General features: G+C 69.2%; 53 protein-coding genes and 1 tRNA gene (2 of these 54 cut by a window edge). 29 read left to right on the forward strand and 25 right to left on the reverse strand.

All coding sequences use genetic code 11. The annotated features are described in order from the left end of the window. On the reverse strand, window positions 1–1,023 hold the 5' portion of the coding sequence (locus ACPYN9_RS12300) for a hypothetical protein (protein WP_424466819.1). It extends 3 nt beyond the left edge of the window; only the first 1,023 of its 1,026 coding nucleotides appear in the window; its start codon is at window positions 1,021–1,023; the stop codon falls past the left edge of the window. Between the two features lie 154 nt (window positions 1,024–1,177). On the opposite strand from ACPYN9_RS12300, the gene ACPYN9_RS12305 reads away from it, so the two are divergent. The 5 genes from ACPYN9_RS12305 (at window position 1,178) to ACPYN9_RS12325 (ending at window position 7,490) form a co-directional block, all read left to right on the forward strand. Next, complete coding sequence (locus ACPYN9_RS12305; protein WP_424466820.1) at window positions 1,178–2,185, forward strand: LacI family DNA-binding transcriptional regulator; 1,008 nt, start codon at window positions 1,178–1,180, stop codon at window positions 2,183–2,185. Window positions 2,186–2,282: 97 nt separating this feature from the next. Continuing rightward, window positions 2,283–4,088 carry a ribulokinase gene (araB, locus tag ACPYN9_RS12310; RefSeq protein WP_424466821.1) on the forward strand — a complete coding sequence of 602 codons (1,806 nt, stop codon included), beginning with the start codon at window positions 2,283–2,285 and terminating at the stop codon, window positions 4,086–4,088. A gap of 2 nt (window positions 4,089–4,090) precedes the next feature. Then, on the forward strand, window positions 4,091–4,819 hold the full coding sequence (locus ACPYN9_RS12315; protein WP_424466883.1) for an L-ribulose-5-phosphate 4-epimerase: 729 nt from the start codon (window positions 4,091–4,093) through the stop codon (window positions 4,817–4,819). Further along, window positions 4,816–6,333: an L-arabinose isomerase gene (gene araA, locus ACPYN9_RS12320; RefSeq protein ID WP_424466822.1), complete on the forward strand. Its 1,518-nt coding sequence runs from the start codon at window positions 4,816–4,818 to the stop codon at window positions 6,331–6,333. Before ACPYN9_RS12315 ends, araA begins: the two co-directional genes overlap by 4 nt. Window positions 6,334–6,689: 356 nt before the next feature. Then, window positions 6,690–7,490 carry a hypothetical protein gene (locus tag ACPYN9_RS12325; protein WP_424466823.1) on the forward strand — a complete coding sequence of 267 codons (801 nt, stop codon included), beginning with the start codon at window positions 6,690–6,692 and terminating at the stop codon, window positions 7,488–7,490. Window positions 7,491–7,596: 106 nt separating this feature from the next. On the opposite strand, the gene ACPYN9_RS12330 is transcribed toward ACPYN9_RS12325, so the two are convergent. Then, window positions 7,597–7,983: a helix-turn-helix transcriptional regulator gene (locus tag ACPYN9_RS12330; protein WP_424466824.1), complete on the reverse strand. Its 387-nt coding sequence runs from the start codon at window positions 7,981–7,983 to the stop codon at window positions 7,597–7,599. Window positions 7,984–8,148: 165 nt separating this feature from the next. Here ACPYN9_RS12330 and purT point away from each other — a divergent pair, with 165 nt between their 5' ends. Next, window positions 8,149–9,357, forward strand: a complete 1,209-nt coding sequence (gene purT / locus ACPYN9_RS12335; RefSeq protein ID WP_424466825.1) for a formate-dependent phosphoribosylglycinamide formyltransferase — start codon at window positions 8,149–8,151, stop codon at window positions 9,355–9,357. A gap of 252 nt (window positions 9,358–9,609) precedes the next feature. Here purT and ACPYN9_RS12340 read toward each other — a convergent pair whose 3' ends face one another. From ACPYN9_RS12340 to ACPYN9_RS12350, 3 genes are all read right to left on the reverse strand, one after another. Then, window positions 9,610–10,314, reverse strand: coding sequence for a hypothetical protein (locus ACPYN9_RS12340; RefSeq protein WP_424466826.1), 705 nt, complete (start codon window positions 10,312–10,314; stop codon window positions 9,610–9,612). Window positions 10,315–10,744: 430 nt separating this feature from the next. Beyond that, window positions 10,745–11,674, reverse strand: a complete 930-nt coding sequence (locus tag ACPYN9_RS12345; RefSeq protein ID WP_424466827.1) for a helix-turn-helix domain-containing protein — start codon at window positions 11,672–11,674, stop codon at window positions 10,745–10,747. A 335-nt stretch (window positions 11,675–12,009) separates the two neighbouring features. Then, a complete protein-coding gene (locus ACPYN9_RS12350; RefSeq protein WP_424466828.1) occupies window positions 12,010–12,903 on the reverse strand; it encodes a hypothetical protein in 894 nt (297 codons plus the stop codon). A gap of 158 nt (window positions 12,904–13,061) precedes the next feature. On the opposite strand from ACPYN9_RS12350, the gene ACPYN9_RS12355 reads away from it, so the two are divergent. Genes ACPYN9_RS12355 through ACPYN9_RS12370 form a run of 4 tightly spaced genes read left to right on the forward strand, consistent with a single transcriptional unit; the run spans window position 13,062 to window position 16,546 of the window. Further along, a complete protein-coding gene (locus tag ACPYN9_RS12355; RefSeq protein WP_424466829.1) occupies window positions 13,062–14,120 on the forward strand; it encodes an efflux RND transporter periplasmic adaptor subunit in 1,059 nt (352 codons plus the stop codon). A gap of 1 nt (window position 14,121) precedes the next feature. Next, window positions 14,122–15,087: an ABC transporter ATP-binding protein gene (locus ACPYN9_RS12360; RefSeq protein WP_424466830.1), complete on the forward strand. Its 966-nt coding sequence runs from the start codon at window positions 14,122–14,124 to the stop codon at window positions 15,085–15,087. After that, window positions 15,084–16,367 (forward strand): ABC transporter permease, encoded by a 1,284-nt coding sequence (locus tag ACPYN9_RS12365; protein ID WP_424466831.1) that lies wholly within the window; start codon window positions 15,084–15,086, stop codon window positions 16,365–16,367. Before ACPYN9_RS12360 ends, ACPYN9_RS12365 begins: the two co-directional genes overlap by 4 nt. Window positions 16,368–16,372: 5 nt before the next feature. Next, window positions 16,373–16,546, forward strand: a complete 174-nt coding sequence (locus ACPYN9_RS12370) for a hypothetical protein (protein ID WP_424466832.1) — start codon at window positions 16,373–16,375, stop codon at window positions 16,544–16,546. Here ACPYN9_RS12370 and ACPYN9_RS12375 read toward each other — a convergent pair. After that, window positions 16,539–17,210 (reverse strand): hypothetical protein, encoded by a 672-nt coding sequence (locus tag ACPYN9_RS12375; RefSeq protein WP_424466833.1) that lies wholly within the window; start codon window positions 17,208–17,210, stop codon window positions 16,539–16,541. The genes ACPYN9_RS12370 and ACPYN9_RS12375 overlap by 8 nt on opposite strands. Window positions 17,211–17,442: 232 nt before the next feature. Here ACPYN9_RS12375 and ACPYN9_RS12380 point away from each other — a divergent pair, with 232 nt between their 5' ends. Beyond that, window positions 17,443–19,578 (forward strand): HNH endonuclease signature motif containing protein, encoded by a 2,136-nt coding sequence (locus ACPYN9_RS12380; RefSeq protein ID WP_424466834.1) that lies wholly within the window; start codon window positions 17,443–17,445, stop codon window positions 19,576–19,578. Further along, complete coding sequence (locus ACPYN9_RS12385; RefSeq protein WP_424466835.1) at window positions 19,502–20,464, forward strand: dihydrofolate reductase family protein; 963 nt, start codon at window positions 19,502–19,504, stop codon at window positions 20,462–20,464. The genes ACPYN9_RS12380 and ACPYN9_RS12385 overlap by 77 nt, the downstream gene beginning before the upstream one ends. A 289-nt stretch (window positions 20,465–20,753) precedes the next feature. Here ACPYN9_RS12385 and ACPYN9_RS12390 read toward each other — a convergent pair whose 3' ends face one another. After that, a complete protein-coding gene (locus ACPYN9_RS12390) occupies window positions 20,754–23,306 on the reverse strand; it encodes an MMPL family transporter (protein ID WP_424466836.1) in 2,553 nt (850 codons plus the stop codon). 145 nt (window positions 23,307–23,451) lie between these two features. Here ACPYN9_RS12390 and ACPYN9_RS12395 point away from each other — a divergent pair, with 145 nt between their 5' ends. After that, window positions 23,452–24,069 (forward strand): TetR/AcrR family transcriptional regulator, encoded by a 618-nt coding sequence (locus tag ACPYN9_RS12395; protein ID WP_424466837.1) that lies wholly within the window; start codon window positions 23,452–23,454, stop codon window positions 24,067–24,069. A gap of 27 nt (window positions 24,070–24,096) precedes the next feature. Here ACPYN9_RS12395 and ACPYN9_RS12400 read toward each other — a convergent pair whose 3' ends face one another. From ACPYN9_RS12400 to ACPYN9_RS12435, 8 genes are all read right to left on the reverse strand, one after another. Further along, window positions 24,097–25,215, reverse strand: a complete 1,119-nt coding sequence (locus tag ACPYN9_RS12400) for an alpha/beta fold hydrolase (protein WP_424466838.1) — start codon at window positions 25,213–25,215, stop codon at window positions 24,097–24,099. 222 nt (window positions 25,216–25,437) lie between these two features. Then, window positions 25,438–25,974 carry a histidine phosphatase family protein gene (locus tag ACPYN9_RS12405; RefSeq protein WP_424466839.1) on the reverse strand — a complete coding sequence of 179 codons (537 nt, stop codon included), beginning with the start codon at window positions 25,972–25,974 and terminating at the stop codon, window positions 25,438–25,440. Continuing rightward, window positions 25,971–27,323, reverse strand: a complete 1,353-nt coding sequence (locus tag ACPYN9_RS12410; protein WP_424466840.1) for an ABC transporter ATP-binding protein — start codon at window positions 27,321–27,323, stop codon at window positions 25,971–25,973. The genes ACPYN9_RS12405 and ACPYN9_RS12410 overlap by 4 nt, the downstream gene beginning before the upstream one ends. Window positions 27,324–27,472: 149 nt before the next feature. Beyond that, window positions 27,473–29,164 (reverse strand): ABC transporter permease, encoded by a 1,692-nt coding sequence (locus tag ACPYN9_RS12415; RefSeq protein WP_424466841.1) that lies wholly within the window; start codon window positions 29,162–29,164, stop codon window positions 27,473–27,475. Between the two features lie 38 nt (window positions 29,165–29,202). After that, the gene (locus tag ACPYN9_RS12420) at window positions 29,203–30,246 is read right to left on the reverse strand and encodes an ABC transporter substrate-binding protein (RefSeq protein ID WP_424466842.1); all 1,044 of its coding nucleotides are present in this window, start codon (window positions 30,244–30,246) and stop codon (window positions 29,203–29,205) included. A 68-nt stretch (window positions 30,247–30,314) separates the two neighbouring features. After that, the gene (locus tag ACPYN9_RS12425; protein ID WP_424466843.1) at window positions 30,315–31,262 is read right to left on the reverse strand and encodes a metallophosphoesterase family protein; all 948 of its coding nucleotides are present in this window, start codon (window positions 31,260–31,262) and stop codon (window positions 30,315–30,317) included. After that, on the reverse strand, window positions 31,259–31,966 hold the full coding sequence (locus ACPYN9_RS12430; RefSeq protein WP_424466844.1) for a tyrosine-protein phosphatase: 708 nt from the start codon (window positions 31,964–31,966) through the stop codon (window positions 31,259–31,261). Before ACPYN9_RS12430 ends, ACPYN9_RS12425 begins: the two co-directional genes overlap by 4 nt. Window positions 31,967–32,353: 387 nt before the next feature. Next, complete coding sequence (locus tag ACPYN9_RS12435; protein ID WP_424466845.1) at window positions 32,354–33,253, reverse strand: MurR/RpiR family transcriptional regulator; 900 nt, start codon at window positions 33,251–33,253, stop codon at window positions 32,354–32,356. Between the two features lie 39 nt (window positions 33,254–33,292). On the opposite strand from ACPYN9_RS12435, the gene ACPYN9_RS12440 reads away from it, so the two are divergent. The 4 genes from ACPYN9_RS12440 (at window position 33,293) to ACPYN9_RS12455 (ending at window position 35,972) form a co-directional block, all read left to right on the forward strand. Continuing rightward, on the forward strand, window positions 33,293–34,273 hold the full coding sequence (locus tag ACPYN9_RS12440) for an NAD(P)H-quinone oxidoreductase (protein WP_424466846.1): 981 nt from the start codon (window positions 33,293–33,295) through the stop codon (window positions 34,271–34,273). A 202-nt stretch (window positions 34,274–34,475) separates the two neighbouring features. Continuing rightward, window positions 34,476–34,913, forward strand: a complete 438-nt coding sequence (locus ACPYN9_RS12445) for a hypothetical protein (RefSeq protein ID WP_424466847.1) — start codon at window positions 34,476–34,478, stop codon at window positions 34,911–34,913. A 137-nt stretch (window positions 34,914–35,050) separates the two neighbouring features. Next, the gene (locus ACPYN9_RS12450) at window positions 35,051–35,671 is read left to right on the forward strand and encodes a DJ-1/PfpI family protein (RefSeq protein ID WP_424466848.1); all 621 of its coding nucleotides are present in this window, start codon (window positions 35,051–35,053) and stop codon (window positions 35,669–35,671) included. 73 nt (window positions 35,672–35,744) lie between these two features. Next, entirely contained in the window at window positions 35,745–35,972 is a 228-nt protein-coding gene (locus ACPYN9_RS12455; protein ID WP_424466849.1) for a DUF1272 domain-containing protein, read from the forward strand. A gap of 29 nt (window positions 35,973–36,001) precedes the next feature. Here ACPYN9_RS12455 and ACPYN9_RS12460 read toward each other — a convergent pair whose 3' ends face one another. Beyond that, window positions 36,002–37,018, reverse strand: a complete 1,017-nt coding sequence (locus ACPYN9_RS12460) for a 2,3-butanediol dehydrogenase (RefSeq protein ID WP_424466850.1) — start codon at window positions 37,016–37,018, stop codon at window positions 36,002–36,004. A 29-nt stretch (window positions 37,019–37,047) separates the two neighbouring features. After that, entirely contained in the window at window positions 37,048–37,917 is an 870-nt protein-coding gene (locus ACPYN9_RS12465) for an SDR family NAD(P)-dependent oxidoreductase (RefSeq protein WP_424466851.1), read from the reverse strand. 114 nt (window positions 37,918–38,031) lie between these two features. Between ACPYN9_RS12465 and ACPYN9_RS12470 the strand changes: the two genes are divergently transcribed. After that, on the forward strand, window positions 38,032–38,622 hold the full coding sequence (locus ACPYN9_RS12470) for a TetR/AcrR family transcriptional regulator (RefSeq protein ID WP_424466852.1): 591 nt from the start codon (window positions 38,032–38,034) through the stop codon (window positions 38,620–38,622). A gap of 150 nt (window positions 38,623–38,772) precedes the next feature. Continuing rightward, on the forward strand, window positions 38,773–40,323 hold the full coding sequence (locus ACPYN9_RS12475; RefSeq protein ID WP_424466853.1) for an NAD(P)/FAD-dependent oxidoreductase: 1,551 nt from the start codon (window positions 38,773–38,775) through the stop codon (window positions 40,321–40,323). A gap of 64 nt (window positions 40,324–40,387) precedes the next feature. Here the strand turns inward: ACPYN9_RS12475 and ACPYN9_RS12480 are convergent, their stop codons facing one another. Continuing rightward, complete coding sequence (locus tag ACPYN9_RS12480; RefSeq protein ID WP_424466854.1) at window positions 40,388–40,702, reverse strand: YbjQ family protein; 315 nt, start codon at window positions 40,700–40,702, stop codon at window positions 40,388–40,390. Between the two features lie 142 nt (window positions 40,703–40,844). Continuing rightward, on the reverse strand, window positions 40,845–41,384 hold the full coding sequence (locus ACPYN9_RS12485) for a hypothetical protein (protein ID WP_424466855.1): 540 nt from the start codon (window positions 41,382–41,384) through the stop codon (window positions 40,845–40,847). 324 nt (window positions 41,385–41,708) lie between these two features. Here ACPYN9_RS12485 and ACPYN9_RS12490 point away from each other — a divergent pair, with 324 nt between their 5' ends. Continuing rightward, window positions 41,709–42,671 (forward strand): helix-turn-helix domain-containing protein, encoded by a 963-nt coding sequence (locus tag ACPYN9_RS12490; protein ID WP_424466856.1) that lies wholly within the window; start codon window positions 41,709–41,711, stop codon window positions 42,669–42,671. Continuing rightward, a complete protein-coding gene (locus ACPYN9_RS12495) occupies window positions 42,661–43,641 on the forward strand; it encodes a helix-turn-helix domain-containing protein (RefSeq protein ID WP_424466857.1) in 981 nt (326 codons plus the stop codon). Before ACPYN9_RS12490 ends, ACPYN9_RS12495 begins: the two co-directional genes overlap by 11 nt. A 142-nt stretch (window positions 43,642–43,783) precedes the next feature. On the opposite strand, the gene ACPYN9_RS12500 is transcribed toward ACPYN9_RS12495, so the two are convergent. Then, window positions 43,784–43,856: transfer RNA gene (locus tag ACPYN9_RS12500), tRNA-Arg, on the reverse strand. A 167-nt stretch (window positions 43,857–44,023) separates the two neighbouring features. Between ACPYN9_RS12500 and ACPYN9_RS12505 the strand changes: the two genes are divergently transcribed. Together ACPYN9_RS12505 and ACPYN9_RS12510 are read left to right on the forward strand one after the other, a co-directional pair. Continuing rightward, a complete protein-coding gene (locus ACPYN9_RS12505) occupies window positions 44,024–45,313 on the forward strand; it encodes an MFS transporter (RefSeq protein ID WP_424466858.1) in 1,290 nt (429 codons plus the stop codon). A gap of 226 nt (window positions 45,314–45,539) precedes the next feature. Further along, complete coding sequence (locus ACPYN9_RS12510; RefSeq protein WP_424466859.1) at window positions 45,540–46,217, forward strand: SRPBCC domain-containing protein; 678 nt, start codon at window positions 45,540–45,542, stop codon at window positions 46,215–46,217. Window positions 46,218–46,230: 13 nt separating this feature from the next. Here ACPYN9_RS12510 and ACPYN9_RS12515 read toward each other — a convergent pair whose 3' ends face one another. Together ACPYN9_RS12515 and soxR are read right to left on the reverse strand one after the other, a co-directional pair. Beyond that, a complete protein-coding gene (locus tag ACPYN9_RS12515) occupies window positions 46,231–46,401 on the reverse strand; it encodes a hypothetical protein (protein ID WP_424466860.1) in 171 nt (56 codons plus the stop codon). Between the two features lie 180 nt (window positions 46,402–46,581). Continuing rightward, window positions 46,582–47,055, reverse strand: coding sequence for a redox-sensitive transcriptional activator SoxR (gene soxR, locus ACPYN9_RS12520; RefSeq protein ID WP_424466861.1), 474 nt, complete (start codon window positions 47,053–47,055; stop codon window positions 46,582–46,584). A 107-nt stretch (window positions 47,056–47,162) separates the two neighbouring features. Between soxR and ACPYN9_RS12525 the strand changes: the two genes are divergently transcribed. The 6 genes from ACPYN9_RS12525 to ACPYN9_RS12550 all read left to right on the forward strand — a co-directional run bounded on the left by ACPYN9_RS12525 (window position 47,163) and on the right by ACPYN9_RS12550 (window position 54,107). Continuing rightward, complete coding sequence (locus ACPYN9_RS12525; protein ID WP_424466862.1) at window positions 47,163–47,714, forward strand: flavin reductase family protein; 552 nt, start codon at window positions 47,163–47,165, stop codon at window positions 47,712–47,714. An 87-nt stretch (window positions 47,715–47,801) separates the two neighbouring features. Next, a complete protein-coding gene (locus ACPYN9_RS12530; protein WP_424466863.1) occupies window positions 47,802–48,425 on the forward strand; it encodes a superoxide dismutase in 624 nt (207 codons plus the stop codon). A 94-nt stretch (window positions 48,426–48,519) separates the two neighbouring features. Then, complete coding sequence (locus tag ACPYN9_RS12535) at window positions 48,520–49,311, forward strand: EI24 domain-containing protein (RefSeq protein WP_424466864.1); 792 nt, start codon at window positions 48,520–48,522, stop codon at window positions 49,309–49,311. A gap of 241 nt (window positions 49,312–49,552) precedes the next feature. After that, entirely contained in the window at window positions 49,553–51,526 is a 1,974-nt protein-coding gene (locus tag ACPYN9_RS12540; RefSeq protein WP_424466865.1) for a beta-glucoside-specific PTS transporter subunit IIABC, read from the forward strand. 90 nt (window positions 51,527–51,616) lie between these two features. Further along, window positions 51,617–53,050 (forward strand): 6-phospho-beta-glucosidase, encoded by a 1,434-nt coding sequence (locus ACPYN9_RS12545; RefSeq protein ID WP_424466866.1) that lies wholly within the window; start codon window positions 51,617–51,619, stop codon window positions 53,048–53,050. A gap of 142 nt (window positions 53,051–53,192) precedes the next feature. Beyond that, window positions 53,193–54,107: a PRD domain-containing protein gene (locus tag ACPYN9_RS12550; protein ID WP_424466867.1), complete on the forward strand. Its 915-nt coding sequence runs from the start codon at window positions 53,193–53,195 to the stop codon at window positions 54,105–54,107. A 148-nt stretch (window positions 54,108–54,255) separates the two neighbouring features. On the opposite strand, the gene ACPYN9_RS12555 is transcribed toward ACPYN9_RS12550, so the two are convergent. From ACPYN9_RS12555 to ACPYN9_RS12565, 3 genes are all read right to left on the reverse strand, one after another. Next, complete coding sequence (locus ACPYN9_RS12555) at window positions 54,256–55,122, reverse strand: hypothetical protein (RefSeq protein WP_424466868.1); 867 nt, start codon at window positions 55,120–55,122, stop codon at window positions 54,256–54,258. A 447-nt stretch (window positions 55,123–55,569) separates the two neighbouring features. Continuing rightward, window positions 55,570–56,454 (reverse strand): hypothetical protein, encoded by an 885-nt coding sequence (locus ACPYN9_RS12560; RefSeq protein ID WP_424466869.1) that lies wholly within the window; start codon window positions 56,452–56,454, stop codon window positions 55,570–55,572. A 59-nt stretch (window positions 56,455–56,513) separates the two neighbouring features. Then, a protein-coding gene (locus ACPYN9_RS12565; RefSeq protein WP_424466870.1) for a PLP-dependent aminotransferase family protein crosses the window boundary here: on the reverse strand, window positions 56,514–57,165 show its 3' portion. It continues 587 nt past the right edge of the window; 652 of the gene's 1,239 nt are visible here — the last part of the coding sequence; its start codon lies beyond the right edge, outside the window; the stop codon is at window positions 56,514–56,516.

Consider the following 57,165-nt stretch of genomic DNA (forward strand, 5'->3'; position numbering starts at 1 on the left):
CGTCGTGGCTTCGTCGGGCAACCAGGCGGGGAGCTGCGACCGACGACCAGCGTCGACGGTGGCCGCAATGAAGGACGGCCCTTCCAGGGTGACGAGGTCATCTTCTGGGCGATCTGCGCTCACCTTCAGCGTGATTGGCATTCCCACCTCGAGCGCCTCGTTTGGGAGCTTGGCAACCCAAGTGATGCGGGTCTCGGTTCCGGGTTGGAAGAACGCTGTCTGCGATTCGACTCCGGGGATGACGTTCTCTTCAGACCAAGCACTCCACGATTCGCCTGCGGTGTCGATGCGAAGGTTGGGTCCGGAGATGCCGTCTGTGGCGTCGGCGTTGTGCACGAGCCGGGCGGCGCCACTGATCACCACCGCGGTCTCCGAGAAGTCCAGGCGTTCGTCGGGGAAGGCGGCACGGTACCAGTCGTTCCCATCACGGTTCACGACATCGATCGTGACGAGCCAGTCACCAAGCCGCACTTCGTCTCCGAGAGCGGCGTGGTTCTGCTGGCCGCCGAGCGCGACGCTTTCGGCTGCGAGTTGTCGCGATATCAGAGTTGCGGTCACCAACGGCGGGACGATGGCCCAGCCGGCAATGAGGAGTGCCACTCCTCCGGCGACACGGATCCGCCAGCCGACACCGGGGCGCACGACAGCAACGAGCCCGACGAGTCCTGCGGTGATGGTGATGAAGATGGCGACGGCGTTCGGCATGGGTCTGATGAGCGCGAAAGGTTGGACATCCGTGTACATCGATCCCATCAGGAGGCCTACGACGGCCAGGCTCACCGCCCAGATTGCGCCGCCGCGCCCTGAGATGCCGCGCCCTGCGACGCTGGGGACTGAGCTGCTGGGACCGACCGTGTGGGGCGCGCCGGGGGTGGCGGGTTGCGACTCAGCGGGCGTCCGTGCCGCGGGCGCCACTGGCCTCGAGGGGACACCCGGCGAGGGAGTCGGATGCGCGGCGGGCGCCGTGAACACCTCGTCGTAGGCATACGGATCGCCGCCGTCTTGTTCCCCGCCCCCGGTCATTCGTTCAGTATTGCAGTGACCTCGGAAGTGGCGAACGGCGGTGAACTCGCGGAGGCACCGTAGCGTGTTCACGTCTGGTCGCGGATCTGGGACGGTGCCCGCGTTCGAGGTCGAGACGGTCGCATGCCTACCGCCCGTCGGAGATAATCACCCCATGCCTGCCCAAGAGCGCCCCCTCACGGTCCGTGCCGCGAGCGTCTTCGACGTCGCGAGGGCGGCCGGCGTCTCACACCAGACCGTCTCCCGCGTGCTCAACAGCCACCCGAGTGTGCGCGAGTCGACGCGCGCGAAGGTGCTGGACGCGATGCGCGAGCTCGACTACCGGCCGAACCTCGCGGCCCGCACCCTGTCGTCGAAGCGCAGCCGCACGCTCGGGGTCATCTCGACGTCGCGGGGCGAGTTCGGGCCCGCCTCGAGCATCTCCGCGATCACCGAGGCGGCGCGCTCACGCGGGTACAGCACGATCATCGAGTACGCCGACGAGTTGTCGGCGACGTCGGTGGATGCGGCACTCACGAGCCTCGCGGAGCTGGCAGTCGAAGGCATCGTCGCGGTTGCCCCGCAGACCAGGGTGCTGGAGGCGCTGCAGTCGACGCGCACGAGTATCCCGTTCGTCACTGTGCAGAACCGCGAAACGATCGACGGCGTCGAGGTGGCCTCTGACCAGTTCCGGGGCGCGCGCCTCGCGACCGAGCACCTGCTTCGCCTGGGGCATCGGAAGATCGTGCATCTCGCGGGCCCCATCGACTGGCTCGACGCGACGTCGCGCCTTCACGGCTACGAGCACGCGATGACCGACCGCGGACTGCCCCCTCAGCACGTGAACGCCGGGGCGTGGAGCCCCGCCGCCGGCTACCAGGCGGGTCGCGAGCTCCTCGCAGGCGAGGCGACGGCCATCTTCTGCTCGAACGACCAGCTCGCTCTCGGCGTACTGCACGCCGCCCACGAACTCGGGGTTGAGGTGCCTGGACGAGTGAGCATCGTCGGCTTTGACGACATCCCGGAGGCGGCACACTTCTGGCCGCCGCTGACCACCGTTCGGCAGGACTTCTCCGTTGCGGGCCGCAGGTGCGTCGAGCAGCTCCTCGACGACGATGACGCCATGCCGACGCCCACCCTGGCGCTCGTGCACCGCGCATCCACCGCTCCCGTTCCCGCGTAGAAGCACCGCTTTGCTTTTGGGTCGGCATCGCGTATTGTCATCGTCAAATGTGATCGATCACATGCGCCGAGGCACAGCCAAAGGAGACCTGCCGACGATGAGCGAAGCAATCGAAGCGCCTTCGGGCGGACCCGCCACGCCAGAGGCCGGCGCGCGCGACACGTACGTTGTTGGGGTCGACTACGGCACCCTCTCTGGTCGCGCCGTGGTGGTCCGAGTCCGCGATGGGGCCGAAGTCGGTGTGGGCGAGCTGGCGTACCCGCACGCCGTGGTCGACGAGCAGCTCCCAGCGACGGGCGCGAAGCTGCCGCCCGAGTGGGCGCTGCAGGTGCCGAGCGACTATGTCGACGTCCTCAAGGTCGCCGTGCCCGCTGCCATCGCCGACGCCGGTATCGACGCGGCGGATGTCATCGGCATCGGCACCGACTTCACGGCGTGCACCATGGTGCCGACACTCAGCGACGGCACCCCGCTCAACGAGGTCGCCGGCTTCGAGTCGAACCCGCACGCCTACGTGAAGCTGTGGAAGCACCACGCAGCGCAGCCGCACGCCGACCGCATCAACGAGCTCGCCGAAGTCAGGGGCGAGAAGTGGCTGCCTCGCTACGGCGGGCTCATTTCGAGCGAGTGGGAGTTCGCGAAGGGGCTTCAGCTGCTTGAGGAGGCTCCTGAGGTCTATGCGACGATGGACCGCTGGGTCGAGGCGGCCGACTGGATCGTCTGGCAGCTCACGGGCACGTACATCCGCAACGCCTGCACCGCCGGCTACAAGGGCATTTTCCAGGACGGCGAGTACCCGAGCCGCGAGTTCCTCGCAGCCCTCAATCCCGAGTTCGCCGACTTCGCAGACGAAAAGCTTGCGCACGAGATCGGCCAGCTCGGCGACGCCGCGGGCTTGCTCTCGGCGGAGGCGGCGGCCTGGACCGGCCTGCCGGAGGGCATCGCGGTCGCGGTCGGCAACGTCGACGCGCACGTCACCGCCCCGGCCGCCGCGGCGACCGAGCCCGGCCAGATGGTCGCCATCATGGGCACCTCAACCTGCCACGTCATGAGCTCCGACACCCTCGCCGAGGTGCCGGGGATGTGCGGGGTCGTCGATGGCGGCATCGTCGCGGGGCTCTACGGCTACGAGGCCGGCCAGTCGGGCGTGGGCGACATCTTCGCCTGGTACGTCGAGAACCAGGTGCCCGCTCGCTACGAGCGCGCCGCGGCTGAGCTCGGCATCTCGGTGCACGAGCACCTCACGAACCTAGCGGCAGCGCAGCCGGTCGGCGCGCACGGCCTGGTCGCCCTCGACTGGCAGAGCGGCAACCGCTCCGTGCTCGTCGACCATGAGCTCTCCGGCCTGCTGGTCGGCGCGACGCTCGCAACGAAGGCCGAGGACGTCTACCGGGCGCTCCTCGAGTCGACGGCGTTCGGCACCCGCAAGATCGTCGAGACCTTCAACGCCTCCGGGGTGCCGGTGACCGAGTTCATCGCGGCCGGCGGGCTGCTCAAGAACGCGTTCCTCATGCAGACCTACAGCGACATCCTCGGCATGCCAATCTCCACGATCGACAGCGCGCAGGGGCCGGCGCTTGGCTCAGCGATCCACGCCGCGATCGCTGCAGGCGCGTACCCGGATGCACGTGCCGCCGCGGCAGCCATGGGGCGCGTGACGCGCGCCAAGTACGCCCCGAACCTCGAGGCGGTCGCCGCGTACAACGAACTCTACGCCGAGTACGACCAGCTCCACGATCACTTTGGGCGGGGCGCGAACCAGGTCATGAAGCGCCTCAAGCGACGCCGCCGCGAGGCACTCGCCGGCGGATCGACAGCCCAGGCAGACGCATCCACTGCCCCAGCAGACGCAGCAGACGCATCCACGTCTACGCCCGCAACCCACGAGGAGGTCAACGCGTGAGCATCCAGACATCCGGCACCACGCCCGTCATCACGGCGGAGACGCAGGCGAGTATCGACCAGGTGCGCGCTGAGGTCGCTGCCCTGCACGCTGAGCTCGTGCGCTACGGGCTCGTCGTCTGGACGGGCGGCAACATCTCTGGCCGAGTGCCCGGCACCGAGCTCTTCGTGATCAAGCCGTCCGGCGTCAGCTACGACGATCTGGCCGCCGACAACATGATCCTCTGCACCCTCGACGGCGAGGTCGTTCCCGGAACGCCGGGATCCGACCGCTCTCCGTCCAGCGACACCGCGGCGCACGCCTACGTCTACCGCAACATGTCGGAGGTCGGCGGGGTCGTGCACACGCACTCCGACTACGCGGTCGCGTGGGCGGCGCGCGGCGAGCCCATCCCATGCGTCATCACGGCAATGGCGGATGAGTTCGGCGGAGAGATTCCCGTCGGCCCGTTCGCGATCATCGGCGACGACTCGATCGGCCGCGGCATCGTCGAGACGCTGCGCGGCCACCGCTCGCGGGCCGTGCTCATGAAGAACCACGGCCCGTTCACGATCGGCAAAGACGCCCGCGACGCCGTCAAGGCGGCCGTCATGGTCGAAGACGTCGCCCGCACCGTGCACCTCTCCCGCCAACTCGGCACCCCAGACGCCATCCCCCAGCAGGCCATCGACTCGCTGTTCGACCGCTACCAGAACGTCTACGGACAAGACCCGACAGGAGCCCTCAATTGAGCGCACTCACCACCTCCTTCGACGACCTCGAGATCTGGTTCTTCACCGGCAGCCAGGGCCTGTACGGCGAGGAGACGCTGCGTCAGGTCGCCGAGCAGTCGAAGGGCATCGTCGAGACCCTCAACGAGTCGCCGAGCACGCCCGTGAAGATCGTCTGGAAGCCAGTGCTCACCGACTCAGACACCATCCGCCGCGCGGCCCTCGAGGTCAACTCGAACGACAACGTCATCGGCATCGTCGCGTGGATGCACACGTTCAGCCCCGCGAAGATGTGGATCCAGGGCCTCGACGCGCTCGCGAAGCCGCTCCTGCACCTGCACACGCAGGCCAACGTTGAGCTGCCCTGGGCCGACATCGACTTCGACTTCATGAACCTCAACCAGGCCGCGCACGGCGACCGCGAGTTCGGGTACATCCAGACGCGCCTCGGCGTTCCCCGCAAGACAGTCGTCGGCCACGCGTCCAGCGCGAGCGTGACGCGGCAGATCGACAGCTGGTCACGCGCCGCGGCCGCCTGGCAGGCCGTGCGCACCATGAAGCTCGCCCGCTTTGGCGACAACATGCGCTTCGTCGCCGTCACCGAGGGCGACAAGACCGAGGCCGAGCTGCGCTTCGGCGTGCAGGTCAACACGTGGGGCGTCAACGAGCTCGCCGACGCCGTCGCCGGGGTTGACGATGCGGCGGTGGATGCGCTGGTCGCCGAATACGAGGAGCTGTACGACGTCGCCCCCGAGCTGCGCCGCGGCGCGGAACGCCACCAGTCGCTGCGCGACGGCGCCGCCATCGAACTCGGCCTGCGCTCGTTCCTCGAGGCGGGCGGCTTCAGCGCCTTCACGACGAGCTTCGAGGACCTCGGCGCCCTCAAACAGCTCCCTGGCCTGGCCGTGCAGCGCCTCATGGCCGAGGGCTACGGCTTCGGCGCCGAGGGCGACTGGAAGACGGCCATCCTCGTTCGCGCCGCGAACGTCATGGGCGCGGGCCTGCCTGGCGGGGCGAGCCTCATGGAGGACTACACGTACGACCTCACGGAGGGCAGCGAGCTCATCCTCGGCGCGCACATGCTCGAGGTGAGCCCCTCCCTCACGACGAGCAAGCCGACGCTTGAGGTGCATCCGCTCGGCATCGGAGGCAAGGACGACCCCGTGCGCCTCGTCTTCACCGCCGACCCCGGCCGCGCCGTGGTCGTCGCGCTCAGCGACATGCGCGACCGCTTCCGCCTCGTCGCGAACGTCGTCGAGGTCGTCGAGCCCACCGCTCCCCTGCCGAAGCTGCCCGTCGGCCGCGCCGTGTGGAAGCCTGAGCCCTCCTTCGAGGTCTCCGCCGCCGCCTGGCTCACCGCCGGCGCCGCGCACCACACGGTCATGTCGACCGCCGTCGGCATCGACGTGTTTGAGGACTTCGCGACCATCGCGAAAACCGAGCTGCTCCGCATCGACGCCGACACCACCCTGCGCGAGTTCAGCAAGGAAGTCCGCTGGAACCAGGCCTACTACCGCCTCGCGCAGGGGCTCTAGGCGGGCCGGGGACTCCGCCGGACCGGACCGGACCGGACAGAGCCTGCAGGCCGAGTGCCGCCCCGGCACCTGACGGCCCACCCCCCACAGACCGGGTGCCGTCGACGCTCCTCCTCGCGTCGTCGGCGCCCGAACGACGACCACGTGGCGGCGCCACTCTTGTTTGGAGAGGGCCAATGGCGCCGCCTCGTGGACGCACCGCCCCGCACGGGCGTCGCGATCTCCCCTCCCCCTCCGAGCATCGGGATGTGACCTGTCGCTCCGCGATGTGACCTGTCGCTCCGCGACCGATGGGCGTCCCGCCGCTGCCCCTGTCGCGACACGAACGCATCCGCACAGCGCGCTACGCTTCGAGAGTGAATCAAGACGAGCTGTTCGGGGGGCTGCTCGTCATCTTCGCGCTCGCGGTCATCGCGATCGCCGCGATTGTCGTGTTCGGCGACCTCAGCATTCGCCCGCGGCCGCGGCGATTGCCCGTGTGGCAGTACACCCACCGGGTCATCGGCAAGAACCAGCCCTTCGTCACATCGACCGGGTCGTTCCCGGCGAACGAACGCCGCCTCTGGGAGCTGTGGCTCGAGAGCCACAAGCCGGGGACCATGGTCGCGATCCCCGTCGACAGCGAAGAGGGCGGCGACGCGGCACCCGACTCAGCGACCCCCGGCGGTGAAACGGACGAAGACGCAGCAGACCGCTCGACGGACGGGGCCTCAACCACGAAAGAGGGCGCGGCCGCAGAACCACCGGTCGAGAAAATCCCGGAGATGCGTCAGCTTCGCGTGTCCCGCGTCTCGAGGTCGCTGCGCTCCGTCTCCCCGATCGCGCTTGTCGGGTACAACGCCTACTTCGAGGAGTACGAGAAGAGCGAGTTCCCGGTCGGTCTCATCGTGCGCGGCAGCGACGGCGTCGCGATGGTGACCCTCACCGGAGAGGAGCTGGTCGCGTTCGACGAGCGAGGGCGGCGGCTCTGGTCGAGTCGCTGGGAGCGGCTCATCTTCTCCAACGCCCACGATCTGCTGCTCTACAACGGGCACACGCAGATCCGCATCGACGACGAGGATCAGCGCGACCTCGTCGAGGCGCTTGTCGTCAAATATGGGCGGTTCGAGCAGATGCACTTCCTACCGGGGCCAGAGCGCCGAGCGACCGACGCGTAAGCTCCGCTCCCGCTCGTCTCGGGATGGCTTTCTTATCTCGGGATGGGTTGCAGGCCATCTCGAGATGAGAAACCCATCCCGAACGGAGGGCCGCGGCTCTGGGCACCTACGGCCGCCAGTCGCTGGGCCGCGACCCTCTGGACCGACGGAAGGCCGCGCTGAACGCGCTTGTTGTCGCGTAGCCCACCTGCACTGCGACGGTACTTACGGGTACGCCGTGGGCGAGCATCCGCACGGCCGCCGCCATTCGAACCTCGGTGCGCCAGCGCGAGAACGTCGTGCCAGCCTCAGCGGCGAAGATGCGCGCGATGGTGCGCACGCTGAGAGACAGTTGCCAGGCCCAGGCCTCGACGCCCCGGTCGTCGGCGGGATCGTCGAGGACGCACCGCACGAGCTGGGCGAGGCGTTCATCGCGGGGCGCTGGGATGCTCGCCCCGCGGTGTGCGGCGTCGGTCTGGTGCGCCGTGGGGCTGGTCGCGAGGGCCTGGAACACGGCGACTCTCCTGGTCCTGAGCACGACCGACGACGGCCGCACACGTCATCGTTAGAAGTAAGGGTCACCTTACTACGCCTCGTCGGACCTCGACGGGAGGCACTCCCCCTGAGTCCTGACCGCGCGACTCGCCCGCCAGAAACGCGGCGGTGCGAGAATGCGTGCATGACGGACGGCACCCTCGGCACCCCGCTCACCCCCGCTTCGACGCGCGCGCTCCTGCTCGGCGCTGGCGAGCTCGGGAAGGAGGTCGCGCTCGAGCTGCAGCGCCTCGGCGTCGAGGTGATCGCCGTCGACCGGTACGCGAACGCCCCCGCGATGCAGGTTGCGCATCGCAGCCACGTCGTCGACATGCTCGACCCGGTAGCGCTGCGGGAGGTGCTGGCGTTGGAGCACCCCGACATCGTGATCCCCGAGGTGGAGGCGATCGCGACGCAGGTGCTCGCCGAGCTCGAGGCAGAAGGGCGCACGCGGGTGGTGCCGACGGCGCGGGCGACGCAGCTCACGATGGACCGGGAGGGCATCCGCCGACTGGCGGCCGAGGAGCTCGGACTTGCGACGTCGCCGTATCGCTTCGCCGACACCTTCACGGAGTTCGCGGCGGCCATCGAAGCGGTCGGCTTGCCATGCGTCGTGAAGCCCGTCATGTCATCGTCGGGGAAGGGCCAGTCGGTGATCCGCGAACCTGACGACATCGAGGCGTCGTGGGACTACGCCCAGGAGGGCGGCCGCACGGGCCGCGGCCGGGTCATCGTCGAGGGCTTCGTGCCGTTCGACTCCGAGATCACGCTGCTCACGGTGCGCCACGTGGGTGGCACGGTGTTCTGCGAGCCGGTCGGGCACACGCAGGTCGACGGCGACTATCGCGAGTCGTGGCAGCCGGCGGCGTTGCCCGAGGCGGCGCTCGAGAAGGCGAAGGGTGTGGCGAAGCGGGTGACGGATGCGCTTGGTGGCTACGGCCTGTTCGGGGTCGAACTGTTCATCGTGGGCGACGACGTGCTCTTCTCCGAGGTGTCGCCGCGCCCCCATGACACGGGCCTCGTGACGCTCGTCTCGCAGGATCTGTCCGAATTCGCGCTGCACGCCCGCGCCGTCCTCGGCTTGCCGGTCGCCGAACCCCTGCGCATCGGCTCCGGGGTTGGCGAGCCGGCTGCCGCATCCTGCGCCGTGCTCGCGGAGGGCACCGGCGTGCCCATCATCGAGGGGGTGGATGCGGCCCTCGCGGTGCCGACGGCACAGCTGCGACTCTTCGGGAAGCCGAACGTCGCCGGCAAGCGGCGGGTCGCGGTGGCCCTCGCGCGGGGAGCCGACGTTGATGAGGCTCGGCAGCGTGCGCGCGAAGCCGCGGCGGCGCTGCGGATCACGCTGAACTGAGCTGAGCGGGGCGGAACCGAAGTGGACTGAACTGGGCGGGGCTGAACTGCGCTGCGCCGGGCTGAACTGAGTTGAACTGCGAGGGGCTGAACTGCGCTGCGCTGCGCTACGCGCATGGTGCCTGCGGCGGCCGGAGCGGGCCCGCCCCTTGCCGACCGAGTGCTGGCGCCGGTCAGTTCCTCAGGCGCTCAGCTGCGCAACTGCTCAGTTACTGCTCAGCAGATCAGACGCGCGACGGCGTCATGCCACCGCTCAGACGCAATATGGCGATGTGACGACGGGCAGGGTGATGCGCAGGTCGTCGTTGTTGCCGTTGGTCGCGGGGAGGAAGAACACGTACTCGAGGCTGGTCGCGTTGGAGTTCGGTGCTGTCCAGGTGATCGAGTAGTTGGCCTGGTTGTTGGTGATGATGATGGTGGGGCCCATGCCCGTGCGGGTCGCGGCCGCCCACACCTGCGTGCCTGCGAGCCGGATCGCGAGGGTCTGGCCGAGCGTTTGGCCGGCTCGTCCTCGCGCCGTGAAGGAGAAGGTGTAGGTCTGGCCCGCGACCGGCGTGAACGTGGTGGCGAGCGTGACTGTCCCGCTGCCCGCGGACGCGGGGCGCGCATCCTGAATCGAGAGGAAGCTCTCGGCGTTGCGGGTGGTGAGGGCGATCTCGGTGCCGCCGTACTGGTTGAAGTGTCGAGGACTGAAACCGTCGCCGAGCACCCGGGAGTACGTTTGCGTCCACGTCGACGGCGTGTTGACGACGGGGCAGGCCCGGGATGCGGCCGTGGCGGGAGCCGCGACGGCGACGGCGATGACGGGCACACTCCACACGGCACCCTGGATGAGCGTTCGTCTCGCAGTGCGTGCGGTCAGGCCTGGGGTCTCTGACGTGGCGTGGGTACGGGCGGTGTGCAGGGCCTCTCGGACGTGGGGGGTCCCTGCCTGGCCGGGGGTTTCTGGGGAGCTCATGGTGTTCAGCGACTCTTTCGGTTGCGACGGTGTGGTGCAGCTCACCGGTCTCCCGCTGGTTGGGTGGTGTGGGTCGCGTGAGCTGCTCGTCGCAACGTATGGCGCTGCCGGCGCCGGATGCTCGGCCGTCGTCGATCGCGCGCGAAAACGATCGCGCGCGGTTCCGTTTTCGATCGCGGGGGCGTACGCGGGCGGGCCCGGTGGGCGGGCGCGCAGGCCCGGGCGAGCGAGCACGCGTGAGCGGCGGGCCTCGCCTGTGGGTGGGCGGACGCGCAGGCCCAGGCGAGCGAGCGCGCGCACGTGAGCGGGCGGGCCTCGCACCTCGACGGGCGGGCGCGCATCCCCGAGCAGCCGCACGTGATCCGGCGGACCTTGCACCTCGACGGGCCGGCGCACATCCCCGAGCGGCCGGTCCTCGTCAGCGGCGGGCTCAGTCGCGTTGTAGGGCGCGCCGCATGCTCGCTGCTGAGGTGAAGCCGGCCCGTTCGGCGATCTGCGTCTGGGTGAGCCCGGCTGCCGCTGGGCCGGCGAGGAGCGCTCTGGCGCGGGCCGCGCGGACTTCGGTGAGCGCTTCGAGGGGCGAGCTGCCAGATTCGCGGAACACGCGGCGCAGGTATGCGTCCGAGACATCGAGTTCTCGCGCGAGCGAGGCGACCGTGAAGCGCCGGTTGAGGTCGTGCCGTTCGATGAGCGAACGGGCAGACTTCACGAGCCGCTCGCCGGGGCTCAGGGCGCGGCCGGATTGGCGAAGCACGGTCCCGTAGAGGGCGAGCACCGACTGCTCGACGGCGGCGCGCAGGTTGTCGTGGCGTTCGTCGTCGACGTCGAGCTCTGTGGCGAGCAGCGAGTTCACCAGCGATACGACGACGCGCCCTACGCCTGCGTCTTCTCCGCCGCGCACGACGACCAGCTCGGTGAGCGCGGCCATGTCGATGACGGTGCTGTCGAGTGAGATGCCGATCTTGGTGATGACGGTGGGGTTCGTCTGCACGACTTTGACTGACAGCGGAAACGCGTAAGCGTCGCCCGGACCGAGCGTGTACTCCCGACCGGTCGCTTCCTCGACGAGGTGTAGCTCCCCCTCGACGATGACGAAGGCGAACACGACATGGCTGCTGCCGTACTCTCCGAGCCGCAGCGTCATGGCGGCGTGCTGCGCGCGTGCGTAGCCGAACCGCCCGTCCTGGGTGATATCGAAGCGGATGGCGACGGCGCCGTGGAACTCGGAGACGAAGCCAATGCTGGACAGCCAGCCGAGGGCATCGTCGCCTCGGAGCGTGAGCCGCCGATCGCTGCGGGTGTGCTCGGGAATGTCGGGCTGGGGCTCTGGGGCGATGTCGTCGTTGACGTCGTCAGACACTGGGGGCTCCGTTCTGGGGTGGAGCCCCGGCGAGAGGGTGGGGTCGGATTGCGCGGCGCTGCGGGGGCACGCCAGGTCCGGGGCTCACCAGCAGTGTGCCACGCCGGCGTAGCGCGGAACGAGGGGATGAGGCCGCCTGCGCGCAGCGGCCGGCGCGCAGTGCGCCGGGTCCGCAACGCGCCGGGTCCGGAGTGCGCCGGGCGTATCCATACGGGAAAACCCGGCTCATCTGGCGATGAAGATGTTGTTCTCGCGTGTCTGTCGCCGGTGCCCAGTGCCAGTCCCAGTGCCGGTCGCCGCGGCAGGCGGCAGATTCAGGGAGGCGATTGCCCCGCCTAGTCCTCCAAGCCCAGCTCGCGCACGCATTCGCGGAGAAATGCGGCACCGGCGTCGTCGTGGATGAGGTCGCCGAAGGTGAGCACGTCGTAGTCCTTCTCGAGGATGCCGTCGGCAGGGCGTACGTCGACGTGCGCGGCGTCGTACCCGGTGGCGTGCAGCTCGTCGGCCATCTTGTAGTCGCTGCGGGAGTCGCCGACGGAGCGCCAGCGCTTCGGCAGGGGGCCGGCCTGCGCGAACTCGGCGAGGGCGCGGCGGGCTCCGTGGTCCTTGTCGAGGGTCACCGATTCGATGTCGGTGGAGATGATGGTCGGGTCGATGCGGAAGGGAACGTCGCCCTGCGCATCCGGGACCTCGCGGTCGCCGTGGCGCATCCCGACGCCTTGCTGGGCGGCGAGCTCGAACGCCGCGTCGTCGAACGCCTTCTGCCGCTCGCGGTACGCCTCGGAGCTCACGTCGGTGCGCTGCTCGACCGAAATCATGGCTTTCTTCGTCTCGTCGAAGAAGAGGACGTCGCTGAACTCGCCCTCGCCGAGTTCGCGGATCGCGGCGACGTATGCGGCGGGCGGCACGACCGACTCGTCGATCTGCAGCTCGCTCATCCCTTCGGGTGAGATCGCCGACCAGGTTCCGCCCTTCTCGTACACGCCGAACATGCGCGCGCCCGGCTTCTTGAGCGCATCCGCGAGCCCGTTCTCGAAGAGCGGCTCGATGACGCGCTCTCGGATGAATTCCTCGGAGCGTCCAGTGATGAACGCGATGGGGACACCCGCCGCGGCCAGCGTGACGAGGTCGTCGAGGATGCTCTGGATCGCGATGGTGCGGGTCACGGGGCTCGCGATGGGGCCGTCGACGTCGAGGAGGAGGCCGAGGTCAGGCGTTGAAGTGGTCACGTCTCATTGTCGCAGGGGGCGAGCGGAGGGGTCCAGGATGCGCGCGCCGAGTGTCGTTGGCCCCTGCTACCTTGTGCGCGGGGTGGGCGGTCGGATCGGGCTGCGACAACCCGCAGATCTCGTCGCAGTTCCGCGACGCGGACAGATTGGAGATCGGCGTGCGCGTGTGGAAGTCCTGGGTCTGGCCTGGAATCAAGATTCTGCTGGTGGCCGTGATCGCGGTGGCGCTGGTGAAGATCGCGTTCTTCAGCTCCACTCCTGAGGAGTCGGCGGCCATCCCGACGGGCGAGATCGTCGAGCCGACCATCAGTCCGGTGCTCGCCACGATCACGAACGATGTGACGCTGACGGCGAATGTGCAGGAGTCGGCGGCCGTCGACGCGAAGGTGCCGATGATGGGCACGATCGACGCGGTCTACGCGACGCAGGGCGCTCGCGTCGAGGCGGGCGACGTGCTCGCGTCGATCCGCAACGAGAAGACTCCCGAGGCGGTCGCGCCTGCGACTCCGGATGCGAACGGCGGCTCCCAGCCCGCGCCGGCGGTCGAGCCCGAGTACGAGTGGAACGAGATCGTCGCCCCCACGTCTGGCACGATCACGAAGCTCAACCTCATCGCCGAGCAGCAGGTGACGGTCGGTGAGGCGCCCGCCTCGATCACGCCCGCGAGCTTCATCGTGAAGGGCACCATCCCGCCGGCGCAGCTGTACCGTCTGGCGACGACGCCGGCGGATGCGCAGGTCACGATCACGGCGGGCCCCGCGCCGTTCACGTGCACCGAGCTGCGGATCGCTTCTGGCGCGGCGGCGAAGAGCAGCAGCGCCGCTCAGGACCCGAATGGCGCATCCAGTGCCGCCGAGACGACGGACACGACGACGGTAACGTGCCGCGTTCCGGCCGAAGTCACTGTGTTCCCTGGCCTGGAGGCGAATGTGGTGCTGCACGGTGGCGTCGCCGAGAACGTGCTGACGCTGCCGATCACGGCGGTCCAGGGACAGGCTGAGACTGGCGTGGTGTTCGTGCAGGGCCCTGACGGCGCGATCGAGGAACGCTCGGTCAAGCTCGGGCTCACCGACGGCACGCTCGTGCAGATCACCGAGGGGCTCACCGAGACCGACATCGTGCTGGAGTTCGTGCCCGGTGCGGAGCAGGCAAGCCCCGAGGAGTGCTTCATCGACCCGATGACGGGCGCTGAGGTGTGCGGAATGCTGGGCGGCTGACGTGGCGTTCATCGAGCTCCGAGACATCTCGAAGTCGATGCGCGCGGCCGACGACAGCGAGCTGCACATCCTGCGCGGCGTGAACCTGCGGGTCGAGGAGGGTGAGCATCTCTCGATCGTCGGCCGCTCGGGTTCTGGCAAGTCGACACTACTCAACATCCTGGGGCTGCTGGATGCGCCGACCAGCGGCGAGCTGCTGTTCGACGGCAAGCCGACGGCGTCGCTGCGGCTGCGGGCTCGCGACCGGATGCGCGGGGCCCAGATCGGCTTCGTGTTCCAGCAGTTCAACCTGCTGGAGGGGCGGACGGCGACGGAGAACGTCGCCATGCCGCTCCTGTATGCACGCGATCGCTCGTTCTGGCGGCGGGATGCGCTGGCACGGGAGGCGCTGACGGACGTCGGCCTTGACCACCGACTCAATTCGCTGCCGACTCGACTTTCGGGCGGCGAGCAGCAGCGGGTCGCGATCGCCCGCGCCATCGTGCGGCGTCCGCGGGTGATCCTCGCCGACGAGCCGACGGGGGCGCTCGACGTGGAGACGGGGGTGCGCGTGATGACGCTGCTCGCCGACATCTGCAAGGAGACCGGGGCGGCGCTCGTCACGATCACACACGACGAGAGCGTGGCGGCGCGTGCCGATCGCATGCTGCGGCTCGACGCCGGCGTGCTGGTGCCGTCCGGCCCGGGTGGTGCGGGCCGCCCGTTCGGCGGCGCAGGCAGCCCGTCAGGCGGTGGTGGCGCTGTGCCCGGCCAGGGCGCACCGGGCCAAGGCGCACCGGGTCAAGGCGCACCGGTGAGCGACGACCTGCAACTTGACTTGGGTCTGGACTCGGCGGCAGAGGCGGATGCGCAAGCGGATGCGGATGCGGATGCGGATGCGCGTAGCGAGACTGGCACGATGACGAGCGCGAGCGCGCCTGGCTGGTCGGCCGTGTCCAGGCGTCCCGGAGACGGGGCACCCGCATGAGCTGGCTCACGCAGGTCGCTGGCGCGTTCATGGAGGCGTGGGATGAGCTGCGGGTGCATCGCGTTCGCGTGACGCTCGCACTCGTCGGCATCGGTATCGCCGTGTTCGCCATCGTCGCTGTGACCGGGCTCGGGTCGATCACGAGGCAGTCGTCGATCGAGGTGTCTGAGCGCTCCAGTGGGCGCCCCGCGAGCTACCAGCTCATGGTTTCGAGTGAGGCCACCGATGAGAAGGTGGCGATCTACGAAGCCGCGTATGCGGCTGCGATCGAGCGCTACGGCATCACGTACGAGTCGACGTCCGGGTACGGGACGACGCGCATCCAGTTCGTCGACGGTGTGGCCGACGTGGAGTCGCTGATCGTCGATCCGCCCTACGGTGAGATGCATCGCGTGAAGCTGCTGGAGGGTTCCTGGCTGGCGGCCAGTGACGCCGACCGGCTCGCGCCCGCGGTGGTGATCAACGAGACGATGTGGAACCGACTGGGGAACCCGTCGCTGGCCGAGCATCCAACGCTCGCCCTCGCTGGCGAGGCCCCGACGACGGCTGTCGTGGTCGGGGTGTCGGCGAACATCTACCCGGACTACCCGGAGCAGCTGTACGTGCTCAGCGAGGCACAGCACCTGCTCGGGGCGAGCTCCGGCGGCATGATGGGCGGCGGAATGATGGGCGGCTTCTCCGCGGAGCCCGCCCCTGGCGGTGCTGAGGCCACTTCGGCGACGTTCCCGACGTACGAGATGTGGTTGCCGCTCGAGAACCACGAGGAGCTGTCGAGTCAGATCGTGCGCGACCTGAAGGCGGCGCTCGGGGAGGGCGGGGCGGTCGAGGCTCAGCGTATGGACTACCTGTCTTGGGGCGACGACCCGTTCCTCGCGGTGCAGATCCTGGTGACGGCGGTCGGCGGCATAGTGCTGCTTGTCGGCACGATCGGCTTCGTGAACCTGTCGATCGTGACGGTCAAGCAGCGGGTGCGCGAGATTGGAATCCGGCGTTCGTTCGGGGCAACGGGTGGGCGCGTGTTCTTCGCCATCTTGCTTGAGAGTGTCGTCGGCACGTTGCTCGCGGGCGTCGTGGGTATCGGATGCGCGATCGTGACGCTTCAGAATCCGCTGGTCCAGCAAGCCATCACGGGTGGGCTCGGGCTCACCGACTCGGTGCCGTTCCCTGTGGATGCGGCGGTGCTCGGCGTCGTCGTGAGCGTCGGGGTCGGGCTGCTCGCCGGGTTCATTCCCGCCGTCATCGCGACGCGCAGCAACGTCATCGACGCGATCCGGTCGTAAAGGCGGTGCGGACGCGCGAGGGCACGGGCACGGGCACGGGCGGGCACGGGCGCGGACGCGGACGCGGACGCGACAAGCGCGTGCGAGCACCGCAGCCGGCCGAGGCCGAGGCCGAGGCGGACGCGAAGGCCGAGACGAAGGCGGAGACGGAGGCCGCTACCGACGCCGAAACTAGCTGAGCTGCGGGTCGCTCGGTGGTGCTGCCGGCGTCCCGAAGCGGAGAGCGGCAACCACAGCCCACACGAGGAGGAACGGGAGGGCAACGTAGGCGGCGAGCATGAGGGGCTCACTGAGTGTCAGGAACCCGGCCGCGGACACGAGCAGCGCGAGTATCGTGGCGCCGCTCACCAGCGTTGCCCAGATCGGGCGGCGAGCTTGGCCGATCAGGACGAACAGCACGAGCGCGGCGAGGGCGAGCATCTTCAGGCCGTCCACGACTTGAATGGCCGCCCAGACCTGCCGCGAGTCGAGGCCGAGCATCCCAGCCGCGCCGTCGGAAGCGAGCCCGAACGTGAGGAGCGCTTCTCCGGCGAGCTGCACGAGCGAGAGCACTAGGGTCGCGAGGCCCGCCCCGCGGGTCGCCCTGCGCATCCGCTCGCTGCCGAGCAGGGTCGACATTCCGTACAGGGCGACGGCGGCGAGGCCGTGCACGAGGGTGGCGTTGACGAGCACGCTCGGCGAGGTCGCGTATGCCGCAGCGATGGTGGCCGAGCTGTCGTGTGTGGTGACGTCGGGGGCTCCGACGAGCAGCCCACTCACCCAGGCGGATACGTACACGCCGCACCACACCCACAGCGTGCGCTGGATCTCGAGCGTCGGCCGCGCCACGGATGCTGTCGTCATGCGGCAACGCTAACTGGCCCGCGCGAGCGGAGGCTGTGTTCGGGTTCGCGCCGGTACTGGGAACGTTGCGCTGGGAAGGTTGCGCTGGCATCGTCGCGCCGCGACGCCATAGCTGAAAGCTCCGGAGTGCCTCGCGGGCTGCCACAGGGAACAGGCAACCCCGAAGAAGAGAAAACCCGAAGAAGTGACTCGCCAATCGCAAAATGTCGGTGGTTCGCGAGACGATGCCCACATGCACAACGAACCGGCCGACGACGAGGCACCGCAGGTGGCGGTGCCTGGCCGAGCCGCGCAGATCCGCGAGGCGCAGCAGCGCCTCGCCGACGGTTTGGGCGTCGACCTGTCTGTCGTCATCGCGGCCTGCCAGCACGCCGAAGATTTCACGGTGGGGGCTCGCCGTGCCCTGCTCATCCACGCACTTGCCGAGAACCAGCGGCAGCTGAACCACCTGCATGGTGAACAGGCAAAGTTGCACGCGCAGGCGCTCGAGATGGGTCTCCGCAGCGACGAACTCGCGGGAACGTCGAGCCCCGCTGTCGAGGTGCGCTCGCTGGCCGGTGAGATCGGGGCCGTGTGCGGCAGGTCGAAGCGGTCGGTGCAGATCGAGTTCGGGCGAGCGGATGCGATCGCGAACCTCTTCGAGCCCGTGCGGGTAGCCATGACGGCCGGTGAGCTCAGTCGCGCCCACGCGCTGGTCATCGTTGACGCCGGGTTGCTGATCACGCATCCGGAGGCCGCGGAGCTCGAACGACGCCGCGCCGAGTTCTGCCGTGTTGTGCTCGAGAAGGCCGTGTCGACGACTCCGGGCCGCATCAAGGCCTTCGCGGAACGCGTTGCCGAAGAGCTCACCGATGCCTCACTCGACGAACGGTTCGAGCGCGCACACCGCACGCGGCGCGTGGTTTTGACCCAGCTCCACGACGGCCTCGGTGAGCTGGCGGTCATCGACTCTTACGCGAAGCTCCGGTTGATCTACGACCGCACGACGAGGCAAGCGCGTGTCATCAGCGACGCCGAGCGACGAGCCGCACGAGCGCGCCCCGGCTCAAAGCAGGAGCAGGCCACTCCCACCGTGCCCCTTCCCGAGCCACGTTCCCTTGACGAGGTTCGCGCCGACGTGCTGAGCGACAGTTTCCTGCGGGCGACTCCAGCGGAATTGCAGGGAAAGCCCCGGATCAAGGCGAAGATCTCGGTCGTCGTGCCCGCCGAAACCTTCCTCGCTCCCACGGCTGACCCGAGAGGCAGGGCCGGGGCAGGAAGCCCCGCGAACCTCGCGGAGGTTTCCGAGGAGCCACATCGCCCAACGAACGCCGCTCCCCCACCGAGTCCAGCCCTCCTCGACGGTCACATCCCCATCCCCACCCAAGAGGTACGCCGGCTCATCGACGCAACTCCCGAGTTCGAGCGCATCTTCATCGACCCCATCAAAGGAACGCTCCTGGAGGTCGACACCTACCGCCCGACAAGTGCCATGCGACGGCGTCTCGCAGTGCGTGACGGCCGATGCCGTTTTGTGGGCTGCATGATGCCGGCAAACCGGTGCGATGTCGACCACACGGAAGCCTGGGAAGACGGCGGCCCGACGAGCCTCTCGAACCTCGGCTACCTCTGCGAGGGCGATCACACTGGCAAGCATCACGGCGACTGGAGCGTCGAGCAGCTCCCCGACGGAACTTACGAGTGGCATTCACCCTCCGGGTTCGTGCTCTTCGATGAGCCCGCGCAACTCGGACGTCTCACCTCACTCACGCCGCTCCCGCCCGGCCACATTCCCGAAGCGGCGACCAGCGAGTCGTCAGGCCTCGGGGCAAACCTCGGGGTAGACCAACAGCCCGAAGCGCCACTCGATCAACGCCAAGCAACGGAACGATTCAGCACGGCGAACCCACCGAATCTTCCGAACCGTCCGAACCTTCCAATTGCATCGAGTCCGCCAGCGACGACGGATGCGACGAACACATCGGATTCGACGGGTACAGCGGACGCGACGGGTACAGCGAACGCGACGAACACAGCGGATGCGACGGCGACAGCATTCGTGGGGGCCACAGGAAATGTGGGAGCCACAGGAAATGTGGGAGCCACAGGAAACGTGGGAGCCACAGGAAACGTGGGAGCCACACCGGAGGTCTCGGCGCGGGCAGATTCGCGGGACGCTGGTGCTTCACGAGTTCCGGACCGATGGCAAGACTCGCGCGACGATGAGCGTCGTGCGCGCTTCCCGAAGGTGGGCTTTCTGGAGGAGTTCCGGCGTGAACGCGCGGCCAAGAAGGCTGCCATCGAGGCCGAACTTGGCCCCCGGCGGCAACCAGAGTTCCGGGCAACTGACGAGCCGGACGCGCAGCAATATGACCCGCCACCCTTCTGATGTTGGGATTCACATCCGCTTCGCCGGTGTCGAGGCGACTTCCGGACGTACGTTGAGCCAACCACCTCGTCAAACGCCGCCGCCGCCCGACAGTGACAGCGGCAGTGACAGTGACAGTGACAGTGACAGTGACAGTGACAGCGGCAGCGGCACGGACACGGACACGGACACCGACACCGACACCGACACCGACACCGACGACATCAACAACGACGAGCTTTCGCCGCTGACACCGAGTGAGGGAGACACCATGGCTGGTCAGATAGTCATCGACCTGTTCACGACGCTTGACGGCGTCCAACAGGCGCCGGGCGGGCCGGAGGAGGACCCGGAGGGAGGCTTTCGCTTTGGAGGTTGGCAGGCACCTCTGATGGACGAGGCTGAGGGTGACGCCGTCAACGAGGGCGTCCGGAGCATGGATGCTCTGCTTCTCGGGCGGAAGACGTACGAGATCTTCGCCGCCTACTGGCCGCGGTATGCCGATGGCCCGTCCGACAGCATTGCGTCGGTCTTCAACAGGATCCCGAAGTACGTCGCGTCGCGCGACAACCCGGAGCTTCCGTGGGCGACATCGCACCTCGTGGGCCCGGATTTGGCGGCTCAGGTGGCGGCGATCCGCGAACGACACAGCAGCATCCATGCGGTGGGCAGCGTCGACCTCGCCCGGGATCTGGTGCGCGAGGGGCTCTTCGACGTGCTGAACCTCTGGGTCTACCCGGTGGTGCTCGGGGCCGGCAAGCGGTTGTTCCCAGACGACGGTCCGCCGCTCGGCCTGACCCTGCTCGAGGCGCCGGTCACGTCACCCAAGGGGTGCGTGCTCCTCAAGTACGGCCCGGGCGGCCCCGTCGAGACCGCCGACATGGACGAAACCCTGCGCGAACGCTGACCCGTGCAAGCCCGCGTCGGGCAGTCCGGCAGACCAGCAGACCAGCAGACCAGCAGACGAGAAGACGAGAAGACGAGAAGACGAGAAGACCAGCAATCCCAACGATCCCAACGATCCCAACAAGCCAACAAGCCAACAAGCTTTGACGCCCTCAGCTGTCGCGCCCTACCCCTACCCCTACCCCTCAGGTCGGACACGTGAGCCCACCCGACCCCAGATGCGGCTGCGGCGAACCGCGCTCCGATATCCTGGAGCGACGGTTCGCCGCAAACTGCCCACTCTCGCCCCGCTAATGCACCGGGTGCTTCCGCTCGAGCGCGGCCCCTTCGACGTCGACGTTGGGAAGGATCTTGTCGACCCACTTCGGGAGCCACCATGCGGACTTCCCGAGGAGGTGCATGAGCGACGGCATGATCAGCATTCGCACGATGAACGCGTCGAGGAGCACACCGAAGGCGAGCCCGAACCCGATGGAGCGGATCATGGTCGACTCTGCGAACACGAACCCACCGAACACCGACACCATGATGAGCGCCGCCGCGATCACGACCGCCCGTCCAGCCCGGAAGCCCTGCACGACGGCGACCCGCGCCTCCGCCCCGTGCACGTACGCTTCGCGCATCCCGGACGCCAAGAACAGCTGGTAGTCCATGGCGAGCCCGAACAGGATGCCGACGAGGATGACGGGCAGGAAGCTCAGGATGGGTCCGGTCGCGTGCAGGCCGATGACGTCGGCGAACCAGCCCCACTGGAAGACGGCGACCACGGCCCCGTAGGTCGCGAACAGCGACAGGATGAACCCGCCCGTTGCGATGAGCGGCACCAGGATCGACCGGAACACGAGGATCATGATGAGCAGCGACAGCCCCACGACGAGCGCGATGTAGAGCGGCAGCACCGAGCCCAGCCCCTCAGAAATGTCAATGTTGATCGCCGCCTGGCCGGCCACGCCGAGCGTGATGCCGTCTTCGATCTCGGGGAGTGCACGCAGTTCACCGACGAGCTGCTCGGTGGAGACGCTGTTGGGCCCCTCGGCCGGGATCACCTGGAATGCGGTGAGGCTCTTGTTGTCAGAGACGCCGATCGGCGCGACCGCGGTGACGTCGTCGAGCGACGCGAGCTTCCCCGCCACGAGGACCTGCTTGTCGAGCACGCCGGCATCGTCGAGCCCCTCCGGCAGCGTCGCCGTCACGAGCAGAGGCCCGGTCGCGCCCGCCCCGAACTGCTCTTCGGTGATCGTGAACGCCTGGTAGGACGCCGACTCCTCCGGCTCCGACGAGCCGTCCGGCAGACCGACTCGCATCGAGAGCGCCGGAATGGCGATCGTCAGCAGCACCGCGACCCCCGCGAGCACGGTCACGATGGCCCGCCACGTCGGCATTGCCTTGAGCGCCGGCGCGTGCGCCGCACGCACCTGCCCGGTCACGACCCCAGCACCCTCAGCACCGGCGCCACCACTTACCGTGCCGTGCAGCTTGCGGATGTGCGCCCGCCTGCGCTTGTTGAGCACGCGCATCCCGAGCTTCGCCAGCAGTGCCGGCGTGAGGGTCACGGCGATGAGCACCGCGATGAGCACGCACACCGCTCCCGCCGTGCCCATGAGGCCGAGGAACGGGATGCCCGTCACGTTGAGCGCAAGCAGCGCCACGATGACCGTCGCACCAGCGAACACGACCGCGTTGCCGGCGGTGCCGTTCGCGAGACCGATCGACTCGCGCACGTCCATGCCCTGCATGAGCTGCTTGCGGTGCCGGTTCACGATGAACAGCGAGTAGTCGATGCCGACCGCCAGCCCGAGCATGATGCCGAGCACCGGCGTGACCGACGCCATCTGCACGACGCCGGAGAAGGCGAGCACGCTGACGACGCCGATCGCGACGCCCACGAGTGCCGTGACGATGGGCAGGGATGCGGCGAGCGCCGACCCGAGGAGCACCAGCAGCACGATGGCCGCGAACACGAGCCCGACCGCCTCGCCGATGCCGAAGATCTGCGGAACGCTCTGCGCGATGTCCGTCGAGAACGCCACGTTGACGCCGTCGACCGGGTGCGCCTCGAAGTACTCGATGACCCCCTGCTTCGCTTCCTCGCTCAGCTCGAGGCGAGGCTCCGTGAACGACACGTTGACGATCGCCGTCGAGCCGTCCTCGGAGACGAGGCTGATGCCGTCAGACAGCTCGACGAGCTTCGCGCCGTTCTCGAGCTGCTGCAGCTGCGTGTCGATCTCCGCCTGCGACGCGTCGATCGTCGCCTGCTGCTCAGCGAGCGCAGCGACCTGCGCGTCGAGCTGCGCCTGCTGCCCCTCGAGCGCCTCGACCTGCGCCGCCGGGTTGCCTGCCGCCTCCAACTGCTGCTTCGCCACATCGAGCTGCGCCTGCGCGGCATCCAGCTGGGCCTTGCCGCCGTCGAGCTGCGCCTGCCCCGCATCGAGCTGGGTCTGACCCGCCTCGATCTGCGAGCGGCCGCTCTCAACCTGCGCTGCCTGCCCCTGGAGCTCGGCCGTCGCCGAGAACGGGTCGATAACATCGGCGACATCGGTGAGCTCGCCCCGGTCGGCGATGACCGCGCTGATCTCCGCGCGCTGCGCATCCGTCAGCGCCGAACCGTCCGCCGTCGAGTAGACGACCGTTCCGGATGCGCCCGCGAAGTCGGGGAGCTGCTGCTCGAGCTCCGAGATGACCTCGCCGGACGCCGTGCCCGGCACGTCGAAGCTCGACGAAAGCCCCTTGAACCCGATCAGGAACCCGCCGACCGCGAGCCCCAAGATGACCAGCCAGGCCCCAACGACCACCCACACTCGGCGGGTCGCGAAGTTCCCCAGGCGGTACAGCAGTTCGGCCATCAGCATCCTCTCGGCACGTGCGTGCTCGGCGCACATCGTCAATCGGCGCGCGTCAGCTCCCGCGTTCGAATCGCGGGATGATCGTGCGCCGACGTAGATCATACGCAACGTCTCGTCTACGCAGTTTGTGAATAGGATGGCCGTCATGTCACAGCAAGCCCCCGGCGTCGACGAGCGCGCAGCCGCCGCACACCGCCAGGGTCCGGTCCGCAGCGAAGCGGCCCGCGTGGCGGTGCTCGAGGCGACGTCGAAGCTCTTCGCCGAGCGCGGCTACGAGCGCCTCACCATGGAGGGCGTCGCGTCCGAGGCCGGCGTCTCCAAGCAGACCATCTACCGCTGGTGGCCCTCCAAGGGGGCCCTCGTCTCCGACTGCCTCCTGCAGGGGCAGCTCTTCCCGAACCGCTTCACCGTGCCCAGCACCGGCGACCTGCGGCGCGACCTCACCGCCTGGCTCGACACCATCTTCGCCCTCCTCGGCCAGCCGCAGGGCGAGCTGCTCGTCCGCTCGCTCATCGCTGCCTCCGTCGAGAACGCCGACATCGGCCGGCGCCTCCACGAGAGCCTCGGCGCGAGCCAGTCCCTCACCGAACGTTTCAAACGCGCCATCGCCGACGGCCAGCTGGCACCGGATGCGCGGCTCGAGGAGATCGGCGAAGCCATCATCGGCGCCCTCCTCCTCCGCGCGCTCAGCCGAAGCGAGTCAAGCCCCGAGAGCATCCAGCGACTCCTCGACGCCGTCCTCGGGCCGGCGCTCCGCACCTGAGTGCCGTGCGCGAGCCGCGCTCCGCGCTCAGCTCCCGCGCGGCGCCTCGGGGGCTGAGCCTTCGGGCGATTCCGCATCCTCGTAGGCGTCCAGCTGGGCTCTGAAGTGCTCGGTCTTCGCGTCGGCGATGTCCTGCGGTCGGTTGTCGGCGCTCGCGAAGAACTCGTTCCACCGCGAGCGCAGCACCTGCCACACGAGTCGCGGCGTGACGCGCACGCGTCGGTTGCGCGCATCCTCATCGGCGATCTGCACGACCTTCCCGTCGGCGGCGTCGGCCGCATCCGCCGCATCCACGACCGAGTCGACCCCCGCCGCCCGCGCCCGCTCGACATCACGGGCGACGTCGCGGTCGCGGGTGTCGAACGGCTGGAGCGCGTGGTCGACGCACAACTCGGCGACCCCCTTCGCGTGGTCGTACATAACGGACTGCGCGGCGCCCTCGATCTCCCACGTGGATGCGCGGGGCAGGAGCCCGGCCATCTCGCGCAGCCAGGAGCGCGGCACGAGCGAGTCATGCTCGCCTCTGATGAGCAGCGTGTGGGCCTGGATGCTCGGCAGCACCTCCTCGATCCGGTACCGCATCATGCGCGGGAGCACGGCCGAGAACCAGCGGAACCCGCACAGCAGGTAGGCACCGATCGCGAGCATCGCGACACGGAACGGTTCGTGTGCTGACGACTCGAGGAAGCGGTACGCGAGCTTCAGCAGGGAGCGTTCGCGCGGGTTCGTGACCGGGCCGATCAGCACGAGCGTGGTCAGCTCGGGCCGCTGGGAGGCGAGCTCGGCGACGACCTGCGTGCCCATCGAGTGCCCGACGAGCACCGGGTCGACGAGCCCGAGCTCGTCGATGACCGTGCCGACCACGGCGGCGTACCGCTGGATGCTCATGGGGCGCTTCGGGTACGGGACACCCGCGAAGCCGGGCAGATCGAGGGCATGCACGGGCCCGAACTCGCCGAGCCCCGGCGCGAGGTTCTCGTAGTAGTTCGAGGCGACCCCGATGCCCGCGACGAGCACAAACGCCCGGTCGCCATCCGCGCCGATCGTCGAGACCCGCGCCCGCACCTCGCCGTGCCGGATGTACCGCACCTCGACGCGCTTACGCGCATGATCGCGAGCAGACGGCGATGCGGAGGCGGGAGACACGGCATCAACTGTAACGAGGACCGTCCGCCGCGAAGCTCAGGGCCAGGGCCGACGAGGATCCCCAGCGTCGCAGGCTGTTCGTCTCAGCCCGACCGCAGCGCTCACGCTCCGACACGCACAGGCTTCGACACGCACAGGCTTCGCGCCTGATGCTCCCCGGAATTCCCGGCGGCCACGCCGGCTGCCACTCCCAGCGAGCACACCCAGCGACTGCCCCCGGACCTACTCCCCGAGGAACCGCGCCGTCGGGCGTCCTCCGGTCGGCTCCAGGAGCACCACTTGGCCGTTCAGGATGCGGGGGCACGCCGCGCCCGTGATGGCCTCGATCCCCGCGCGGAGGAAGACGCCGTGGCTCACGATCACCGCAGTCCCGGGCCCCTCGAGGAGCGCCGCAAGCGCCGCCCCGGCCCGTTCGCCCAGTTGCGTCGTCGATTCCGACCCCGGGTACTCACCGGAAGGCCACCGCTCCGCGGCCTCCGCAACGTGCATCCCTTCCGCTTCCCCGAAGTCCCGTTCCAGCAGCCCGGGGTCGAGGACCGGGGCGGCGGTGTCGAGATGGGAGCCCACGATCGCCGCCGTCTGCGCCGCTCGAGTCAGCGGCGATGCCACCACGCGGCCCCAACGCGCCCGGGCGAGCAGCCTGCCGGCCGCGTGCGCCTGCAGCTCCCCGTGCGCGTCGAGCGCGATGTCGCTGCGCCCCTGCAGACGTCGCTCGAGGTTCCAAGCGGTACGGCCGTGCCGCACCAGCGCGAGGGTCACGACGCGGACACCGAGATCGGCGCATCGCGCTCGGATGCACGCGCATCGCGCCCCGGAACAGAGGCCGAGGGCGCGCGGCCGGCGCCCTCGACAGGCTGAGCGCCCGAGCCGGAGGCATTCGCAGGTGCAGAAGCTGAAGCTGAAGCAGAAGCAGAAGCAGGAACAGCGGCAGGAGCAGGAGCAGGAGCAGGAGCAGCGTCAGGAGCAGGAGCAGGAGCAGGAGCAGCGTCAGGAGCAGGAGCAGGAGCAGCAGAGGCAGCGGCAGCGGCAACAGTTGTGCCGTAGATTCGCGCCTTCGCGATGCGCACCGCGACGCGGTCGCCCACCTTTGGTCGAACCCCGCGCGTGCGTGCCCGCAGCCGAAGCCCGTCCCAGTCGAGCACGAGGTCGCTGCCCTCTGGGGTGAAGAGTGCCGAGCGGACCGTCGCGTCGCTGCCAGCGTCACCGACACCAACACCAACACCGACGCCAACGACCTCAACCTCGACGTCGCTCGGCAGAATCGCCGCCTGCACGGTGCCCGCGTCGGCCTGCGCTTCCCCTTCGAGTCGGGACCGGTCGACGCGCAGCGGGTGCCCATCCGCCACAAACCCCTCCTCGCTGAGCTCGCCGTCGACGATCGTCGCGTCGGAGAGGAACTTCGCGATGAACGGCGACGCTGGTCGCGTCACGAGCTCCTCGGGGGTGCCAAGCTGCTGGATGCGCCCGCCGTCGAGCACCGCCACGCGGTCAGCGAGGGCGAGCGCCTCGGAGCGGTCGTGGGTGACGTGCACAACCGTGAGCCCGAGCTCCCGGGTGAGCGTGTGCAGTTCGAGCCGGAGGCTGTCCCGGAGTGGCTCGTCGAGCGCCGACAGCGCCTCGTCGAGCAGCAGCACGCGCGGCCTCGCAACGAGCGCCCGCGCGATCGCGACGCGTTGCCGCTGCCCACCCGACAGCGTCGCCGGGTTGCGCTTCGCGTAACCGGTGAGGCCGACCATGGCGAGGGCCTCCTCGACGCGGACCACGCGTTCCGATTTGGGAACTCTCGCCCGGCGCAGCGGGTAGTCGACGTTGCGGCCGACGTTCCAGTGCGGCCACACGGCGTGCTGCTGGAACACCATGCCGAGCTCCCGCGCCTCCGGCGGCACCTCCGTTCCCCCGCCCGCGACGACCCGCTCGCCGATGCTCACTCGCCCCGCCGTGGGTGCTTGGAAGCCCGCGATCGTGCGCAGCAGCGTCGTCTTGCCCGACCCGGACGGGCCGACGAGCGCGAGGAACTCCCCGTCGCGGAGCGCGAGGTCGATGGTGTCGAGGCCGACGGGGCCGCCCGGGAAGCGGACGGAAACTGCGTCAAGAGTGACTGATGCCACGGTGTGCCCTTCGTGAAGATCAAGCGGATTCGGAAGACGAGCTGAGGGGTGACAAACGCGGCCGCGGAGGCAGCGGATGCGCGAGGCCAGCGGATACGTGAAGCGGCAGCTGCACATCCGACGCTCGCGCAGCCCGCCTCGCCGCCCCACTACTTCGGCGCCCGCGTCGCGACGCCGATGACGGCCACCCCGAGCAGCGCCACGAGGAGCGAGAGCGCGGCGGCCGTGTTGAACGCCCCGGCCTGCTGCAGGTTGAAGATCGCGACGCCGAGCGTCTGCGACCCTGGCGAGAGCAGCAGCACCGACAGGGTCAGCTCGCGCACCGCGGTGACGGCGACGAGCACAGCTCCCGCGAGCGCGGCAGGTGCCGCCATGCGGCTCGAGATGTCGACGAGCGCGCGCATCCGCCCAGCTCCCCCGATCCTCGCTGCCTCCTCCGCGCTCGCCGGGGTGCTCGCGAGCGGCGCCGCCACGGCCTGGACGACGAGGGCGGTGAACGAGGTGACGTAGGCGCAGAGGATCAGCCAGGGCGTGTTGAAGAGCCCGATGTGGGGCGCGAGCACGAGCCAGGCGACGGCGATGACGATGCCGGGGACCGCCTGCGGCAGCATCGCGAGGGCCCGCAGCGGGCCGCTGCCGCGCATCCGCGTTCGGGTGACGAGCACCGCGATGCCCAACCCGAGGACCCCGCAGATGAGGGCCGCAAGCACGGCGAGCATGACCGAGTTCGTGGCGCCCTGGATGGAGTTGGCCGACGTGACGGCTTTCACGACGTTGTCGAGGGTGAGGTTCTCGGGCGCCAGCGGGAGGCCGGGCGCCCGCAGCAGCGACTGCTGCAGCAGGGAGAGGAGCGGCAGCACCGTGACCGTCAGCACCAGTGCCCAGGTGACGACCGATGCCGGCACCTTGGCGCGACCGAGCGGCAGCACCTGCGGCGCCGATGCCGACGAGTCGAGCTCCCAGCGGCTCCTGCCGATGAGGAAGTCGACGACGAGGGCGGCGAGCGCCAACAGCAGCAGCACCACCCCGATGGTCGCGACGACCGCGAGCGGCTCTTCCACCGTCCCCGATTGCAGGTAGCGGTAGACGAGCGTCGCGAGGGTCGTGTACTGCTCGGGCAGCCCGATGATCGACGGGATGCCGAAGTCGGCGAGGTTTCCAACCGCGATGAGGACAAACGACGACAGCAACGCCGGGCGGAGTAGGGGAACCGTGATCGTGAGGATGCTGCGCCCCGGGCTTGCCCCTGCGATGCGTGCCGCCTGCTCGAGGTCGGACGGCACGCGGCCCAGGGCGGCCGAGACGATGAGCATCGCGATCGGGTAGCTGTGCACGGTGAGGAGGAGGATGACGCCGTCTGCGCCGTAGATCGACCAGAGCGGTGAGCCGAACGCCTGCGACCACCACAGGTTCACGGGGCTCGTCGGCCCGGCGATGCCGAGCCACGCGATCGCGCCCACGAACGGCGGCACCAGCAGCGGAGTCAACGCGAGCAGCCTGAGCCCGCGACGGCCGGCGAGGTCGGTGCGGTCGAGCAGCACCGCGAGCGCCGTGCCGGTGACGACGGCGCCGAGGGCGGATGCTCCGGCCGAGACGAGGCTGTTCGTCGCGGCCTCCACGACGTCGCCCTGCCAGAGCACGTGCAGCTGCGTGCCGCCGGCCGCGAGCACGAGGATCGCCGCGATGGGAACGAGCACGGCCGCGGCGACGGCAACCCAGAGGGCGATCGACAGGCCGTGGACGCCGTCGAGCCGGGGGCGCCGCGTCGTGGGGACCGCCGCCGAGGCGGTGCCGCTGCGAACAGCGGCACCGCTCCGGGGTTGTGTGGTCAGTGTGCTCATGGGAGAAGGGGTGAGGTCATGTGGGAAGTGGCTGCCCGTCAGAGGAAGAGCGTGCGGAACTTCTCAACGGCCGCGTCCTGGCTGGCGCGGATGGTCTCGAGCTCCGGCGAGAGGATGGTGATCTCGTCCATCGCCGGGGCGCCCTCGGGCGTTCCGACGTCGTCGCGCACCGGCAGGTACGACTGGTTGACGGCGAGCTCCTGGCCCTCGGCGCTCACGAGGAAGTCGACGAACGCCTTCGAGGCCTCCGCCTCCTCGGTGTTCGCGAAGATGCCGACGGGCTGCGACACGTACGGCACGCCCTCCGTCGGGTACGAGACGGCGATCGGCGATCCCTGCGCGGCGAGTTCGCGAGCCAGGTAGTCGACGACGATGCCCACGGGCTGCGCACCCGTCGCGATGGCCTGGGAGACGGGTCCGTTGCTGTCCGCGATGACCGGCTTGTTGGCCGCGAGCTTCGTCAGCCACTCCTCGCCGAGCGCGGGCTCGTCGAGCCAGACCGCGGCGTTGTACGCGGCCGCACCGGACACGTCGGGGTTCGGCATAACGAGCTTGTTCGCGTACTCGGCGTCGGTGAGGTCAGCCCACGACGTCGGCGGCTCGGTGACGAGGCCCGTGTTGTAGGCGATGACGGTCGGGATGATGCGCGTGCCCGTGTAGTAGCCCTCGGGGTCGACGATGTCCTGGTTGAGCGACTCGACGTCGGCGGGCGAGTACTGCAGCAGCAGCTCGTCGGCGGCGTAGTCCTCGAACGTGCCGGCGTCGGCGGCGAGGAACACGTCCGCCTGAATACCGCCGGAGGCCTGCTCCGTCGCGACCCGGGTCGTCAGGTCGCCGGTGCCCGCGCGGAACACCTCGACCGTCACCTCCGGGTGCACCTCGTTGAAGGCCGCGACGAGCGCATCCGCCTTCTCCTGCGGCTCAGACGTGTAGAGGGTGATGGTTGCGGCGTCGAGAGTGGATGCGGCCGACGGGCTGGCGTCGCCGCTCGCGGCCGTGCTGGGTGAGCTGGCGCAGCCCGCGAGGAGCACGCCGGCGAGGCCGAAGGCCGCGAGCGCGGCGGTGGTACGGAGGGAGTTCATGATGACCTAACTGTTCGAGGGAGAGCGGGGCTGTGCAGGGGGAGAAAAGTCTGTGCGGGGAAGGAGGGTCATTCTTCGGCGGAGGCAAGCGAGGCTGGGCTGGTGGCGCCCGGGCTGAGCGTGAAGAGCACCTCGGGGTGCTCGACGCCGACGCTGGATGCGCTCACGCCGTCCGCGGTCAGGTGCACGAGCGAGTACATCGAGCGGTCGAAGCCGCTCACTGTGCCCGGTTCGGCGTCCATGACCTGGTGGTAAGCGAGCGCCGGACCGACCGAGACATGCACGCCGCGCATCGTCGCCGCGAGCGGGTGATGGAAGTGCCCGGACAGGACCGCCCGAACATCGGTGCCCTCGACGAGGTCGAGGAAGTCTGCGGCATCGCGGAGGCCCGCCCGCGCCAGCGTCGGCAGCGGGGACCCGAGCGGCGGGTGGTGCATCACGACGACGGAGCCCATCGAAGGCAGTTCCGGTGTAGGCGATGCGGTCGCGAGTGCTCCGGCCTCGGGGTGCGCGAGCTCGGCCTTGAGCCAGGCAAGCTGCTCGGCGCCCAGAGCACCCGTCGACGAGTCGAGCAGCAGGAAGCGCCACCCGCCGATGCGCACCGCGCGAGGAATCGCGGCGTCCGCCCTGCGTCCCTCCGGCGCCTCGTGCCCGGGGAGGACACGGGCGGCCGCGCGGTCGTCGTGGTTGCCAAGCACCGTCAGCACGGGCACACCCCAGGCCGCTTCGAGCTCAAGGAGCGCGTCGCGGAGCGCCGGGTAGGCGGCTTCATTCCCGCGTTCGATGAGATCGCCCGAGATGACGATCGCATCGGGCACGACGCCGGCGTCACGGGCGTAGGCGCTTGCCGCGCGCATCCGCTCGATGCCGTCGATCGCCCCGTAGAGCGGTGCGCCGGCCGTCGCGTGCACGTCGCTCAGGTGCAGCACCGTGGTGCGCGCCTCACCGAGCGTCGCCGCGGGGCTTGCCCCCTGGTTCAGGGCGAGGTTCAGGGCGAGGCTCGAGTCGGGGTTCACGAGCCGACCATCGGGGTCGCCTCGGGCGCCGGCTTGGCCGCCCCTGCCACCTTTTCCTGCAACGCCTGCACCTGTGCGTCGGTGAGGCCGTGCGCGCGCAGGTACGCTTCGGCACCGCCCAGTTCGCGCACGATGCCGAGCGCGTACTCGAGCGCTTCGGCGGGGCTGTCGAGGTGGAGGCGCAGGATCTCGTCGCGCTGCTCGGCCGGATACGCGGCGGCGACGGCGAGCGCGAACGGCTCGCGCACGGAGCGCACCGCGACGCCGGAAAGCGCGTAGTCGGCGACCACCTCAGCCTCGTCCGCTCCCCCGACGAGTTCGGCGAGCGCGACGACGAGCCCAGTGCGGTCCTTGCCCGCCGTGCAGTGCACGAGCACTCCGGCCTCGGCGTTGGCCAGCACCGCGACGGCCTCCGCGAGCGCACCGCCGCGGCCTCGGAGGAGGGTCTCGTAGATGTCCTCGAGGCGGCCCGCGACGGGCGGCTCGCTGCCGTAGAGCGGCACCTGGCGGACCGGGATGCCGTGGGTCCGAGCGCCCGACTCGGCGCGTTCGCGGAGGTCGAGGATGAGCGCGACGCCGAGTTCCCGCAGCTGGGACTCGCCGGCGACCGTGAGGGCGTCCGGGGATCCGGCGCGCACCACCCAGGGGCAGGTCGCACCAGCTGCGCGAGCGTTGAACAGCCCGTCGATCTCGATCGCTCTCACGAGCACCTCCGTTGCCTAGCTCCAGTCTGTTACAGGGATTCCGTAAGACCTGGAACGTCGTTACATCGAGAGTGTGGCGAGCGCCGGTGAACACGCGGTGACGCGAGTCGAGCGCGCGAATGAACTCCGGGAGACGAGTCCGCGCGGGGCCCCACCGAGGGCGAGAGCGGTGCGCTCAGGTGCTGCGCGCACCGCACATCGACATCAACCCTGATGACTTTTCACGACTGGTGATGGGTAAAAACCCATCACCAGTCGGCGAAACCCAGCACGAGCATCCGCAAGACCCCTGCACCGCTGCGGAAACCCGCAAGAGCCGGCGCCACACGTTGCGCTCGACCTAGGAGAGAGCAGCACGCCGCGAGCGAGCTCGAACCCCTCCGGAGTTCAGTCTTCGGAGAGCGCGTCCGCGACGACGTGCCGCATGCCGACGACCTCGTCGCCCCCGAGCTGCTGCGAAAGCGCGGAGTGGAACGCGTGCAGCACGATCGTGTGCCCGAGCCGCGCGAGGAAGGGGTCGATGTCGTGGGCCGTTCCCGCGGGCCCCGTCGTGACCACGATGTCGGCGACCCGACCGAGGGGTGAGCGCGCGTAGCTCGTGACGAGGATCACGGTCGCGCCCTGCGCGCTCGCCGCTTCCGCCGCGCGCAGCGACTGCACGTTGGCGCCCGAGTAGCTGAGCGCGAGGCACACGTCGCCCGCCGCGAGCGAGCGCACCGCGAACTGCTGGGCGAGGGCATCCACCGGCGCTTCGACCGAGTGGCCGAGCGTGCTGAGGCGCATCACGAAGTCCTGTAGGGGCGGCCCCGAAAACCCGCTGCCGACGAGCACGACGCGGCGGGAGCCCCGCAGGGCCGCCACTGCGGCGACGATTCGCTCGGGGTCTGCGCTCTCCTGGGCGAGACGCACCGCGTCGATCGCGTCGTCAAAGGTGTTCGCCTCACCGGCAGGCGCCTGCTCGCGCGGGGCGAGCGGGGCCGAGCGGGCGAGGTCGAGACGCAGGTGCTGAAACCCTCGAAACCCGAGGCTCTGGCAGGCCCGGATCACGGTGGCCGTCGACGTGCCAGCCGCATCCGCGAGCTCGACCGTCGACCACTCGACAACCTCATCGGGCCGGGCGAGCACCATCTGCGCGACCTTGCGCTCGCTGGGGCCGAGGGCGGCGGATGCGGCGCGAACGCGCGCGAGCACGCTCAGCTCGGGCCGCGTCACGCCGACCTCGCGGGCGGAACCGCTCGCCTGCGACGGCGCAGGAGGGTGGCCCGACGCGTGAGGGTGGCCTGACATGTGAGGGAGTATAGGGGACCGCGTGAAACACTGGCCGTCATGCGCGCAATCACGGTTCCAACGCCAGGCGGGCCTGACGCCCTCACCCTCTCCGAGGTCGAGGAGCCGGTCGCCGGTCCTCACGAAGTGATCATCGACGTCGCCGCCGCCGGCGTGAACCGGGCCGATGTCGCACAACGCGAGGGCAAGTACCCGCCCCCCGCTGGCGCGCCCGCGTGGCCCGGCCTCGAGGTAAGCGGCACCGTCGTCGCACTCGGCGCATCCGTCACCGCTTGGAAGGTCGGCGACTACGTTGTCGCGCTGCTGCCGGGCGGCGGCTACGCCGACCGGGTTGCCGTCGACGAGGGCCTCGTGCTGCCCATGCCGAGGCGCGTCGATCTCGTCGAAGCGGCCGGCCTTCCCGAGGCGGTCGCGACCGTCTGGTCCAACCTGTTCATGAGCGCCGAGCTGCGCGGCGGCGAGACGCTGCTCGTGCACGGCGGCACCAGCGGGGTCGGCACCATCGCCATCCAGCTCGCCGCGGCGCTCGGCGTCACCGTCTACGCGACCGCGGGCTCCCCCGAGAAGGTCGCCGTCACCGAACAGCTCGGCGCGACCAAGGGCATCAACTACCGCGAAACGGACTTCGTGGAGGCCATCCGCGAGGCCACCGACGGGCGCGGCGTCGACGTCATTCTCGACATGGTCGGCGGCGACTACCTCGCCCGAGACGTGGTGGCGCTCGCGCCGGGCGGACGCATCATGGTCATCGCCGCCCAGGGCGGCAACGACGCCACCATCAACGTCGGTCGGCTCATGCAAAAGCGCGGCCGCATCTGGGGCACCACGCTGCGCGCGCGGCCACTGGATGAGCGGCGAGCGATCATCGCGCAGGTGCGCGAGCACGTGTGGCCGCTCGTGGAATCCGGCAAGGTGCGCCCCCTGCTCGACACGGTCGAGACGCTCGACTTCGCGCACCGCGCCCACCGACGCATGGAGTCGGGTGGGCACGTCGGCAAGATCCTCCTCGCCGTGCGCTGACAGCCCGCACCGGTACCGGCAAACCCGCATTCGGGCGGCTCGATCATGGGCGAATTCGGTGAGTTTCGCGGCCGATAGGCACCGCAGATCGGGCGACGGGAAATGTGCTGGGGGCCGTCGTATCCTGGTGATCCGGGATGCTCGACGGTCCCGGATTTCGCGAGGCGTTCCGGGGGGAGCGCGGCATTCCGGGGGGGGAATCATGTGCCGAGACATTGGCGATCGATCAGTCGTGGGCAGCGGGTGCGCGTGCAACACGTTCTACGACCACATCAGGCAAGCTGACACGCTGCCGCGGCCAAAAGCCGACGGCGCGTGGACCCGCGAGCGCGGCTACGCCGTCGAGCTGAGCGACAACGATTGGCGCTTCTTCGCGGCCCTTGAGCCCGCCTACGCCTACGGGCGCGCCGGGCGGATGTCGGCGCAGGCGAGCAGCTGGTCGATCCGCGAGGCGGTCTCCGAAGTGCAGCTCGATCCGACCAGCGGGCGAGAGGTGCGCACCCTGCATCTCCTCTTCGGCGCCGACCACGCCCACCGCAGCACCGAGAGCGGGCGCAGGCTGCTCTCTGACTTCGTCGCCGGCGCGACTGGCACGGGCGCAGGAGCTGGCACCGGCGAAGCCTGGCGAATCTCGGCCTAGACAACACGCGGGCCAGAGGGGCCGCGGGCAGAGGGGCCGCGGGCCCAAGGAGCCGCGGGGCCAAGGAGCCGAGGGGCCGAGGGGCCGAGGCCTACGACACCTCGAGTGCCGACGGTTCGGCCTGCGACAATACGGGCATGTCTCCAGCGAAGCGTCGCGTCACCGTCGTCCTGTTCGAGGGGTTCGAGCTCCTCGACGTGTTCGGCCCCGTCGAGCTGTTCCGCATCGACCGCTCGCTCTTCGATGTTGAGCTCATCGCCCCGCTAGCCGGCGCCGTCCGCAGCTCGCAGGGCCCGGAAGTCGTCGCCACCAGCAGTTTCGCCGACGCCGCAGCGCCCGACATCGTGCTGGTTCCTGGCGGGCAGGGCACCCGCGCACTGGCGGTCGATGCCGACTTCCTCGCCTGGCTCGGGGCGTGGGCGGCGGATGCGCGGCTCGTGACGTCCGTGTGCACAGGGTCGGCGCTGCTCGCGGCCGCGGGCCTGCTCGACGGCTACCGGGCGACCTCCAATAAGCGCGCCTTCGCGTGGGCGTCGTCACACGGCGCATCCGTCGACTGGGTGCCGCAGGCACGCTGGGTGGAGGACCGCAACCGCTGGACCTCCTCCGGCGTCGCCGCTGGCATGGACATGGCGGTCGCCATCATCGCCTCGATCCATGGCCCGGAGGTCGCCGCGAAGCTGAGCGACGCCGCCGAGCTCGACGTGCACACCGACGCCTCGTGGGACCCGTTCGCCGCGAAGAACGGCCTCGCGTGATCGCGCCAGCCAACGCCGAAACCCAGGACCCGGCGATGGCTCCCCTCACACCCCACACGAAGGACGCACGCTGATGGCCCTCGAACTCCGCCCGAACTGCGAACGCTGCGACGTCGACCTGCCGCCAGACGCCGAGGCCTACATCTGCACCTTCGAATGCACGTGGTGCCGAGAGTGCGCCGCGACGTTCCCCGGCGGAGCCTGCCCGAACTGCGGCGGCAACCTCGAGCGGCGCCCCGTGCGCCCCGCGTCGAAACTGGCCGCCAACCCGCCGAGCACGATCCGCGTACACGGCGGGTAGCGGCGCCCCGACTCCCCTGCTTTCGGCCCCTACGCGCGCACGAGCACCTTCATGCCCTTGCCGGCGCGCAGACGCTCGATGGCCCCGACCACGTCATCGACGGCGACATCGTCAACCCAGCCGTCGGCCGTGTATCCGCCCGCCGCCATCGCCGCGATGACCGCGTCGAAGTCGCTCTGCAGGTACGCGAGCGTGCCCACGATCGCGGTCTCGCCCATCACCAGCCGCGTCGGCAGGAAGTCCATGGGGCGCTCGTGAATGGCGACGACCACGACACGTCCGCCCGGAGTGAGGTTCGCGAGCGACGCCGAGACGGCTGGCCCGACGCCGGCCGCGTCGAACGCGACATCCACCCCGTCGCCACCGGTGAGCTCGGCGACGCGCGCCGCGAGGTCCTCGGTGCTGGGGTCGACGAGGTTCGTCGCGCCCACGCCGGCGATCGCCGCGCGGCGGTCCTCGCTGGGCTCCGAGACGATGACCGTCTCGACGCCCTTCGCTCGCAGCGCGAACCAGACGCCGATGCCGATGGGTCCAGCGCCCGAGATGAGCGCCGTCTGGCCCGCCTGCACACCGCTCTGCTCCACCGCGTGCCAGGCGACCGCCATCGGCTCGACGAGCGCCCCGAGGCGCAGATCCACGTTCTCGGGCAGCACGTGCAGCTTCGACGCATCCACCGTCGTGAACTCGGCCATGCCGCCGCCGTGCGACGAGAGGCCGTGGAATCCGATCTTCGTGCACACGTTCGGCTTGCCGCGGCGGCAGGCGGCGCACTCGCCGCACGCGTAGATGGGCCACACCGCGACGCGGTCGCCGACCTGCACCGAGTCGACGCCGTCGCCCAGCTCGACGACCGTTCCCGAGAACTCGTGGCCGAGGATCTGCGGTGGCAGGGAGCCCGTCACGGGATGCGGATGCTCGAAGTCGAGGCCGGAGCTCTCGGGCGCGTAGTAGACGTGCAGGTCGGAGCCGCAGATGCCCGCGTATGCGTTGCGCAGCTTCACCTGGCCGGCGCCAGGCGTCGGCTCAGCGACATCCTCGATGCGCACGTCCTCCTTGCCATGGAACACCGCGGCCCTCATGCGAGGAACTTCCGCAGGTCCGGGTACCCGGTCGTCGACCAAGCGCCGTCGACGACGAGGTTGTCCCCCGAGATGTACGAGGCGTCGTCGCTGGCCAGGAACAGCGCGGCCGACGCGATCTCCTCGGGCTGCGCCGGGCGGCGGAAGGGGATGCGCTCGTCGTAGGCCTCCTGCACGCCAGGAATGTCGGTGAGGCCCTTCGTGAGCGGGGTCGCGACGAGGCCGGGCGAGACCGCGTTGACGCGGATGCCGTGCTCGCCGAGCTCGAGCGCGGCCTGCTTCGTGAGCATCACGGCCGCCGCCTTCGAGGCGGTGTAGCCGACGCCGAAGTGCATCGGGACCAGCGAGTTGAGGGAGGCGACGTTGACGATCGCGCCAGGCTTGCCCTCGGCGAGGAACTGACGCGCCGCGAGGCGCGTGCCGTTGAAGGCGCTGTAGAGGTTGAGGCGCACCGTGAAGTCCCAATCGGCGAACGAGATGTCGGTGAGCGTGCCCGCCCGCGACCCGCCAGCGACGTTGAAGAGCGCATCGAGGGTGCCGAACTTCGAGACGGTCTCCGCAACGAGGCCGGCGAAGTCGTCCTCGTCGGTCACGTCTGTGCGTCGGCCGACGACGTTCTCGCCGAACGTCTCGCTCGCGGAGGCGACGAGCTCCGCGTTGATGTCTGCGACGACCACCGACGCGCCCTCGGCGACCAGGCGCTCCGTGATCTTCGCGCCGATTCCCGACACGCCACCCGTGACGATCGCGACCTTGCCTGCGAACCGACCAGGCGCGGTGGTGCCGGCTGATCCGCTGGCTGCGGCGGCGTGCGCGCCAACTCCGCCCGAGCTCGGCTCCTGGGTCGAGCTTGCTTCCTGTGACATTGCTCACTCCGTTCTGCGCGCCGTCGTTGGCGTGCATCCTCACCCTACGCCGCCTATCAGTCACCTGTCAGATAGTTTGCTGGGCGGATCCCGCAGACCCCATAGGGTGGGCGGATGGACCCGCGTCAGGCACGTACGAGATCGGCGCTGCAAGACGCGATCTACCAGCTCGCAGCGTCGCAGCCCATCGCCGACGTCAGCGTCGCCCAGGTCGCCAGGCAGGCGGGCATCACGCGCGACACCTTCTATCGGTACGCCCCGACGCCGGAGCACCTCCTCTCGACGTTCCTCGGCGAAGAGATCGACGCACTCATGGCACCCATCCGGTCGCTGCCGGCCAGCAGCGGCACCGAACTCAGCGTCTTCGACGAGCCGGAACGCGAGCTGCTGCGCCACATCGCGGCGCGCGCGCAGATCTACCGCAGCGCGATGGCACCCCGACTCACCGGCCCCGTGCGTGACACCCTCGTCGACCGCATCGAAACAGGACTCCTCACCCATCTCGAACGCCACCCGGAGATCGCGCCCGCACCCCAGCCAGGCATCGACCGCGAACGCCACTACCGGCTCCTCGTCGCCTACGCCGGCGGTGGCACCGTGAGCGCCATCGAAGAGTGGCTGCGGTCCGGAGACCTCGACGACGTGGATGCGGCGGCCAGGACGATCATCGCCGCCTCACCCGACTGGTGGCTCGGCCGGGCGTAGGCGCACGCCGCAGACGTCGAGGCAAGGGGCGCGGGGCGCGCGCATCCCGGGTAGGCCGCGTGGCTCGCGAGGGTGGCAGCCGGCTGGGAGTTGCGTGACCATGCCCCGGCGGAGTCCATCTGAGCTCGGTCGGCGGCTAGCGTCGCACTGATGACCCCCACCTCGAACGACGCCACGCAGCGCCCCGTCAGTGGCAACGACACCGGCAACGGCAACGGCCCCACGGACGGGCGCGGCCCCGCCAACGGCACAGGCACCGGCACCGGCACCGGCACCGGCACCGGCCCAGCCGAACGCCCCGGCAACGGCAACGGCAAGGGCACGCACGCCGCCGAGCCCCGGCGGCTGTCGCAGCAGGAGCCGAGCCTTACGAACTACCGTGTGCTCGTCGTCGGCGGCGGCAACGCAGGACTCTCCGTTGCGGGTCGCCTCCAGCGCGCCGGGGTTGACGGGGTCACCGTCATCGAGCCACGCGACCGACACGTCTACCAACCGCTCCTCTCGCACGTCGCGGGCGGCACCGCACGCGCCAGCCAGGCCTCGCGCCCGCAGGCCGAGGTCATGCCGGACGGGGTGGCCCTTCTCCAAGATGTCGTCGCCTCCGTCGACCCAGACGCCTCGTCGGTCATGCTCACCTCCGGGCGACGCGTCGGCTACGAGCACCTCATCGTCTGCCCCGGCATCGTGCAGGACTGGGACGCGATCCCCGGCCTCCGTGCCGCACTCGCCACCGAGACCACCGCATCCAGCTACGAGATCGGCCTTGCCGACAAGACCTCCCGCCTCCTGCGAGACCTGCGCGGCGGCACCGCGATCTTCGTGCAGGCCCCCGAGCCCGCGTCGTTCGCCGGCGCGATCCAGAAGCCCATGTACCTGGCCTGCGACTACTGGAGGTCGCAGGGGGTGCTCGACCGAATCCGCGTCGTCCTCGTCCTGCCGGAGAAGACCCCGCTCGGCGTTGCCGAGATCGACCGAGAGCTCGAGCGACGCATCGCCGACTACGGCATCGAAGTGCGCCGCGAATCGCACCTCGCGGCAGTGCTGGCCGACGCGAAGACCGCGGTCATCTCGCGACGACCCGCATCGGAGGCGGCGCTTGAGGCCGAACCTGCAACCAGAGGTCCAGGCACAGGCACAGGCACCGCAACTGGCGACGATGACAACCCCAGCTCCAGCTCCAGCGACGAGCGGATTCCCTACGACGCGCTCATCGTTGAGCCCCCGCAGCGGGCGCCCCACTGGATCGCTGAGTCAGGCCTCGCGCGCATCCCTGCACCCACCGCCGAAGCGCCCCAGGCAGGCAACTCGGACGCGCACACGGAGCGTGGCTTCGCGGACGTGGACACCCGCACGCTCCGACACCGCCGACACGCGAACGTGTGGGCGCTCGGCGACGCCGCCGTCTCGCGCAGCCAGCGCTCGGGCGGTGCCCTGCGGAAGCAGACGAAGGCGCTCGCCGAGAACCTCGTGAGCGCGCTCGCGCACAAGCCGCCGCGCAGCGAATACGACGGGTACACGGTCGCCCCGTTCACGGTTTCGCGGTCATCCGTCGTCTTCGCCGAGTTCGACGAGCACGGCCGCCAGCAGCCGAGCATTCCCCTCTGGAAGGGCCTCGCCCGCGAGCGCAGACTCACGTGGGTTTTCGACCGACGCATCCTCCCCTGGGTCTACTGGAACCTCATCCTGAAAGGACGCGCCTAGCGCTCCCTCCACCCCTCCAGGGAGTGGCAGGCCTGAGCAGCGGAGAGGGCTGCGCCGTCGGGGCTCAGCTGATCACGACCGCCGTGCCGTAGGCCACGATCTCCTGGAAATTCTGGTCGATCTCGTTCGAGTCGTACCGCATCGCGACGACGGCGTTCGCGCCCGCTGCCTCAGCGGTCGCCTTCAGGCGCTCGACGGCCTCCGCGCGTGCCTGCTCGAGCTGCGTGGTCAACCCCTTCAGCTCGCCGCCGCCGAGCGACTTGAGGCCGGCCGCGAACTGCGCGCCGATGTTGCGCGAGCGAACGGTGAGGTCTGAGACCTCGCCGATCACACTCGTGATGGAGGAGCCGGGAACGTCATTGGTCGTCACGATGAGCATGCAGCGAGGCTACCGCCTCAGCTCGCCTGACCCCCAGCGGTTGGCGAGAACCCACCGGGCTCATGACGAGAAACGATGCCAGACACGACCCGGCACAGCGCTACGCGCGAACGAATCCGGTCGCCGCTCGCACGCCGAACGTCTACGCGCTCGGCTCCCAGTCGACCCAGTCGTAACCGATGTCATCGCAGGCGTCGTCGACCTTGTCGAGCGCGTCCTCGGTCGTCCCCGAATCCGGCGAAGCCGCGTGCGCCTTCGCCGCATCCCAGATGAGCCAGTCGTCACGATCAGAAGCTCGGCCCGTGAACGTGAAGACCAGGCCGCGGATCGCCTCCGCAACGGGCGGTTCGTCGATCGCGGCGTCACGCGCCGCATAGAGCTGGTCGACGGCCGAGGTGAACTGGGCCTTGGAGGCCTCGTCCGAATCGAAGCGGGCGCCGCCGGCCGCCAGCGAGAACATGGCGTCCGTCGCGGCATTCGCGTCCTGGCAGGCGCGCGCATCCCCCTCGAGGCCCTCGGCGAACGGGAAGACCGTCGGCGCCGGCGTCGCGGGCGTGACCGTCGTCTCGCTCCCCTGCGAAGCCACCGGCGACCCAGACGGGGAGGATCCACCGGACGCGATGCGGTTCGCCAACGTGCACCCGCTCAGCACCCCGGCGACCAGCAACCCGGCAGCGCTCACGACAAGAACTCTCTGACGCAACGTCTTCCCCTCGTAGGCATCGACAACCAGACCAGCCTACGAGTCGCACCTGCGCGCATCCCCCGCACCCGAGCACAACCTCGCCACTCGGCCGCACAGCACCGTCACACGAACCCAACTTCGCTCGATTACGCGACAAGGCAAACCACTTATTGCGCCACCCAACGGCTTCGGGTGAAGATGAAATGCGGGTGGGTCAACGATGATCCCTGGTCGCTTCCCGCGATCTGTCCGAACCTCATCCCCATGAGCGGCTGCTTGGGTGACTGCGCGGTCACCGAAAGCGAGGAAGGGCTCACACCTATGGCAGTACACCCACCGACGGGGCAAGAGCCCACGTACTTCGCCGTCGGCTTCATGACGCGCGGAGACGAGAAGATCGGCGACTCCGGCCTCGCGGAGATCACCGGAATCGAGATCGACTCGCTCGCACCCAACTCCGCCTCCCGAGTTCGCGCCGTCCACTTCGAACGGCACGCCATCGGCCTCAGCCAAGCGCGCGGCATCCGCGCCACATGGCACCGCAGCAGCCCGACGGCTCGACTCATGGCCGTCTACGTTCTCGTGCGCCGCGGCAGCATCGAGCTCTTCGACGAAACCGGCACGCTGTCCATGACCGAGGGCGACATCGCGCTCGTCAGCCCCAACACCGGCAGCGTCAAGTGGGACGTCGAACGCTCAGCGGAAGTGGCATGCATCGGCTTCGCACCAGAGGACAGCCCGGCGGACTCGAGCAAGGTGCCGATCCGCAAGCTCTCGCCAGGGTCGGCGATGTTCCAGGCCACCTACACGTTCCTCGCATCGGCAGCCCAAGCCCCCGCCGACGCCGACGCCACCGAGATCGCGCTCCTCCACGAGCTCACGCTCAACGCCGCACAAGCCCTCATCCGCGCGAGCCGCCCCGAGCTCCCCGCCGATGACCTGGCCGGGCGGGCCCTCGAAGTCCTCCAAGCACGCTTCCACTCCGCGATCTTCGGCATCGACGACGTCGCCCGCGAACGGCAGACCTCACGCCGCTCCCTGGAACGCGCCGCCTCGAACCGCGGCTTCTCGCTCTCCGAAGAACTGAACCTCCTCCGAACCAGGCACGCAGTGAACCTCCTCACCGACCAGCCCGAGACCCCGATCGCCGAGATCGCCGCCGCCAGCGGCTTCGGCTCGGCCGAGGTGATGCGGCGCGCATTCCAACGCCACCTCAACCAGAACCCCGCGAGAGTGCGCGGCAGCCTGCAGCCCACGGCCAGCGAGACGCCTCTTGACGAGTAGACCGAAGACAGCCGCCGTCTCGGTCGGCGCGCACGACCTACCCGGCTACCGCACGTTCGAGTTCACGTGGCGGGGCGAGCGCACGCCTCCCTTCCGCGCCGCCGCCCACACGTTCGGCTTCCGGCCCGTCAGGCACCCGAGACCCGTCTACGCACACTTCGCCGTCATCCGCTTCGACGCGTTCCTCGCCGCGCAGATGACGACACGACCCGCCGTATACGCCTGGACGCGAGACCGGCCGGAAGCTCGCCGACGCTACATCTTCCTGCTGATCACCCAGGGAAGCGTGTCGATGACCACCAACGGGGTCACCAGCGCCGCAGTCCAAGGCGGAACACTCGCCGCCCCGCCCTCGACCGGTGAGCTCCGCTTCGAAGCACACACGGAATCGACCTTCGTCGTCTTCACCGTCGACGCGAACGAAGTTCGCCCGCTCGCGATCCCCGACTCAGGAAGCACCACCGTGGAACTCGCCCGGCCCGTCTTCCGCGTCATGCACGACTACCTCGCGGAAGCCGCGAAGTCCCCACCCGCAACAGACGCCCGCGACGCCGAAACACTGCGCAGCATGACCCGCAACATCGCCGTGGGCCTCATGCGCGCCGCCGCACCCAGCGCGAAGCAAGACGGCATCCTGGAACGGGCGTCGGCCATCCTCGAGGCGAACGCCGCCTCGCTGACCTTCTCGGCCGACGACGTCGCGCGCGAACTCGGCGTCGCCCGCCGCACCCTAGACCGCGCCTACGCGCGCGAGGGGCTCTCCGTGTCCGACGAACTCCGCGCGCAACGCGCACGCTTCGCGCGCCAGCTGCTCACCCGCCACCCCGACTTGCACCTCGATACCGTCGCGCAGGAGAGCGGCTTCGCCTCACAGCAGGTCATGCGGCGGGCGCTCGAGCGCTACTACCAATCCACGCCGGCCGAGCTCAGACAGCAGAAGACGCTGGGGGCGGATGCGTCCGGCGCCTGAGACGCTGGCAGGCGCGCGAGGCCACGAGTCCAGCGCGAGTCCAGCGTGGACTCCGCGGGTCCAGCGAGGGCAACAAAAAAGGCCCGCTTTCGCGAGCCTTTCCTGCATCTGTCTCAACACAGAGCCTTGTACCGAAGTACCGTGCGCCCGAAGGGATTCGAACCCCTAACCTTCTGATCCGTAGTCAGATGCTCTATCCGTTGAGCTACGGGCGCCCAGTCTCTCACTTGCGCGATTGACCAGGGGTTAGCTTACACACGACCACGAGGGTCCGCAAACCGAGCGCGCCGCCACGGCATTTCGTTCAAGGCGACGAAGCTCTCGCCTGGTCTCATGCAGGCGCACAATGCCGGGCCAAGACCCCCGGAGTACCCTCAAACGAGTGACCCCCGACCGCACCAGCACCCCGAAGCCCCCATCCACCGGCAACCCGTGGCTCGGTCACCTCGGCGGGTCCCGCGACTATCGACGCATCCAGCTCGCCATGCTCTGCGCAGGATTCGCGACCTTCGCGCAGCTCTACGCCCCGCAGGCGCTGCTGCCGGAGATCTCGAACACCTTCGCGATCGACCCGGCAACCGCCGCCCTCATGGTGTCAATGGGCACCCTCGGCGTCGCCGTCTCGGTGCTGCCCTGGTCGATCGCGGCCGACAGAGTGGGGCGCGTCCGCGCGATCACGATCTCCATCTCGAGCGCGACCGTGCTTGGGCTGCTCATGATCCTCATGCCGAGCTTCGAGCTCGCGCTCGCCCTGCGACTCCTCGAAGGGCTTGCACTCGGCGGCGTGCCAGCCTGCGCCATCGCCTACCTCAACGAAGAACTGCACCCCACGGCCGCAGCCGGGGCCGCCGGCACCTTCGTCGCCGGCAACACCCTCGGCGGACTCGGCGGGCGCATCGTGCCCACCCCCGTCGCCGAGCTCCTCGACTGGCGCCTCGGACTCCTGACGGTCTCACTCATCTCCGTTGCCATGGCCGTGCTCTTCATCTGGCTCATCCCGAAACCCCGTGGCTTCGCACCCCTCGCCAAGCACGCGGGCGGCACCCTCGGGGCCAGCATCGGCCGCGCCTGGAAAGCCATCACCGCGCACCTCTCGAGCACCAGGATGCTCGGCCTCTTCGCGCAGGGCTTCTTCCTCATGGGCGGGTTCGTCGCCGTCTACAACTTCCTCGGCTTCCACCTCACCCAGGCGCCCTACTTCCTGCCCGTCTGGCTCGTGTCGCTCGTTTTTGTCACCTACCTCGCCGGCTCCTTCTCGTCGCCCTTCATCGCGCGCCTCGCAGGGCGCCACGGCCGCAAGATCGTGCTCCTCGCATCCACCGCCATCTCGCTCGGAGGGCTCGCGCTCACCCTCGCACCGCAGCTTTGGCTCGTCATCACGGGTCTCGCCGTCTTCACCGCCGCCTTCTTCGGGGCACACTCCGTCGCTGTCGGCTGGGCGGGGGCCTACCCGACCCGCGGGCGCGCCCAGGCGACAGCCCTCTACAACCTCGGCTACTACGGCGGGTCGAGCATCTTCGGCTTCCTGGGCGGCGTGTTCTTCCAGCACTTCGACTGGCCAGGCGTGATCTGGATGGTCGGCGGACTCACGATCGTCGCCGGCCTCCTCGCCCTGTTCCTGCTGCCCTGGAAGGGCGAAACAGCAGCCACCGAAGCCGTCCAGGTGCAGTAACCACCGCACCCCGATCTCGCGTGCGGGCCGCGTCGTCGCACGTCCGCAACCGCAACTTCACGTAATCGTCACAGGCAACGACGCGACGATCCTGCAAAGGTATGCGCCGGGATGCGACGCTTGAGGGGCGGTAGATCGCACGTCCGCCCACCCCAGCACCGTGACCCCACCCGAGGCCCGCAGCGCACGCTGCAGCTCATCCCGCATCGAGACAGAAGGAGGGCCCATGTCCACGACGCCCGCCTCCACCAGCACACCGACCTTCGACGGCGCCGCGCAGCTCGCCGCCGTCAGCCGGTCCGTGCGGATGCAGGAGCTCGACGGCCATGACGGCGTCGTCATCACCCTCACCCAGACGTTCGCTGCCAAGCGCAGCTCACTCTGGTCTGCAGCGACCGAGATCTCCCGCCTCGCGCAGTGGTTCGCCCCGGTCGACGGCAGCCTCCGCCAAGGCGGCACGTACCAAATCCAGGACAACGCGCACGGCCACATCACCGGCTGCCACGCGCCAGACTCCTTCACCGCAACCTGGGAGTACGACGGCGAGCACTCGCACCTCGAAGCGCACTTCGCGAAGGTGGACGAGACGCACGCCACCCTGACCCTCGAACATCACTCGCCCACCGACGAGGAGACGTGGCCGAAGTTCGGCGTCGGCGCCAGCGGCGTTGGCTGGGATCTCAGCTTCGCGAGCCTTGCCCACCACCTTGCGACCGGCGCCACGGTGCCCCTCGAGACGACCTCGTGGGTGCAGAGCGAAGACGCGACCAGCTTCCTCGTGTTGAGTGCTGAGGCGTGGGCGGATGCCTCCATCGCGGCCGGCTCCGACGAGGCAGACGCCCGTGCCGCGCAGCAGCGCACCACAGAGGCCTACCTCGACGGCATCGACGCGACCGGCGCGTAAGGAGCCCCGGCAGCTACGCCGTGAAGAGCTTCAGCTCGTCAGCGGTGAAGTAGTTCTGCGTGACGGCGCTGATGAGCACCAGGTACTTCTCGCGCTTCTCGTCGTAGGACGTGACGGTGCCGACGTTGCCGGTCATCGTGCTTCCCGTGACCTGCACCGTGTCGCCGATCTTGAACTCAGCCATGTGCTCTCCCCTGTCTTCTGTCTTCTGACTTCTGACTTCTGTCTTCTGTCTTCTGTCTTCCAAGACGACTCTCTGTCGTTGCTTCAACGATAGGAGCGACCACCAACACCGCCCAGTGCCGCAGGTCACGTCGTGGGGTGACATTTGTCACGGCCTCGACACCCATGCGCACCGCGTGCCTCAGTCGAGGCGGCGGGGACCTGCCCCGTCGCTCGCCAGGGTGTCATCAGGGTTCAGCAACCCGCACGCTTTCATCGACAGGCAGCCGCATCCGATACACCCCATGAGCTCCCGCTCGAGACGCTCGATACCTCGCCGGCGCTCCTCGAGGGTGCGCTTCCACCGGCGAGACGCCCGCTGCCAGTCCTCCTGGCTCGGCGTCGCGTCGCTCGGCAGGGCGGCGAACGCGTCCTGCACATCCGCCAGCGGAATGCCGAGGCGCTTCGCGACCGAGATGAGCGAGACCCGCCGAATCATGTGGCGCGCATAGCGACGCTGATTGCCCGTGGTGCGCACCGCGGCGATGAGCTCCAGTTCCTCGTAGAAGCGGAGCGCGGATGCGGCAACCCCCGTCCTGCGCACCATCTCGCTCACGGTCAGCAGTTCGTCAGAGGCTCGTTCGACGCCCTGTGTGTCCTTGCGTGTCTCGCTCACAGTGAAATCCCACCGCTCGAATTGACTTCAACCTTACTTGAGGTTCTAGCCTCGAAGACAGAACACCTCAGCACCCCGATCATCCCGACAGGCAGAGAGTCCACTCGATGACAGAACCAGCCTCAAAGGCAGTGTCCGAAGCCGCACCCGAAGCCGTGTCGCCAGAAGCGGCGCTGGCCGAGGACTTCAAGACCGCCTTCAGGGAGCATCCCGCCGCCGTCGCGATCATCGCCGCCCGCACCTCGACCGGCCCCGTCGGCCTCACCGCGTCGAGCGTCAGCTCCGTGGCCGTCGCCCCCGCCACCCTCTCGTTCTCGGTCACCAGGGCGACCGGCAGCGCCGGAGGCCTGCTCGAAGCCGGCGACGTGACCGTGAACCTCCTCAACGTCGAGCAGGAGCAACTCGCCCTCGACTTCGCCCGCAGCGGCGCCCCCCGCTTCACCCCGGAACAGGGTTGGGAGCACTTCCCCACCGGCGAGCCCTACCTCCCCCAGGCGCGCGAGACGCTGCGGTGCCGCATCGCCAGTACCGTCAAGGTGGGCGGCTCGACCATCGTGCTCGCGGAGGTGCTCGAGGTGCTGCACGGCAGCAGCATTCCGCCGCTCATGTACCAGAACCGCCGATTCGGTCGACTCGACGCGCATTCCTTCGAGGCATAACGCAACGCCGAACACACCCCCGCGAGCGCTTTTCGCGCCTCGCCCCAAGAACCGTTCCACGAAATCCGAAAGAAAGAGGGTCAAACCATGACCGAATACACCCTTCCCGACCTCCCCTACGACTACTCCGCGCTCGCGCCGAGCATCAGCGGCGAGATCATGGAGCTCCACCACTCGAAGCACCACGCGACCTACGTCAAGGGCGCGAACACCGCGCTCGAGCAGCTCGCCGAAGCCCGCGAGAGCGGCAACCTGGCGAACGTCAACAAGCTCGAGAAGGACCTGGCTTTCAATCTCGGCGGCCACGTCAATCACTCGATCTTCTGGACCAACCTCTCCCCGAACGGTGGAGGCCAGGCGACGGGCTCGCTCGCCACGGCGATCGACGAGCAGTTCGGCTCCTTCGACAAGTTCGTCGCACACTTCACGGCCGTCGCGCTCGGCGTCCAGGGCTCCGGCTGGGCCGTGCTCGCCTACGACGTGCTCGGCGAGCAGCTCGCCGTGTTCCAGCTCTTCGACCAGCAGGGCAACGTGCCGTTCGGCCTCGTGCCGCTCCTCATGCTCGACGTGTGGGAGCACGCCTACTACCTCGACTACCGCAACGTGCGCGCCGACTACATCAAGGCGTTCTGGAACATCGCCAACTGGGAGAACGTGCAGCAGCGCTACGACGCCGCGACCACGAAGACGAACGGCCTCATCACGCTGTAACTGATACTCGAGCGACCTGCTCGCACGCCGAGGCGCGGCGGGGTGGTGGATGCACGCATCCACTTCCCTGCCGCGCCTCAGTAGTCTCGGTGGCATGATCGGGCAGTTCTTCGCAGGCGTCGGCGCGCTCCTCCAGGGGTTCGGGTACTGGAAGAGGAAGCCGCACCTGATGCTGCTCGGGCTCATCCCCGCGCTGATCGTGTTCGCGCTCGTCTTCACCGCGCTGGTGTTCCTGCTCTTCTTCGTCGACGACATCGTCGCTTGGGCGACGCCCTGGGCGGCCGCGTGGGACGAGATCTGGCGCAACATCCTGCGCATCGCGTTCATGACCCTCATCGTGGCCGGTGGCGTCTTCCTTGCCGTCACGACCTTCACCGCCATCACGCTGACCGTCGGCGACCCGTTCTACGAGCGCATCTGGCTGAGCGTCGAGCGTGACCTCGGCGATGAGAACCCCGGCGAGGGGCTCGGCTTCTGGGCGGCCGCGAGGGGCAGCCTCGGGCTGGTCGGCATGGGCATCCTCGCCGCCATCGTGGTCGCGATCGTCGGCGTCATCCCCCTCGTGGGCACCGTTGCGGCGGCGATCGTCGGCGTCGCCCTGAATGGCACGGTGCTGTCGAGGGAGCTGACCGGCAGGGCACTGGATGCACGCCGCCTGCTCGGCGAGCAGCGCGCGTCGGTCATCCGCGGCAACCGCGCGCAGCTCCTCGGCTTCGGTGTGGCGACCCAGCTCTGTTTCATGGTCCCGGGCGGCGCAGTCTTCACGATGCCAGCGGCGGTCGCCGGGTCGACCGTGCTCGCGAGGCGCCTCCTCGACGAACGCGGGCTCACCGGCGTCGGCAGCCGCGAGGGCACGCCGGAACTCGGCGGCCCCACGCCCGCCTAGCTCGGCCCCACAGGCCGCGCTTGCCGAATCGGCGATGTTGCGGTTAGAGTTCGAGGCGACTGCGGGCCTGTTACTCAGCGAGGCAAGAACCCACGTCACAGCTCCCGAGTGGAGCTGACGCAACGCACTGCGAGCACGGCTGCTCCGCAGGGCGTCGACCTCGCTATCTTGTCTTGCACCGTCATGTCGTCAGGCTCTCCGCTCGGGAACGTCCCCATCCCAAGCATCAATGGAGAATGCCATGGCCGAAGCAGTCCGCAACTATCCCAGGCTCGCAGGCGAGATCGTCGATCTTGTCGGCGGCGAGCAGAACATCCAGTCGGCCTCGCACTGCGCGACCCGGCTCCGACTCGTCCTCAACGACACCCCCGCGGGTGCGAAGGACAAGGTGGCCGCGCTCCCCGGCGTCATCACGGTCGTCGAGGCTGGCGGCCAGTTCCAGGTCGTCATCGGCTCCCACGTCGGCGAGGTGCACGAGGCGCTCATGTCGAACGCCAACATCTCGAACAACGTGCCGGAGTCGACGGCGCACAAGCCGTCCATCCTGAACCGCGTCATCGCCACCATGTCGGCCGTGTTCGCCCCGTTTGTGTACATCCTCGCCGCCGCCGGCCTCCTTCAGGGCTCGCTCATCATCACGCGCATGATCTGGCCCGCCTTCGAGGGCACCGGCACCGACCTCGTGCTCACGTTCATCTCGTGGACGCCGTTCGCGTTCCTGCCGATCTTCATCGCCATCACCGCGTCGAAGCACTTCAAGGTCAACACGTACATCGCGGTGCTCTGCGCCGCCGCCATCATGAACCCCGACTGGGCGGCGCTCGCAGGCCGCATCGAGGGTGGCGAGACCATCGACTTCCTGGGCATCGCCCTCAACTCGACGACCTACTCGTCGTCGGTGCTGCCGCCGCTGATCCTCGTCTGGGTGCTCTCCTACCTCGAGCGCTTCCTCAACAAGTACCTCCGCGGCGTCGCACAGGCCCTCCTCGTGCCGCTCATCTCCGCCGTCGTCATGGTGCCGCTCGTCCTCCTCGTCATCGGCCCGCTCTCCGCGGCAGGCGCATCCGGCGTCGCCAACGGCTACAACTGGCTCGTCGAGATCGCCCCAGCCGTGGCCGCAGGCCTCATCGGCGCCTTCTGGCAGGTCGCCGTCATCTTCGGCGTGCACTGGGGCGTCACGCCGTTCGTGCTCGACAACTTCGACCGTTTCGGACAGGACTCGTTCCAGGCGTTCCAGACCGCGGCCGTCATCGCCCAGGTCGGCGCCGCCTTCGGCGTGTTCCTCAAGACCCGCAACAAGGAAATGCGCGGCGTCTCCGGCTCCGCAGCAGTCACCGGCATCTTCGGCATCACCGAGCCAGCCATCTACGGTGTGACGCTCCGCCTCAAGCGCCCGTTCCTGCTCGCCTGCGTCGCCGGCGCCGTCGGCGCGATCACGATCTCGTTCTTCGGCTCGCGCTACTACGCCTACGCGGGCCTCCCCGGCATGCTGACCATCGTCAACTCGGTCAGCCCCGACAACCCCAACTCCATCATCGGCATGGTCGTCGGATGCGCGGTCGCCTTCTTCGGCGCCGCAGCCCTCGTGTACTTCATCGGCTTCAAGGACGTCGTCGCCGAGAACCTCCCCACCAGCGACCTCGACCAGGCTCGCCCCGCCGACCCTGCACAGAACAAGCGCTTCGAGACAGCCGTCGCGGCAGCCGGCAGCACCGGCATCGTCGCAAGCCCCCTCGAGGGCCAGGTCCTGACCCTCGCCGAGGTGCCAGACGAGGTCTTCTCCGCGGGTGTCATGGGAGCCGGCGCCGCGATCGACCCCGCAGGCCACCAGGTCGTCGCCCCGTTCGACGGCAAGGTCGTGTCGGTCTTCCCCTCGAAGCACGCGATCGGCCTCATCTCCAACGACGGCGTCGAGGTGCTCATCCACGTCGGCATCGACACCGTGCAGCTGAACGGCGAGCACTTCACGGCGCACGTCGCCGAGGGCGCTGAGGTCACGCAGGGCGCGCTGCTCCTCGAGTTCGACGCCGTCGCCATCAAGGCGGAAGGCTACTCACTCATCACCCCCGTTATCGTCACCAACTCCGGCAGCTACAGCGAGGTCGTCGCGACCGGCGCGGGGGCAGTCGCAGCAGGCGACCAGCTCGCCGTCGCCGTCGCATCCGCCACCGCATCCACCACCACCACCGCTGCCGACGCGGCTGCAACCAAGTAGCCGTCACCCCCTCCCCCGAACGTGTGGGTCGACCGGATGCGCCCGGCCGACCCACACCACCAGCAACGTTCTCGAAAGGACACGCACACCATGAGCAGACTCCCGAACGACTTCCTCTGGGGCGGCGCCGTCGCGGCACACCAGCTCGAGGGCGGGTGGGATGCGGACGGCAAGGGCCCGAGCGTCGTCGACGTCCTCACCGCCGGCGAGCACGGCGTGCCCCGCCGCATCACCGACACCGTCGAGGCCGACGAGTTCTACCCGAACCACGAAGCCATCGACCACTACCACCGCTACCGCGAGGACATTGCGCTGCTGGCCGAAATGGGCCTCAAGTGCTTCCGCACCTCCATCCAGTGGACCCGCATCTTCCCCAAGGGCGACGAGCTCGAACCCAACGAGGCCGGCCTCGCCTTCTACGACAACCTCTTTGACGAGCTGCTCAAGCACGGCATCGAGCCCGTCGTCACCCTCTCGCACTTCGAGGTGCCGTTGCACCTCGCCCGCGAGTACGGCGGCTTCCGCAACCGCGCCCTCGTCGGTTTCTTCGAGCGCTTCGCGAAAGTCTGCTTCGAGCGGTACGCGACGAAGGTCAAGTACTGGATGACCTTCAACGAGATCAACAACCAGCTCGACACCCGCAACGAGCTGTTCCTCTGGACCAACTCCGGCGTGCTCCTCACCCCTGAGGACAACCCGCGCGAGGTCGTGCTGCAGGTCGCACACAACGAGCTCCTCGCATCCGCCCTCGCCGTGAAGGCCGGCCACGACGTCGACCCGAGCCTGCAGATCGGCGGCATGATCTCGCACGTGCCGATCTACCCCTACTCGTGCAACCCGGAGGACGTGTTCGCGGCGCAGGTCGCAAGCCGCGACCGCTTCCTCTTCCCCGACGTGCACGTGCGCGGCCACTACCCGGCCTACGCGGTGCGGGAACGCGAGCGCGAGGGCTTCGACATCGGATGGCAGGACGGCGACGCCGAGATCCTGGCCGCCGGCACCGTCGACTACCTCGGCTTCAGCTACTACATGTCGACCGTCGTGAAGGCGGACGCGTTCACTGAGGAGACCAACGTCAACGGCGGCCTCGCCAACTCCGTACCCAACCCGCACGTGAAGGCGAGCGACTGGGGCTGGCAGATCGACCCCGTCGGCCTGCGCTACGCCCTCAATGTGCTCACCGAGCGCTACGAGCTGCCCCTCTTCATCGTCGAGAACGGCTTCGGCGCGATCGACGTCGTGAACGAAGACGGGTCGATCGACGACGACGCGCGCATCGACTACCTGAAGGCGCATATCGAACAGGTCGAGCTCGCCGTCTCCGAAGACGGGGTCGACCTCATGGGCTACACGCCGTGGGGCATCATCGACGTCGTCTCGTTCACGACAGGCGAGATGAAGAAGCGATACGGCATGATCTACGTCGACCGTGACAACGCCGGCAACGGCACCATGGAGCGCTCGAAGAAGAAGTCCTTCGACTGGTACGCCGGCGTGATCAGCGCCAACGGAACCGGAATCTAGTGTCACTCCCGGGACCCCGCACGTCGGGGTCCCCGGGAACCCACTCGGGCTGCGTCCAAGCGGACGTAGTCTTCATCTGTGCGCCGCGGCTGCACTGACTGCCGCGCCCACCGCATCCACGAACGTGAGGAGGGGAGACCCGATGACGACGACGCAGACGGGAACCCTGCTGAGGGTGTTGAACAACAACGCCGTGATGGTCGACGCTGCGGGCGACCGCATCATCCTCCTCGGCCGCGGCATCGGCTTCGGCAAGCGCCTCGGCGACGCCGTCGAGCTCGCCTCCGCGACCGAGTCGTTCGCCCCCTCCACCGCGCTCGAGCTGCGGCAGCTCGCCGACTTCGCCCGCGAGATCCCCCTCGAGGTGTTCCGCGTGGCCCGGCGCGCCGTCGACCACGCAGAGTCCGACGGCGGCGTTCGGCCAAGCCAGGCCCTGCTGCTCTCGGTCGCAGACCACCTGCACTTCGCCGTCGTGCGCGCGCAGACGGGACTGCGCGTCGACTTCCCGCTCAAATGGGAGATCGCGCAGCTCTACCCGCGCGAGACCCAGCTCGGGCAGGCCACCGTGCGCTTCGCGAACGAGGAGCTCGGCAGCGAGTCCGCCATCGACGCCGACGAGGCGACCGCGTTCGCCATGCACTTCGTCAACGCGCAGTTCGCGAAGTCCGACACCTCGCAGACCGTCGCCATGACAAAGACGCTGCAGAGCGTCGTCGACGTCGTCACCGAGACGCTCGGGGCCGACGCGACCGCCGACCCCACCAACGTCGCCCGCTTCGTCACGCACCTGCGCTACCTGTATGCGCGCATGACCACGAGGACGCAGCTCGACAGCGCACCCCCGCAGCTGTTCACCGCCATCCGCGACTCGTACCCCGAGATCGTCGCCACGAGCGACAGGGTGCGCGACATCATCGAAGCCCAAGGCGGCAAGCTCAGCGAAGCCGAAGTCTGCTACCTCGAGATCCACCTCGCCCGTCTCTCGACGAGCGCCCGGGAACCGCAGGCCGCGCCGCCCGCGGACGGTGAGCCTGCGGCTGCCTCACCCACAGAGTGAGCGTCCAGTTGCGGCCAGCAGGTTGAGCGGCACGACACGACAACCGGCCCTCGGTATGACTCCGGGCCCAGCGACCAGCGGCGCGCGAACGACCTGACAAGCGACTCAGCGACCAGCCGTCAGCCGTCAGCCGTCAGCCTGTCGGCTCTTAGCAGGCGGCGCGGCGCTCCACCGTCATGCCCGTGACGAAGATCGTCTGGTCGTTGTACTGGGTGACTCCGTTGTTCGACGTCGCGACCGTGTAGCCGAGGTTCGAGTAGTGCACTGTGAATGAGCGCACCGGGCCTGCGAAGACGACATCGACCTGACCGCCTGGAGCGTCCTCGTTCTTGTTGCCGTCGGTCGCGTTGTACCAGGGCGAGCCCGCGCGGCCGGTGCCCGTCACCGTCGATCCTGCTGGCACGAGGGCCGTCCAGGTCGCCGCCGATTCGAGCACCACCCCGTCGAGGAAGTCGCGCGTGCTGTTGGCGCCCGACAGCCAGGCGCGGTCGATGTCGGTGATCGAGAACCGCACGTTGTAGAGGTCCTCGTCAAACGCGAACACGACGCTCTGCACGTCGCTCGCGGTGGGCGAGGCGTAGCCGTTGCCGACGCGCTGGTTGATCTGGTAGCCGCGCTGGCCGATGCCGCCGACGTTCTGCGCCGACACGGTGCCTCCCGACGTCTCGGCCCTGGCGTTGCCTGCGAAGGTGTGTTGGATGCGCGCGGTGACGTTCGGCGTGCCGGGCCTGGTCGAGTTCTGTGGGCGGAAGACGGCGGTGCGGGAGAGCTGCGCAGCGCTGCCTCGGCTTGCCGCCGTACCGGTGACCGTCGCGAGCCCCCAGTTGATGCCGACGTCCGGGTCGACACACAGCGTGGAGGCCGAGGCGAGCGGGGCCGAGACGGCGAGGGCGACGACGGGCGCCGACCAGGCCGCCGCGGTCAGCAGGCTGCGGCGACTTGGGGCCCGGGTGGCGGCGGTCTTGGCGGTGTTCCCGGTAATGTTCTCGGCGGGGGTTGCTGCGAGGTTCTGCATGGTCGCGTCTTTCTGAGGGAGGGATGCGGGGGCGGCCAGCTCTGTGGCTCCTGCCGGAGCAGGGCGGCTGGCGGGCCTGAGCTCGTGCGGGCGCACGGAAGATCACCGCGCGTGGGGTGCGCCCGGTGTCGTTGGGGTGCCGTCTGCCGCCGCTTCCGCACCCACGACAATTGCCATCTGGCGTCGTGCTGCGGCAGGTCGCGACGGACTGCCTGACATCGAGAACAGTATGCGAACACATAGACCTTCCGGTTGGTCCGGCGACGGATTCCGCGAAACCTGCGACAGATTCGCGAGTTCTGCACTCGTGCACCGCAGACGAACCTCAGCAACCGACCTCGCATCCGTGCACGTGCACCCACGCCGTTGGCTCGCGGCCATCGCGCCCAGGCACGCCGCATCCACGCGCCTGACCCCACTCCCGGGGCAGCTCCCTCCGCCCGCGCGTCAGTCTCGGCCGAGCGCCTCGATCGCCTGTTGCATGGACAGCACTGAGGCGAAGCCCGCGGCCTTCGCCGCCGCGCGCTTTTGCGCAGGACTGTCACCTGCCGACAGCAGATGACCGGCATACCTTGCGCGAGCCTGGCGGAGCTCGACGGCCGGCGTCAGCCCGACGCTCTCGAACGCACGATGCAGCAGGGAGCGGGAGACGTTCAGCCGCTGCGCCAGCGTGGTCGCCGTGAGCGTGCGGTCAGCGAAGTCGCGAGCGATGATCTGGCGCGCCCCCTCGAGCAGCACGATGAAGCGGTCACCGCCTTCGCTCGCATCCGCCCTGAACCTGCCGACAGACTCCGCGATGCTCGCAAGCAACGCCGACTCGATCGCGATCCGCAGGTTGCCTGCGCCCGGGCCCGCGTACTCCGTGTCCGAGTCGAGGATGCTCGTGACGAGCGCGCGAAGGGCCCGACTGTAGACCGGGTCGGCGACCACCCGAAGCGGGAACTCGCGGATGATCGGCTCGACCGCCGATCGCCGCACCGAGTAGAGGAACGACGTCGTCGCCTCGGAGCTGGCGACGACGTGCGGCTTCCGCGGGTCGAAGAGCAGGAATGACCCCGGGGTCAGCTCGTGCGAGACCCCCGCAATGGTGACGGTCGTCGTCCCCGAGATCGCGGAGAGCACCTGCACCGTCTCGAGCTCACCCTGCGTGATCTCGCCGATCCTGGCCTGCACCGGCGACAGCCGGATCCGCCACATCGCAACCTCGCCCAGGTCGATGGAGGTGACGTCGACCTCGAAGTCCGGTTCAGCCCGCTCGACTTGGTAGCCGCTGAGCTGCGCGAACGCGAACGCACTGCTCCCCCGGTGCCGGTGTCGCTGAGGGGAAGCCACCCGGACATTTTCCCATGTACCGGGGCATTGTTGGACTCAGGCTTCGTCCGAAGCCGACCTCAGCGCTGTCTCGCGACCGCCCGGCCGAGGCGTGCGGCGCCCTCCTGGAGCCGCTCGATCGAGGTGTCCCCGTAGGCGAGGCGCAGGCGCCGCGCGGCGTCCGTACCGGGCCCGGACGGGAAGAACGAGCCTCGCTGGTAGCTGATGCCCTCCGCCGTCGCGTCGTCGGCGAGGCGGTCGGCGTCGATCGAGTCGTCCGCGATACGGGGCCACAGGAAGAGCCCACCCTCCGGCGCATCGATCTCGAAGGCTCCCGGCGCTTCCGCCTCGAGGGCCGCCGAGAGCGCATCCGCCCGCTCCCGGTACAGCGCCCGGGCCGAGTCGAGCGTGTCGTCGAAGAACGTAGGTGTCGAGCCGAGCAGCTCGGCGACGGCGTGCTGCACGAGCTGCGACGAGTGAGAGTCCTGGCGCGCGCGCAGCGACACGAAGTCGGGCACGAGGCGCTCCGGCAGCACGATCCAGCCGAGGCGCAGGCCGGGTCCGAGCGTCTTCGTGAACGTGTTGATGTGGATCACGTGCGACGAGGTGTTGAAGACCTCGAAGTCGAGCGGCTCGCCACGGAAGCCGAGCTCCCGGTAGGGGTTGTCGGCGAGCAGGATGAAGTTGTACTGCTCGGCGAGGCGCACCAGCTCGCGTCGCCCCTCGAGCGTG

Source organism: Pseudoclavibacter helvolus, from assembly GCF_049707175.1.
Lineage (GTDB): Bacteria > Actinomycetota > Actinomycetes > Actinomycetales > Microbacteriaceae > Pseudoclavibacter > Pseudoclavibacter helvolus_A.

Coding starts and splice junctions, on each gene's coding strand:
- ACPYN9_RS12305 (WP_424466820.1), top strand. CDS start 1,178: ATGCCTGCCCAAGAGCGCCCCCTCACGGTCCGTGCCGCGAGCGTCTTC.
- araB (WP_424466821.1), top strand. CDS start 2,283: ATGAGCGAAGCAATCGAAGCGCCTTCGGGCGGACCCGCCACGCCAGAG.
- purT (WP_424466825.1), top strand. CDS start 8,149: ATGACGGACGGCACCCTCGGCACCCCGCTCACCCCCGCTTCGACGCGC.
- ACPYN9_RS12340 (WP_424466826.1), bottom strand. CDS start 10,314: ATGAGCTCCCCAGAAACCCCCGGCCAGGCAGGGACCCCCCACGTCCGA.
- ACPYN9_RS12365 (WP_424466831.1), top strand. CDS start 15,084: ATGAGCTGGCTCACGCAGGTCGCTGGCGCGTTCATGGAGGCGTGGGAT.
- ACPYN9_RS12375 (WP_424466833.1), bottom strand. CDS start 17,210: ATGACGACAGCATCCGTGGCGCGGCCGACGCTCGAGATCCAGCGCACG.
- ACPYN9_RS12380 (WP_424466834.1), top strand. CDS start 17,443: ATGCACAACGAACCGGCCGACGACGAGGCACCGCAGGTGGCGGTGCCT.
- ACPYN9_RS12390 (WP_424466836.1), bottom strand. CDS start 23,306: ATGGCCGAACTGCTGTACCGCCTGGGGAACTTCGCGACCCGCCGAGTG.
- ACPYN9_RS12395 (WP_424466837.1), top strand. CDS start 23,452: ATGTCACAGCAAGCCCCCGGCGTCGACGAGCGCGCAGCCGCCGCACAC.
- ACPYN9_RS12415 (WP_424466841.1), bottom strand. CDS start 29,164: ATGAGCACACTGACCACACAACCCCGGAGCGGTGCCGCTGTTCGCAGC.
- ACPYN9_RS12420 (WP_424466842.1), bottom strand. CDS start 30,246: ATGAACTCCCTCCGTACCACCGCCGCGCTCGCGGCCTTCGGCCTCGCC.
- ACPYN9_RS12435 (WP_424466845.1), bottom strand. CDS start 33,253: ATGTCAGGCCACCCTCACGCGTCGGGCCACCCTCCTGCGCCGTCGCAG.
- ACPYN9_RS12440 (WP_424466846.1), top strand. CDS start 33,293: ATGCGCGCAATCACGGTTCCAACGCCAGGCGGGCCTGACGCCCTCACC.
- ACPYN9_RS12445 (WP_424466847.1), top strand. CDS start 34,476: ATGTGCCGAGACATTGGCGATCGATCAGTCGTGGGCAGCGGGTGCGCG.
- ACPYN9_RS12450 (WP_424466848.1), top strand. CDS start 35,051: ATGTCTCCAGCGAAGCGTCGCGTCACCGTCGTCCTGTTCGAGGGGTTC.
- ACPYN9_RS12455 (WP_424466849.1), top strand. CDS start 35,745: ATGGCCCTCGAACTCCGCCCGAACTGCGAACGCTGCGACGTCGACCTG.
- ACPYN9_RS12465 (WP_424466851.1), bottom strand. CDS start 37,917: ATGTCACAGGAAGCAAGCTCGACCCAGGAGCCGAGCTCGGGCGGAGTT.
- ACPYN9_RS12470 (WP_424466852.1), top strand. CDS start 38,032: ATGGACCCGCGTCAGGCACGTACGAGATCGGCGCTGCAAGACGCGATC.
- ACPYN9_RS12475 (WP_424466853.1), top strand. CDS start 38,773: ATGACCCCCACCTCGAACGACGCCACGCAGCGCCCCGTCAGTGGCAAC.
- ACPYN9_RS12480 (WP_424466854.1), bottom strand. CDS start 40,702: ATGCTCATCGTGACGACCAATGACGTTCCCGGCTCCTCCATCACGAGT.
- ACPYN9_RS12490 (WP_424466856.1), top strand. CDS start 41,709: ATGGCAGTACACCCACCGACGGGGCAAGAGCCCACGTACTTCGCCGTC.
- ACPYN9_RS12510 (WP_424466859.1), top strand. CDS start 45,540: ATGTCCACGACGCCCGCCTCCACCAGCACACCGACCTTCGACGGCGCC.
- ACPYN9_RS12515 (WP_424466860.1), bottom strand. CDS start 46,401: ATGGCTGAGTTCAAGATCGGCGACACGGTGCAGGTCACGGGAAGCACG.
- ACPYN9_RS12525 (WP_424466862.1), top strand. CDS start 47,163: ATGACAGAACCAGCCTCAAAGGCAGTGTCCGAAGCCGCACCCGAAGCC.
- ACPYN9_RS12530 (WP_424466863.1), top strand. CDS start 47,802: ATGACCGAATACACCCTTCCCGACCTCCCCTACGACTACTCCGCGCTC.
- ACPYN9_RS12535 (WP_424466864.1), top strand. CDS start 48,520: ATGATCGGGCAGTTCTTCGCAGGCGTCGGCGCGCTCCTCCAGGGGTTC.
- ACPYN9_RS12540 (WP_424466865.1), top strand. CDS start 49,553: ATGGCCGAAGCAGTCCGCAACTATCCCAGGCTCGCAGGCGAGATCGTC.
- ACPYN9_RS12545 (WP_424466866.1), top strand. CDS start 51,617: ATGAGCAGACTCCCGAACGACTTCCTCTGGGGCGGCGCCGTCGCGGCA.
- ACPYN9_RS12550 (WP_424466867.1), top strand. CDS start 53,193: ATGACGACGACGCAGACGGGAACCCTGCTGAGGGTGTTGAACAACAAC.
- ACPYN9_RS12555 (WP_424466868.1), bottom strand. CDS start 55,122: ATGCAGAACCTCGCAGCAACCCCCGCCGAGAACATTACCGGGAACACC.